The organism is Desulfoluna sp. CYM3A (assembly GCF_056829965.1).
The window spans coordinates 2569650-2627320 of sequence record NZ_CP186556.1 but is presented as its reverse complement, the minus strand read 5'-3'; the positions used below and the strand labels follow the sequence as shown (position 1 = coordinate 2627320).

General features: G+C 58.2%; 48 protein-coding genes (1 of these 48 only partly in view). 27 read left to right on the top strand and 21 right to left on the bottom strand.

Going from position 1 to position 57671, the window contains the following annotated elements:
* Window positions 1-320: 320 nt before the first annotated feature.
* The gene (locus ACOYW1_RS13360; protein WP_180141533.1) at window positions 321-518 is read left to right on the top strand and encodes a hypothetical protein; all 198 of its coding nucleotides are present in this window, start codon (window positions 321-323) and stop codon (window positions 516-518) included.
* 320 nt (window positions 519-838) lie between these two features.
* Here ACOYW1_RS13360 and ACOYW1_RS13355 read toward each other — a convergent pair whose 3' ends face one another.
* The 8 genes from ACOYW1_RS13355 to ACOYW1_RS13320 form a co-directional block, all read right to left on the bottom strand.
* The gene (locus ACOYW1_RS13355) at window positions 839-1297 is read right to left on the bottom strand and encodes an ATP-binding protein (protein ID WP_482423181.1); all 459 of its coding nucleotides are present in this window, start codon (window positions 1295-1297) and stop codon (window positions 839-841) included.
* Window positions 1240-1617 carry a nucleotide-binding protein gene (locus ACOYW1_RS13350; RefSeq protein ID WP_482423180.1) on the bottom strand — a complete coding sequence of 126 codons (378 nt, stop codon included), beginning with the start codon at window positions 1615-1617 and terminating at the stop codon, window positions 1240-1242. The genes ACOYW1_RS13355 and ACOYW1_RS13350 overlap by 58 nt, the downstream gene beginning before the upstream one ends.
* A gap of 217 nt (window positions 1618-1834) precedes the next feature.
* The gene (locus tag ACOYW1_RS13345; protein ID WP_482423179.1) at window positions 1835-2290 is read right to left on the bottom strand and encodes a hypothetical protein; all 456 of its coding nucleotides are present in this window, start codon (window positions 2288-2290) and stop codon (window positions 1835-1837) included.
* Window positions 2291-2316: 26 nt separating this feature from the next.
* A complete protein-coding gene (locus ACOYW1_RS13340) occupies window positions 2317-3204 on the bottom strand; it encodes a dihydropteroate synthase (RefSeq protein ID WP_482416080.1) in 888 nt (295 codons plus the stop codon).
* A gap of 117 nt (window positions 3205-3321) precedes the next feature.
* On the bottom strand, window positions 3322-4674 hold the full coding sequence (acsC, locus tag ACOYW1_RS13335; RefSeq protein ID WP_482416081.1) for an acetyl-CoA decarbonylase/synthase complex subunit gamma: 1353 nt from the start codon (window positions 4672-4674) through the stop codon (window positions 3322-3324).
* A gap of 99 nt (window positions 4675-4773) precedes the next feature.
* The gene (gene acsB, locus ACOYW1_RS13330; RefSeq protein ID WP_482423178.1) at window positions 4774-6987 is read right to left on the bottom strand and encodes an acetyl-CoA decarbonylase/synthase complex subunit alpha/beta; all 2214 of its coding nucleotides are present in this window, start codon (window positions 6985-6987) and stop codon (window positions 4774-4776) included.
* An 81-nt stretch (window positions 6988-7068) separates the two neighbouring features.
* Window positions 7069-9087 (bottom strand): anaerobic carbon-monoxide dehydrogenase catalytic subunit, encoded by a 2019-nt coding sequence (cooS, locus tag ACOYW1_RS13325; protein ID WP_482423177.1) that lies wholly within the window; start codon window positions 9085-9087, stop codon window positions 7069-7071.
* 91 nt (window positions 9088-9178) lie between these two features.
* Entirely contained in the window at window positions 9179-10750 is a 1572-nt protein-coding gene (locus ACOYW1_RS13320) for an acetyl-CoA decarbonylase/synthase complex subunit delta (RefSeq protein ID WP_482416084.1), read from the bottom strand.
* Between the two features lie 963 nt (window positions 10751-11713).
* Between ACOYW1_RS13320 and ACOYW1_RS13315 the strand changes: the two genes are divergently transcribed.
* The 6 genes from ACOYW1_RS13315 (at window position 11714) to panB (ending at window position 18973) form a co-directional block, all read left to right on the top strand.
* On the top strand, window positions 11714-13489 hold the full coding sequence (locus ACOYW1_RS13315) for a formate--tetrahydrofolate ligase (protein WP_482423176.1): 1776 nt from the start codon (window positions 11714-11716) through the stop codon (window positions 13487-13489).
* A 213-nt stretch (window positions 13490-13702) separates the two neighbouring features.
* Window positions 13703-15517 (top strand): ASKHA domain-containing protein, encoded by a 1815-nt coding sequence (locus tag ACOYW1_RS13310; protein ID WP_482423175.1) that lies wholly within the window; start codon window positions 13703-13705, stop codon window positions 15515-15517.
* The gene (locus ACOYW1_RS13305; RefSeq protein ID WP_482423174.1) at window positions 15517-15654 is read left to right on the top strand and encodes a hypothetical protein; all 138 of its coding nucleotides are present in this window, start codon (window positions 15517-15519) and stop codon (window positions 15652-15654) included. The genes ACOYW1_RS13310 and ACOYW1_RS13305 overlap by 1 nt, the downstream gene beginning before the upstream one ends.
* Before the next feature lie 111 nt (window positions 15655-15765).
* A complete protein-coding gene (locus ACOYW1_RS13300) occupies window positions 15766-16455 on the top strand; it encodes an ATP-binding protein (RefSeq protein WP_482423173.1) in 690 nt (229 codons plus the stop codon).
* A gap of 288 nt (window positions 16456-16743) precedes the next feature.
* Entirely contained in the window at window positions 16744-18159 is a 1416-nt protein-coding gene (gene thyX / locus ACOYW1_RS13295; RefSeq protein WP_482423172.1) for an FAD-dependent thymidylate synthase, read from the top strand.
* Between the two features lie 22 nt (window positions 18160-18181).
* A complete protein-coding gene (panB, locus tag ACOYW1_RS13290; protein ID WP_482416089.1) occupies window positions 18182-18973 on the top strand; it encodes a 3-methyl-2-oxobutanoate hydroxymethyltransferase in 792 nt (263 codons plus the stop codon).
* Window positions 18974-19383: 410 nt separating this feature from the next.
* On the opposite strand, the gene ACOYW1_RS13285 is transcribed toward panB, so the two are convergent.
* From ACOYW1_RS13285 to ACOYW1_RS13270, 4 genes are read right to left on the bottom strand one after another with little or no spacing between them, the layout of a single operon-like run.
* Entirely contained in the window at window positions 19384-19614 is a 231-nt protein-coding gene (locus ACOYW1_RS13285; protein ID WP_482423171.1) for a hypothetical protein, read from the bottom strand.
* 1 nt (window position 19615) lies between these two features.
* Window positions 19616-20482, bottom strand: a complete 867-nt coding sequence (locus tag ACOYW1_RS13280) for a lipid-A-disaccharide synthase (protein ID WP_482423170.1) — start codon at window positions 20480-20482, stop codon at window positions 19616-19618.
* Window positions 20483-20530: 48 nt separating this feature from the next.
* Window positions 20531-21460, bottom strand: coding sequence for a Gfo/Idh/MocA family protein (locus ACOYW1_RS13275; RefSeq protein WP_482423169.1), 930 nt, complete (start codon window positions 21458-21460; stop codon window positions 20531-20533).
* Window positions 21457-22539 (bottom strand): DegT/DnrJ/EryC1/StrS family aminotransferase, encoded by a 1083-nt coding sequence (locus ACOYW1_RS13270; protein ID WP_482423168.1) that lies wholly within the window; start codon window positions 22537-22539, stop codon window positions 21457-21459. Before ACOYW1_RS13270 ends, ACOYW1_RS13275 begins: the two co-directional genes overlap by 4 nt.
* Window positions 22540-23102: 563 nt before the next feature.
* Here ACOYW1_RS13270 and ACOYW1_RS13265 point away from each other — a divergent pair.
* Complete coding sequence (locus tag ACOYW1_RS13265; RefSeq protein WP_482423167.1) at window positions 23103-23768, top strand: TetR/AcrR family transcriptional regulator; 666 nt, start codon at window positions 23103-23105, stop codon at window positions 23766-23768.
* Window positions 23769-23871: 103 nt separating this feature from the next.
* A complete protein-coding gene (locus ACOYW1_RS13260; RefSeq protein ID WP_482423166.1) occupies window positions 23872-24954 on the top strand; it encodes a 4Fe-4S dicluster-binding protein in 1083 nt (360 codons plus the stop codon).
* Window positions 24955-25111: 157 nt separating this feature from the next.
* Here ACOYW1_RS13260 and ACOYW1_RS13255 read toward each other — a convergent pair whose 3' ends face one another.
* On the bottom strand, window positions 25112-25540 hold the full coding sequence (locus tag ACOYW1_RS13255; RefSeq protein ID WP_482423165.1) for a hypothetical protein: 429 nt from the start codon (window positions 25538-25540) through the stop codon (window positions 25112-25114).
* Between the two features lie 329 nt (window positions 25541-25869).
* On the opposite strand from ACOYW1_RS13255, the gene ACOYW1_RS13250 reads away from it, so the two are divergent.
* From ACOYW1_RS13250 to ychF, 7 genes are all read left to right on the top strand, one after another.
* Window positions 25870-27618 carry a hypothetical protein gene (locus tag ACOYW1_RS13250; protein ID WP_482423164.1) on the top strand — a complete coding sequence of 583 codons (1749 nt, stop codon included), beginning with the start codon at window positions 25870-25872 and terminating at the stop codon, window positions 27616-27618.
* Window positions 27619-27866: 248 nt separating this feature from the next.
* Window positions 27867-29132: a class I tRNA ligase family protein gene (locus ACOYW1_RS13245; protein ID WP_482423163.1), complete on the top strand. Its 1266-nt coding sequence runs from the start codon at window positions 27867-27869 to the stop codon at window positions 29130-29132.
* A complete protein-coding gene (locus ACOYW1_RS13240; RefSeq protein WP_482423719.1) occupies window positions 29080-30546 on the top strand; it encodes a class I tRNA ligase family protein in 1467 nt (488 codons plus the stop codon). The genes ACOYW1_RS13245 and ACOYW1_RS13240 overlap by 53 nt, the downstream gene beginning before the upstream one ends.
* Window positions 30547-30735: 189 nt before the next feature.
* Window positions 30736-31482, top strand: a complete 747-nt coding sequence (gene nadC, locus ACOYW1_RS13235) for a carboxylating nicotinate-nucleotide diphosphorylase (RefSeq protein WP_482423162.1) — start codon at window positions 30736-30738, stop codon at window positions 31480-31482.
* A 537-nt stretch (window positions 31483-32019) separates the two neighbouring features.
* Entirely contained in the window at window positions 32020-32526 is a 507-nt protein-coding gene (locus ACOYW1_RS13230; RefSeq protein WP_482423161.1) for a hypothetical protein, read from the top strand.
* A 237-nt stretch (window positions 32527-32763) separates the two neighbouring features.
* Window positions 32764-33564 carry a pseudouridine synthase gene (locus tag ACOYW1_RS13225; RefSeq protein WP_482423160.1) on the top strand — a complete coding sequence of 267 codons (801 nt, stop codon included), beginning with the start codon at window positions 32764-32766 and terminating at the stop codon, window positions 33562-33564.
* Window positions 33509-34582 carry a redox-regulated ATPase YchF gene (gene ychF, locus ACOYW1_RS13220; protein WP_482423159.1) on the top strand — a complete coding sequence of 358 codons (1074 nt, stop codon included), beginning with the start codon at window positions 33509-33511 and terminating at the stop codon, window positions 34580-34582. Before ACOYW1_RS13225 ends, ychF begins: the two co-directional genes overlap by 56 nt.
* Before the next feature lie 1196 nt (window positions 34583-35778).
* Here ychF and ACOYW1_RS13215 read toward each other — a convergent pair.
* Entirely contained in the window at window positions 35779-37416 is a 1638-nt protein-coding gene (locus tag ACOYW1_RS13215; RefSeq protein WP_482423158.1) for a B12-binding domain-containing radical SAM protein, read from the bottom strand.
* A gap of 324 nt (window positions 37417-37740) precedes the next feature.
* On the opposite strand from ACOYW1_RS13215, the gene ACOYW1_RS13210 reads away from it, so the two are divergent.
* From ACOYW1_RS13210 to ACOYW1_RS13185, 6 genes are all read left to right on the top strand, one after another.
* Window positions 37741-38739: a fumarylacetoacetate hydrolase family protein gene (locus tag ACOYW1_RS13210; protein ID WP_482423157.1), complete on the top strand. Its 999-nt coding sequence runs from the start codon at window positions 37741-37743 to the stop codon at window positions 38737-38739.
* A 244-nt stretch (window positions 38740-38983) separates the two neighbouring features.
* Window positions 38984-39709, top strand: coding sequence for a DUF2760 domain-containing protein (locus tag ACOYW1_RS13205; RefSeq protein WP_482423156.1), 726 nt, complete (start codon window positions 38984-38986; stop codon window positions 39707-39709).
* 8 nt (window positions 39710-39717) lie between these two features.
* A complete protein-coding gene (locus tag ACOYW1_RS13200; protein ID WP_482423155.1) occupies window positions 39718-40077 on the top strand; it encodes a hypothetical protein in 360 nt (119 codons plus the stop codon).
* A gap of 168 nt (window positions 40078-40245) precedes the next feature.
* Entirely contained in the window at window positions 40246-40740 is a 495-nt protein-coding gene (locus tag ACOYW1_RS13195; RefSeq protein ID WP_482423154.1) for an Hsp70 family protein, read from the top strand.
* Window positions 40713-41537, top strand: a complete 825-nt coding sequence (locus tag ACOYW1_RS13190; protein WP_482423153.1) for a hypothetical protein — start codon at window positions 40713-40715, stop codon at window positions 41535-41537. Before ACOYW1_RS13195 ends, ACOYW1_RS13190 begins: the two co-directional genes overlap by 28 nt.
* Entirely contained in the window at window positions 41521-44295 is a 2775-nt protein-coding gene (locus ACOYW1_RS13185; RefSeq protein WP_482423152.1) for an Hsp70 family protein, read from the top strand. Before ACOYW1_RS13190 ends, ACOYW1_RS13185 begins: the two co-directional genes overlap by 17 nt.
* Before the next feature lie 592 nt (window positions 44296-44887).
* On the opposite strand, the gene ACOYW1_RS13180 is transcribed toward ACOYW1_RS13185, so the two are convergent.
* Together ACOYW1_RS13180 and ACOYW1_RS13175 are read right to left on the bottom strand one after the other, a co-directional pair.
* The gene (locus ACOYW1_RS13180; protein WP_482423151.1) at window positions 44888-45340 is read right to left on the bottom strand and encodes an acetate--CoA ligase family protein; all 453 of its coding nucleotides are present in this window, start codon (window positions 45338-45340) and stop codon (window positions 44888-44890) included.
* 69 nt (window positions 45341-45409) lie between these two features.
* Complete coding sequence (locus ACOYW1_RS13175) at window positions 45410-46984, bottom strand: acetate--CoA ligase family protein (RefSeq protein WP_482423150.1); 1575 nt, start codon at window positions 46982-46984, stop codon at window positions 45410-45412.
* 360 nt (window positions 46985-47344) lie between these two features.
* Here ACOYW1_RS13175 and ACOYW1_RS13170 point away from each other — a divergent pair, with 360 nt between their 5' ends.
* Together ACOYW1_RS13170 and ACOYW1_RS13165 are read left to right on the top strand one after the other, a co-directional pair.
* Window positions 47345-47749 (top strand): MerR family transcriptional regulator, encoded by a 405-nt coding sequence (locus tag ACOYW1_RS13170; protein WP_281374509.1) that lies wholly within the window; start codon window positions 47345-47347, stop codon window positions 47747-47749.
* 7 nt (window positions 47750-47756) lie between these two features.
* On the top strand, window positions 47757-48872 hold the full coding sequence (locus ACOYW1_RS13165; RefSeq protein ID WP_482423149.1) for a tRNA-queuosine alpha-mannosyltransferase domain-containing protein: 1116 nt from the start codon (window positions 47757-47759) through the stop codon (window positions 48870-48872).
* A 123-nt stretch (window positions 48873-48995) separates the two neighbouring features.
* Here ACOYW1_RS13165 and ybaK read toward each other — a convergent pair whose 3' ends face one another.
* From ybaK to typA, 4 genes are all read right to left on the bottom strand, one after another.
* Window positions 48996-49469: a Cys-tRNA(Pro) deacylase gene (gene ybaK / locus ACOYW1_RS13160; RefSeq protein ID WP_180141468.1), complete on the bottom strand. Its 474-nt coding sequence runs from the start codon at window positions 49467-49469 to the stop codon at window positions 48996-48998.
* Window positions 49470-49516: 47 nt separating this feature from the next.
* Complete coding sequence (locus ACOYW1_RS13155; protein ID WP_482423148.1) at window positions 49517-50254, bottom strand: zinc finger Ran-binding domain-containing protein; 738 nt, start codon at window positions 50252-50254, stop codon at window positions 49517-49519.
* A 545-nt stretch (window positions 50255-50799) separates the two neighbouring features.
* Window positions 50800-52083, bottom strand: a complete 1284-nt coding sequence (gene bioA / locus ACOYW1_RS13150; RefSeq protein ID WP_482423147.1) for an adenosylmethionine--8-amino-7-oxononanoate transaminase — start codon at window positions 52081-52083, stop codon at window positions 50800-50802.
* 235 nt (window positions 52084-52318) lie between these two features.
* Window positions 52319-54142 (bottom strand): translational GTPase TypA, encoded by a 1824-nt coding sequence (gene typA, locus ACOYW1_RS13145; protein WP_482423146.1) that lies wholly within the window; start codon window positions 54140-54142, stop codon window positions 52319-52321.
* Between the two features lie 520 nt (window positions 54143-54662).
* Here typA and ACOYW1_RS13140 point away from each other — a divergent pair.
* The 3 genes from ACOYW1_RS13140 to ACOYW1_RS13130 all read left to right on the top strand — a co-directional run bounded on the left by ACOYW1_RS13140 (window position 54663) and on the right by ACOYW1_RS13130 (window position 56623).
* Complete coding sequence (locus tag ACOYW1_RS13140) at window positions 54663-54917, top strand: hypothetical protein (protein ID WP_482423145.1); 255 nt, start codon at window positions 54663-54665, stop codon at window positions 54915-54917.
* A 27-nt stretch (window positions 54918-54944) separates the two neighbouring features.
* A complete protein-coding gene (locus ACOYW1_RS13135; protein WP_482423144.1) occupies window positions 54945-55424 on the top strand; it encodes a YcgN family cysteine cluster protein in 480 nt (159 codons plus the stop codon).
* Window positions 55425-55732: 308 nt separating this feature from the next.
* Window positions 55733-56623, top strand: a complete 891-nt coding sequence (locus ACOYW1_RS13130) for a M48 family metalloprotease (RefSeq protein ID WP_482416113.1) — start codon at window positions 55733-55735, stop codon at window positions 56621-56623.
* A 406-nt stretch (window positions 56624-57029) separates the two neighbouring features.
* On the opposite strand, the gene ACOYW1_RS13125 is transcribed toward ACOYW1_RS13130, so the two are convergent.
* A protein-coding gene (locus ACOYW1_RS13125) for a B12-binding domain-containing radical SAM protein (RefSeq protein ID WP_482423143.1) crosses the window boundary here: on the bottom strand, window positions 57030-57671 show its end. 1155 nt of this gene lie beyond the right edge of the window; the window shows 642 of its 1797 coding nt (coding positions 1156-1797); its start codon lies off the right edge, out of view; the stop codon is at window positions 57030-57032.

The following is a 57671-nucleotide window of genomic DNA, read 5'->3' as shown; positions in this document are numbered from 1 at the left end:
TGACGCCGGGCCGGGCCTTTGAGGCTGCCGTTGCCGATGCGGCACAGCGGTGTAACGGTATTGATGAAACCACATGGGGGATGGGTTTTCCATAGCTTTTCTTTATTGACAAGGGTAAATCGAATGTTTACATTGTGCCAAGCCCGATAGACGAAACGAAAGTTTCATTTTTCTTATATATTTACAGCTTCTATGGAGGTCCCATGTTAGAGGTGACTGCGGCTGCAACGCAACAGATTGCAGAATATTTCAAGGGCAGGGAAGTGATGCCCATTCGTATTTTTCTCAACTCCGGCGGCTGAGGGGGCCCCTCCCTTGCCATGGCTCTGGATGAGTCTAAAGACACCGATGAAAAATTTGAAGTGGATGGTTATGTCTACATCGTAGACAAAGAGTTCCTGGCCCAGGCCCAGCCCATCAAGGTCGATTTCCTTGAAGTGGGCTTTAAAGTGACCTCAAGCCTCAAGCTTGAGTCCGCTTGCGGCAGCTGCAGCTCCACCGGCTCCTGCTGCTCCTAATCGCGTTTGCCCGCCATGGCGGGTGACCTGATTACGAAGACGTCCATAACGCTTCCTTTCGAAAGAAAGGGGGCGTTTTTTTTGTGTGTAACTATTCAGCTTATGCCTCCGGCGGCCCTGCCGGGGGCTAAACGTTTGCCTGATTTTATAAAGGCGGGTTTAACAAACAGGTTTTAAAGAATCTTTTTGAGTGAATTTTTACTTTAAAGGCGGATGTGATTTGACCCGAGGAACGAGGGGCAAAACACATCCGCAACCTGCTTTCAAGGTGGTACACCTTGCCGCCGGAGGCTGTTTTTTAGCTGAATAGTTATGTTGTTTTATGCCAGTGCAATGAGCTTTCTGGCGATATCCATAAGGGCCTCGGGGGCGGTTTCAATGCGTTCGTAAGGACGCTCCCCGGAGCGGTCGGAGTCCGCCACTTCATCGAGTTCCGGCACAAACCCCAGGATCTCGAAATCACTTAAGCTCTCCTCGATCATCTTTCGATCCTCATCGGTGCGGATCCTGTTGCCGATGATCATGACCCGTTTGATGCCCAGCTCCTCGGCCAGTTTACGGATCTGAAGGGCCGCAACCCGGCTTCTCTTGCCGGGGTTCACCACGGTGACCAGGGCGTTCACCGATGAGGTGGTGGCCCGGCCCAGGTGCTCTACTCCGGCCTCCATGTCCATGACCACCACCTCGTCGCGCTGAAGCACCAGGTGCATCATCAGGGCTTTCAGGATCGTGCTCTCCGGGCAGATGCAGCCGGATCCGCCCTTTTGAACCGTTCCCATGGCGAGCGGCTTGCCGAGCGCCAGTCCCGTTCCAGGGAAAACCGGTCGGGGATGTCGTCCACCTTGGGGTTGAGGGTGAAAAACCCTCCCATGGTTCCGGGTTTTGCTCCGGTCCTCTCGGCAATGAGGTCGGAGAGCTGGGCGATGGGGGTGATCTCCATGTCTTCGGAGATACCCAGGGCCGATGCCAGGTTGGAGACAGGGTCTGCATCAATGGCGATGACCTTTTTCTCCTCCTGGGCGATGATGCGTGCGATAAGAGCGGTAAGGGTTGTCTTGCCGACTCCTCCTTTGCCTCCAAAAGCCAGTTTCAAACTCACAGATTCATCTCCCGTCGTGGGGCAGGCGCTCCGTCACAGAGCGCTCCCCGGATATGTCAAAAACTCGCGGAAGGACTCGCGTTCCCGCTGGTTCGTTTCTTTTATTTTACTATGGGCCATAAGCCCCTGTGGCGCAAGGGTTGAGGGGGCCTTTACACAGATCAATGGGGGATTGTGACGAGGCCGCTCTTTTTTTGTTTGCCAGGCGCGTCTTTGTTCAGGCATCGCCTGCGGCGGAAAAGGGGCTGATCTTTTCAAGGATGGCCCCTGTTTTGCTACCTGCCAGCATGAAGATAAGAAAGCGCTGCTCGGCAGCGTAGCGGTTCAGGTCGTCACGGTGGATGGCCTGGGCCTCGAAGACGGCATGCCGTTCCATAAAGTGGGCGGAGCACATCAGGGCGCTCTCTTTGTCGTGAAAGGCCGGGATGAAGCGAATCCCCAGCTCCTGATCGTCGAACCCGGCAAAGGACTCGTCTTTTCCGGGGTTGTTGACGTAGATGTAGACCCAGTTGGTGTCGTGTTTGGTCTTGTCCATGGTTGTTGCCTGTTGCTCCTTCCGTCTCGTCGGAAGATGAGAAAAGCCCCGCAGGGGCTGCGGGGCTTCGGGTTCATGGGGGGACGGTGCGTCGTTGGGGGCATTCTCCCGGTTTTCAACAAAAATAAAGGGTACCATCAAACCGGCCCGTCCCATGGCAATGGTTAGACTTCCAGCCAGGAATCTGAAAAGAGGGTGTGGCCCAGGATGACGTTGCAGGTCTTCACATAGCCGCGGAGCTCTTCACTCAGGGAATCCAGGGCAGGCGGGTTGCCGTCCATGGTGTTTTGGATCACCTCATAGATGTCGGGGCGATTGCCTTTGCTCAGGCCCATGGTGGCGTCGTCCTTGGCGTCGGCGATAAAAGATTCCATGCCCTTGATGTTCAGCATGGAGGTAAAGGTGATGTTGATGATGTGCCGCAGGTGATCGGGTACGCCGTTGGAGATGTTGGAGACCCCGCAGGTGCTCCGGGCGCCCGGGGCGATGTCCTGGAGCATGTCCATGAAGTTGAGGAGGCTCACGGCCTGGGGCTGCTGGATGTTGACGGGGGTGACAATGCCGTCCACCCAGATCTTTTCGTTGGGGACCCCCGCTTCGTTGGCTGCGTAGAGGAGCTCCACGCACAGGGCGGCGCGTTCGTTTTCGTCCCTGGGCAGGCCTTCCGGTCCCCACATCAGGGCACAGAAGTGGGCGCCGCTTTCGGCGGCCAGGGGGATCATACGCTCATAGCGTTCGGGCACGGCCATGATGGAGTTGATCATGGGCGGCAGTTTGCACTTGGGAAGGGCGGCTGCGATGGCGTCGATGTTGGAGGTGTCAAGGACCAGGGGAATGTCATCCACCACTTCCTGCACGGTTTCCACAACCCAGGGCATCAGCTCTACGCCGTCTTTCTTGGCGGGACCGAGGTTGATGTCGATCCAGTCCACGCCCTTGGATTTCTGGAAGAGGGCCTCTTCCTGAATCGGCTTGGGATCTCTCTCTCTGAATCCGCGTCCGATCTCTTTGCCGATAACGTTCAAGCTTTCTCCGATGACTTGAAAACCCATAAAATTCCCTCCGGATCTGAGTTGATGTTGCAAGAACAGAAAAACGTGCGTGAGTTGGAAAATAAGCCCGTCCCGCCCCGGTAACCGGGCGGGACGGGCGACAAGGGCGCCGTTGGATCAGGCGGCACCGACCTTGGCCTTCAGGAAGGCGGGCAGGTGCGCAGCTTCTCGGGGACCGACGGTGATGCTCCAGTCGGGGAGCTCTTCTTCCACATCCCCTGCGATGGCTGCGGCGTAGCCGGGGATGATCAGCTCGTTGTGCTTGATCTTCTCGGAAATGCCGCTTTTCTTCACAAAGACCCCCACATCATCGCCGCTGAACTTGCCTGCGGCCCAGGCCGTGAGGACCGAGAGGCCCTCGGCTTCCTTGATGAGGAGCCAGCAGGGGACCCTGCTGCCTTCGGCTTCGCCGGAGACGATGAAGTAGGTGAGGGCAAAGTTGGTGGTGACCATCACCGGTGAGTTCTCGTCGGGGTTGCCGATTTCGTAGATGCCTTCGGTGACCGTCATGGGGCGCTGCGGGTCGGTGAAGATGTTGAGGCGTTCCAGCAGAAGCGGGAAGAGGGTCTCGGTGTTGAACTCGGAGAGCACCACGATGCCGCCGTACTTGGCCACGAACATCCCGGCGATGAGGGCTTCCATGTCGGCGTTTCCGGCCATTTCGCTGGGAAAGGTGATGGTGGGAAAGCCCAGGGAGCGGTTGCCGCCCTTGAGGGCTGCCCGCCGAATGGCGACCTGATCGGCAAAGGAGCCTTTGAGGTCCCGGCTGCCGGAGTCGATGACGATGTCCTTGATCCCCATGGCCGTCAGTTTGTCGGTCAGGGGGATAAGGGCCTCGACACCGTCGGCCTTGACAGCCACGGGCAGTTCCGCCGCCTTGGCGATCTCACCGAAGGCCTCCACCGTGGCCTCTGTGGCGCCGTAGATGAGGGGCCGCTTAAAGGCCGTGGCCTCCACGCCGGCTTTCATCACTTCGGGGTCTTCGCTCATGAGGATGAGGTTGAACTCCGAGGTTTCGGCGATGGTTTTTGCGGTTTTGGCAAAGGCATCAGGGCCTGCTCCGTCGTCCTTGACCGCGATGAGCTCGGGCCGGAGATTAAGGCCCACGCGCTCGTACTGGAAGGCGTTCCAGGCCGTCAGGCGGGCCGCAAGGTCGGCTTCAGCCATGGAAGAGGGGATGGTGGCGGCCAGGGTGGTGGGGTTGTAGAAGGTCTTTTCGTGACGGTACATCACGGTTTCGCCACCGGCGGTGGCTTCACGGACCCCTTTGCCCAGCTTCACGGGGCGAATGGGAGGGGCCGAGGCTTCGGCGAGCTTTTCCCTGGCTTCGTCCGAGACGTAGGGGCAGTTGTCCAGCTCCGCCTTTCCGGATGCCAGGTTCATGGCAAAGGCGAGGCAGGTGGGCACCCCGCACTCTTTGCAGTTTGTTTTGGGCAGCAGTTTGAAGATCTGTATACCGGTAAGAGCCATGTGTATCTCCTTGTCTGGGTCCTGTCTGGATGACGCTCGATAACAATGCCGGACAGCAGGGCCTCCGGGCGGCAGGGCGGCCGCCCGGAGGCCGTGGCATTATCCGATGAGCGGGTCCATGGACATGGCGGGGTGACCTTTTTCCTCGAGGAAGGGCAGAATTTCCTCTTCGGTGGTGCCCACCGTTTCATCGGCGATCATGTTGTAGAAATCGGGATAGCCGTTTTCTTCACCGTACTTATCAAGGCGATCCTTAATCTCTTCTTTCAGCATCTTGGGCATCCAGACCATGCGGAGCAGGCCGCCGTCGCCCTTGATGAATTTCCTCTGGGTGATGTTGTACTTGGAGTGGCCCACAAAGCCCGGGGAGGAAGCTCCGCCGCCCATGACGCCTGCAAGGGTGGTGAACTTCATGCCCGAGGGGGTGTCTCCTGCAAATTCACGGTTGACGGTCATGACCCCGTTGCAACTGGGGAGCATGGCGGCGATGCATTCGCAGCAGCCGCAGGTGGTCATGGGGTCGATGACCATGGAGTAGAAGTTGTAGTGGGTCACGGCACCGCGGGATGCCTTCTCCACGAACTCGTTGACTCCTTTCCACTGGCCGAGGACCGGGTCGAGGCACTCGCCCTTTTCGATGGGCTGGTTGGGGCCGGTGGGGTTGATCTCAAAGGCTGCCCGACAGTCCATCCAGTTGTAGGCGCCGCAGAGGCCGGTTCGCTCGGGGCTCACCGTACAGACGTGGTTGGGAGCAAAGGACTGGCAGAGGGAGCAGGAGTAGAAGATCTCCACGTCCTCGTCCGTCATTTTGTCCACACGCTCGTCACGGGTCTTGTACTCGGCCCGGGCCGTTGCCGTGAGCTTGGCCACGTCCTCTTTGCCTGTGTAAAGGGTGATCTGGACCTTGTCGACGATCTTCTGGAATTCCTGGTGGAACTTGGCGTGGAGGACCACACCGATGTCCTTCAGGGTAAAGCCTTTGTCCACGGCGGACTTGCTGACGCGGACCCAGGAGATGTCGCGCTGGCCGATGTGCATGATGCCCTGGATGTAGTTGACCAGGTGGTGGATCTGGCGTTCCATGATGGGCTCAAAGTCTTCCTGGAACTCACGCCCGGCGATCTGGATAAAGATGCCCAGGTCCAGGGTGTCCCCTTCGGAGAGGTCGGGGATGTCCTTGCCCACCACGATGACCTTGCCGTCTTCGATCTCGCTCATTTCCGCGCGCTTGACCAGCTCGGTGCACTGGGTCTTGCCACCGCCCATCTGGCTGTGCAGGTCGGCACCACGGACACGCTCGCCTTCGTAGGCGGGGCCAAAGGAGCAGGGGATGTTGATGTCGGAGACGGTGACCTTGAGGCCGCGCACTTCCACGGACTTCTGGCAGATCTCCTCGTGGGGGACGTTGGCCACCACGTGCTCGTAGGTACAGATACCCGTGGGCAGGATTTCGGGGATATCGGTGTCGGCAAGGGTGGGGAAACCCCAGTTGACGCAGCCTGCCGCTGCCACGCCCCACTCGGTGCCCACATCGCCCAGGGCGTTGACAAAGGCGAAGATACGCTCTTTGTTGTACATGAGCATCTTGCGGTGATCCCCGGGCTGAACGCCGCCGAAGGCCATGGCCGCACGGTTGGCAAAACCGAGGGCGAAGACGGCAGAAGAGATATCCGGGCCGAAGGGTACGATACGGGTGTTCCAGCCCACCTGCACATCCTGCTCCACGAGCTGCTGGATGACGCTGGTGTTGTTGTGGTTGGCCGCGCAGAAGATATAGAGGCTCTTCTTCTGGTAGTCTTCCACGATGTCCTTGGCGATTTCAGAGTTGGGGGCGGCGCCCACGATGGCGGCAAAGCCCGGGGCGCTGCCGTCCACGAACTCCACGCCGCGCTTTCGCAGGATGGTGTCGTCGGCGGGGCCGAGCCAGATGCTGCCTGCTTCCACGTCCGGGTCTTCCGTAAAGGAGTAGAACTCGGGCTCGTTCAGGATGCGCAGGGCTTCCTTGATTTCATAGGCGAAGATGGCTGCCATGCCGGCGTCGAGCAGGGGCCCCAGGTAGGGCAGGTGGTTTTTGCCCTTGACGTGGGGAGGGAGAAGGCCGCGGGCAAAATCCAGCGGTTTTTTCATATCTTCCAGGGTCTCTACCTTGATACCCAGAAGGGAGTAGATGACCGGCAGGTAATAGGCGGTGTTGCCAAAGCTTACCTTGGTGCTCGCGTCAAATGTTTCAAGTGCTTTCTTGTACTCACCTTCCACCTGGGAGACCACTTTATAACCACCCTGTATGGCGGCGAATGCGACTAATTTGGACATGCTCTTCCTCCTTCGTTGAGGATATTCTTAAAGGTTGATGATCAAGCATGTGGATGGCGGCCGGACCGGGCCGCCGACCCGCTATCCGTCGATGGCCTGACGGGCGGCCATATCCATGAGGACACGTTCTCTTGCCTTGTCGATACCCAGCTCCTGGCGCTTTTTGTCGATATGGGCGATCATCTTCTGGGCGTGCTTGACAGGGTCGGGCTCGCAGTCCCACATGCCACCGTAGAGACCTTCCAGGTCGGTGTAGAGATGGTCCTTGAAGACAGGAGCGCCGTCCACGGGCAAGGTAACGCCAAAGACCGTGTAAACGCCAGAGGTTACGAAGTAGTGGCCGATGGAGATGGCTTTCTCGCTCATCCACTCCGGGGCGCTGCCGGCCACGGGAAGGTCCTTGATCTCTTTGCCGAGTCCGCCGGCCTTGACCACTTCGGTGGCGGCCAGGAGGATACGGGAGTTGTCCACGCAGGATCCCAGGTGGAGGACAGGGGGGATCCCCACGGTTTCACAGACCTCGGCAAGGCCGGGGCCGCAATGGACGGCTGCACACTCGGGGCTGAGGAGGCCGGCCATGCCCGCTGCGATGGCGCTGCAGCCGGTGGTGAGGACGATGACGTCGTTTTTAATGAGTTCCTTGATGACGGTGATGTGGTCGTTGTTGTGCTTGGTCCGCGCGTTGTTACAGCCTACGACCCCGGCGATGCCCCGGATGCGGCCGTTGATGATGTTGTCGTTCAGGGTGTAGTAAGAGCCCCTGAAGGAGCCGCCCAGATGGTACTCAATGGATTCCACGCCGAAGCCGACCACCTGGGTCTCTTTCTGTACGGGAATCATCACCTCGGCCTTGCGGTTTTCGAAGTTGTCGATGGCCATCTTGACAATGCGCTTGGCGTCTTCCATGGCATGGTGCTCGTCGAACTCAATGTGGATGACGTTGTTTTGCTCCATGCGGGCGATGGGGTGGGTGGTGATGAGCTTGGTGTGGAAGCACTTGGCCACGTTGGCCAGGTTCTGGAAGATACACTGAACGTCCACTACCATGGCGTCGCAGGCGCCGGTGATGATGGCAAGCTCCTGCTGCAGGAAGGTCCCCACGATGGGCACGCCGTGGCGCTGGGCCAGTTCGTTGGCCGTACAGCAGATACCGCCGAGCTGGATGCCCTTGGCACCTTTTTCCGCTGCGTAATCCATCATCTCCTTGGACTGGCTGGCGGCCACGATCATTTCCGAGAGGATGGGCTCATGGCCGTGAACGACCAGGTTGACGTGGTCCGCCTTCATGATGCCCAGGTTGACTTCGGACTGCACGGGGCTGGGGGTGCCGAACATGACGTCCTGGAGGTCGGTGGCGATCATGGAACCAACCCAGCCGTCGGCCAGGGCCGCACGGGTGGACTGCTTGATGAGGTTTTTGTAGTCTTGGTCCACGCCCATGTGGGTGCGGTGCATGATCTCGACGATCTCGCGGTCAACGTTTCGGGGAAGGACGCCGAGCTCTTTCCAGCGGTTGTAGGTGGCCTCGGGGGCACGCTTGATGTAGAGGCACTCACTGTCGGGCTTGCCCCATTCGTTCATGGCCTTTTCAGCCACTTCCAGGGCGATCTCGTCCATGTCGCGGTCTTTGACTTCGCCGTCCACGGTGACGGTGGTGTCCACGTCAAAGTGGGGAGCGATGGCAAGAAGCTTGTGGTAATCCTTGATCTGGTAGTCTTCGGTCTCTTTTCTCGCAACGGAGAGGAATACTTCAGCAACGCCGCGTCCGTGGTCGGAGTGGGCGGAAGCGCCGCCGGCGACCATGCGGGCGAAGTTACGCGCCGCAATGGTGTTGGCAGTGGCTCCGCAGAGGCCTTTTCGTGTGTCTTCGCCTTCGATGCCGCCCTTGGGAAGGGGGAGGCGGCAGGGACCCATGGCACAGTTTTTACAGCAGATGCCCTGGATACCGATGTTACAGGGCTTCATGTTTTCAGCCCGGTCGAACACGGTCTCGACGCCGAGTTCCTGGGCTCGTCTGATCATTTGCTGAGTCGCTGGATCAATGGAGGCATTGAGCGGATCTGCCAGCTTCATTGCCTTTGCTTTTTTTTCGTCTGCCATCAGAGGTTCCTCCTCTTGTTGTAGGGTCATCCTTTGCCTTGCACTCAAAGCGCGCTTCGATGCGGCTTCGTGAATGAACGTACCTTAAGGCTTACGCTACGCGACGGTGGATCATGTTGAGGCGATCGATGAGCTTGTCCAGCTGGCTCTTTTGTTCTGCTGCCGCGGTGAGTGTCCTCAGGGCTTCAGGCTGGGTTCCACGGGTCTTGGCCATCTCGGCACGGGCCTTGGCTCGCTCCGCGCGGATGGCTTCTTCGGCTTCTTCCCGCTTGGCCTTGGCGTCGATTTCAGCCTGCTTTTTGGCCTCTGCTTCGGCTTGTGCTTTGGCTTCCGCATCTGCCTTTGCTTTGGCTTCGGCTTCTGCCTTGGCCTTTGCGTCCGCCTCGGCTTTGGCCTTGGCTTCGGCTTCCGCCTTGGCTTTGGCCTCTGCGTCTGCCTTGGCCTGGGCTTCAGGGTCTACCTTCGGCTCTTCAACCTTGGCAGGTTCAGCGGCCTTGGCGGGCTCGGGGGTGGCCGGGGCAGGCTTGGCTTCCGCCTTGGGAGCGGCAGCGGCTGCCGGAGCTTCTGCAGCGGCTTTGGGAGCCTCTTTTTTCGCGGGTTGGGGGGCTGCTTTTTTCTCTTCTGCGATGGCGGTATCCGGGGCGGGGGCAAGGCTTGCGAAGTCCACATCAACGTCGTCAAGCTGTTTGGTGATGCCTGCCACGTCGGTGGCCATGCCTCCCTCGATCATCAGGTCGATGAAGGAGCGGACGAGCCGGGCGGCTTCGGGGTGGCGCATGATCAGGATATCGCCGCCGGCGACAAGGTAGGAAACGGCGCAGACGGCCTCCATGAGGATGCCGCGTTTTTCAGGGTCGCCGAGGATGGGGGCCTCTTCAACGCTCTGCTTGGCTTCCTTGCACTTCCAGATTTCGTTGCCGAGGTTGTTGATGATGGGGAACTGGAGTTTGTCGTCGCCCTGCTGCATGGCTGCCATGCGCAGGCGCTCCATGACGGAGTAGGAGTACTCCATGCCGTAGCCGAGGCCACCGGTGGTGGGGTCGACAATGACCCTGTCCATGGGCATGCCCAGGTTTTCCAGAAGGATGTTGACCTGTTTGGCCAGGTTGACGTCGATGGGGGATGAGGAGATCAGGGCGTGGCCGTAGCCCATGGCCGAGGCGCCGATGCCTTTGTGGTTGGCGTCTTCAACCGGGCCCAGGGTGAGCTTGAATTCCTGGCACTCTTCCGAGACGGCTTTAAGGACCTCTTCATCCTTGCCCGGGTTCGAACAGCCCCAGACAATCAGGGGCACGTCGATGGCTGAGGCCACCTTTTTTACTGTGGCGGCGGCTTCGGCGGGGCTGGCGTCTTTGTCGTTGGGATCGATACTTTTGAGTTGCAGTACGATGAGTTCTGCGCCGAATTTCTCCACGCAAAGTTTTGCCCAGGCCGCGGGATCGCTAACGACATCTTTAAACGGCGCCAGGCAGGCTTCGGGCCAGTCTTCAGGTGCCATGTCCCAGACTTCCATGGCGATTTTGGGTTTGTGCGGCATGTCCCCTTCAAACTGATAGAAAGGGTAGCATGAGGCACCACCGACGGAGATGGCGTTGTCGCCTGCTCCGATGGCAATTTCCTTGATGCTTCCTGCATAGGACTCTTTAATGATTTCGAAACCCAATGTTACCTCCTTGTCGTTGACTAATTATATGGATGAAGGCGTCCATTCGTTTATTCGTGTCGATCACGCCCGTCGGATTGTGACGATCCTTTGGGCGCTTCGAGGAGAAACCTGAAGTTTTTAAAGAGCGGAGTTGGAAGGTAACGCAAGAGAGCGTGTTAAGAGATCGTGCTGGGCACGGCGTTTACTCTTCTGTTTATATGATTCTGAATTGTGATTCTTTTTTTTATTTTAGGATAGCTAAACCATGAAATTTCTAACAACTGCCTTGGGTGCTGTCAATATTAAATATCATATGATTCGAATTATTTTTCCCGGGATGATCTTTGAGAAGTAATATACAGTTTTTGACAGTGAACGTCAGTTAAATATTGAAGGTGTTCCGCCATGATAGTTCGGGGTTAAGTCGACGCTGCGAACCTTATAAGTGCGGGGCTCTGAAGGATATTCTCTCTGTCGGAGTCAATGGATGACAACTGGCATTGATGAGTAACATTAAAAATACTAATTAAGCCGAAAAAGTGCTTGACTGGTATGGGGTATTGAGAGATAGTTCCGAATAATAAACAAAGGATAGAAGGCAATCCGTTCTGTTGTCATGGCGTTTGGAACGACGTTTACGATCAATGCAGACGTTATACGACATGATGGTGGTTTCTTCCGGGGGAATGCAAAGAAGAGCTGCCAGGAAGTAGTGAAAACAAACATGAGGGACCTGCCTCGGCGTTGTTGTGTTCGCACCAGGGGCCGAACACGGCGGCGTGATGCAATGTGGCCCGTAAAGACTTCGGGCCGGGCGCATGTGCGCCAAGCAATTCTGAACAACCGGATAATTCCTGCTGGTGGATGCTTTTTTATGGTACACGTGCAGGCACTGATTATTGGGACGTACAGACCAGGAATTTGTTTTCATCACCATGCTACCGGCTCTTTCTGTGGGCCAATTCTTGAAAGGAGTAATGAATGGCTTTAGATCCAAAGAAGCACGCTGATTGGGAAATTGCTCAGGATTCTGAGAAATCCATGAAAACCATTTATGAGATTGCGGAAGAGTTCGGGCTGACCAAGGAAGAACTGCTGCCCCAGGGCCACTACATCGGCAAGATTGACTATCGCAAGGTTCTTGAACGCCTGAAGGACAAGCCCAACGGCAAATACGTCGATGTTACCGCCATCACTCCCACGCCCCTTGGGGAGGGCAAATCCACCTCCACCATGGGCCTTGTCCAGGGCCTCGGCAAACGCGGCAAGCGCGTGTCCGCAGCCATCCGCCAGCCTTCCGGCGGCCCCACCATGAACATCAAGGGTTCTGCCGCCGGCGGCGGCCTGGCCCAGTGCATTCCCCTGACTCCTTTTTCCCTGGGATTCACCGGCGACATCAACGCCATCATGAATGCCCACAACCTCGCCATGGTCGCCCTGACCTCCCGCATGCAGCATGAGCGCAACTACACCGACGAGCAGCTTGACCGCCTCACCAAGATGCGCCGCCTCGACGTGGACCCCACCAACGTGGAGATGGGCTGGGTCATCGATTACTGCTGCCAGTCACTGCGTAACATCGTCATCGGTATGGACGGGGTCAACGGCAAGCGAGACGGCTTCATGATGCGCTCCAAGTTCGGCATTGCCGTTTCCTCCGAGGTCATGGCGATCCTGTCGGTTGCCACCAGCCTCAAGGACATGCGTGACCGCATGGGCAAGATCGTTGTGGCCTACGATAAGAAGGGCAAGCCCGTCACCACCGAGGATCTGGAAGTGGCCGGTGCCATGACAGCCTGGATGGTGGACGCCCTGAACCCCAACCTCATGCAGACCCTGGAAGGCCAGCCCGTTATTGTCCACGCCGGCCCCTTTGCCAACATCGCCATCGGCCAGAGCTCCATTATCGCCGACCAGGTTGGTCTCAAGCTTGCCGATTTCCACGTCACCGAGTCTGGCTTCGGCGCCGACATCGGCTTTGAAAAGTTCTGGAACCTGAAGTGCCGTTACAGCGGTCTGGTTCCCGACGCAGCCGTTGTCGTGGCCACCATCCGGGCCCTCAAGTGCCACGGCGGCGCCCCGGTTCCCGTTCCCGGCAAGGCCATGCCCAAGGAGTACAGCGAAGAGAGCGTGGAGTGGGTCGAGAAGGGATGTGCCAACCTGATCCACCACATCCGCAACGTCCGCAAAGCCGGTATCAGCCCCGTGGTCTGCCTCAACGCCTTTGTTACCGACACCAAGGCCGAATGTGAGAAGGTCCGTGAGCTGGTGGAGGCCGAAGGGGCCAAGTTCGCCATCTCCGAGCACTGGGAAAAAGGCGGCGAAGGCGCCCTGGAGCTGGCAGACGCCGTTATCGCTGCGTGTGACGAGCCCACGGATTTCAAATTTCTCTACGACCTGGACATGCCGGTCAAGGAGCGTATCGAACTCATCGCCACCGAGGTGTACGGTGCCGACGGCGTGGATTTCTCCGCCGATGCAGCGGCTTCTCTGGCGCGCATCCAGGCCGACCCCGAACTTGCCAAGCTGGGGCTCTGCATGGTCAAGACCCACCTCTCCCTCTCCGACAATCCCGCTCTTAAAGGGGTGCCCACGGGTTGGCGACTCCAGATCCGCGAGGTGCTGACTTATGGCGGCGCCGGGTTTATCGTGCCCGTGGCCGGTACCATCAGCCTGATGCCCGGCACCGGCTCCAACCCCTCCTTCCGTCGGGTGGATGTGGATGTTGAGACCGGCAAGGTCCAGGGTATTTTCTAGGACCCCTGGTGCAGGTTTGACACGCGACAGATAATAAAAAAGGCCGGCTTGCCGGCCTTTTTTTGTCTTTAATGAGCAAAAGCTGGATTACTTAACGTGCGTGGGTTAAGATAGCTTTCGCGTCACCGTTTCATGTCCCGCCTCTATCGTATCGCAATTGTATCGCGCCGACCCGTTGGAACGGATCTGGTGATAACCCAATCGGGAGAGAGTATGGAAAAATTTACGGTGCAGTTCATTCCCCATGAAGTCTCCATCGAAGTCGCGGCCGGAGAGTCCCTGCTGGCAGCCGCCATGGAAGCAGGCGTGCACATCAACGCCTCCTGTGGCGGGGGCGGTGTCTGCGGGAAATGCCGCGTGGTGGTGGAAGAGGGGGCGTCGGCTTGCGAACAGACCGACAAGTTGACCCAGGAAGATTACGACGGGGGCTGGCGCCTCGCCTGCATGACCGAAGTCAGGGACAACCTGACCGTGCGCGTGCCCATGGAATCCTCGGCCCTTCTGGGGGGCGAGTTGCCCCAGGCCACGCCTCGGGCAACGGCCCATATCCGCAAAATGGACTTTGAGGCGCTAAAGGAGGAGGGGCTCTTTATTCCTCCCATGGAGAAGATCTTTGTGGAGCTTCCCGTTCCCGACGCATCGGATCACAGCGCCGATGTGACCCGTCTTTTTCAGTACCTGAAAACCGTCAGGGGGGAAGGGGGGCTGGACATCGACCTCTCGGTGATCCGAAAGATGCCCAAGGTGCTCCGGGACGGGGAGTTCAAAGCCACGGTGACCCTGGAACGGCCGGTGAAAAGCGGCAACAAGTCCCGCATCGTCAATATCCAGTCCGGCGACCGCACCGACTGCAACTATGCCATTGCCCTGGATATCGGCACCACCACTATCTACGGCCAGCTCTTCAACCTGAAGGATGCCGCGGTGCTGGAGCAGTGCGGCAAGGTCAACGGCCAGGTGAGCTACGGGGAGGACGTGATCTCCCGGATTATCTATGCGGAAAAGGAAGGGGGGCTGGAGCGGCTCCGCCAGGTGGTGGTGGAGACCATCAACGAGATCGTGGGGCGTCTTTTGTCCCGCAGCGGGGTGGACATGGAGGAGGTCTCCACCGTGGCCATCGCGGGCAACACCACCATGACCCAGCTCCTTTTGGGGGTGGATCCCCGCAACATCCGACGGGCACCGTACGTGCCTGCGGCCAACGTCTATCCCCCGCTTTTGGCCCAAAGCCTGGGCATCACCCTTGCCGAGCACACCACGGCCCTTATTTACCCGCTCATCTCCAGTTATGTGGGGGGGGATATCGTGGCAGGCGTCATGGGCAGCGGCCTTTACCGGAGCGACAAGCTGACCCTGTTCATCGACATCGGCACCAACGCCGAGATCGTGGTGGGCAACAAGGAGTGGCTTGCCTGCACCGCCTGTTCCGCAGGCCCTGCCTTTGAAGGCGGGGGCATCAAGTTCGGCATGCGCGCAGCCCCGGGGGCCATCGAGGACTTCTCCCTCGACCCGGTGAGCTGGGAGCCCATGCTGCGGACCGTGGGGGGAGCCAGACCCCGCGGGATCTGCGGGTCCGGTCTCATCACCACCGTTGCCGTTCTCTTTGAAAACCGCATCATCGACAGCCGCGGCAAGTTCAATACGGATCACGCTAACCCGAGGCTGCGGGAAAACGAAGGCATCACCGAATATGTCCTGGTCTGGGCGGACCAGACGGACATCGGCCGGGACATCACCTTGACCGAGCCGGATATCGACAACCTCATCCGTGCCAAAGGGGCCGTCTACAGCGGGTGCGAGACCCTGCTCAACGAGGTGGGACTCTCCATTTCCGAGATCGAGGAGATCATCCTGGCCGGCGGGTTCGGCAGCTACATTGATCTGCAGCGCGCCTTTACCATCGGATTTCTTCCCGAGATCGACCCTGCCAAGGTGACCTTCATCGGCAACGGGTCCCTCATGGGGGCGAAGATGAGCGCCCTGACCAACACCCTGCGCCAGGATGTGGTCCAGGTGGTGCGGCGCTGATGACCGACTTTGGACTCAAGCCCTCCTACATGGATCACTACATCGCGGCACTTTTTCTGCCCCATACCGACCTGAACCTGTTTCCCCGCCTGAAGGCGAGGCTCTCTGAAAAGCAGGGGGCGGTGGATACGCCGTGAGGAGAATGTGTTATGATGCGGGGTGCTGCTGGCGAACGCATCATGAACGCACCGCAGGCGGTATAGGATTGTTTATCACGTCATAATTTTGGACCCTGATTGAGGACGACCATGGGAAAAGTAATTGCAGTAGCAGGCAAGGGCGGTACCGGAAAGACCACCACGGCATCCCAGGTGGTACGGTACCTTGCGGCAAGCGGTGTTTCACCGGTACTGGCCGTGGACGCTGACCCGAACAGCAACCTCGGGGAGACCCTGGGGATCGAGGTGGAAAGGACCGTCGGGGATATCCGTGAAGGGTTCATGAAGGACCCGCAAGGGGTGCCCTCGGGCATGGACAAGGTCAACTACCTGGAGCTCCTCATGAACCAGGTCATCATCGAGCGCAGGGATTTTGATCTCCTCGTCATGGGGCGCCAGGAGGGGCAGGGGTGCTACTGCATGGTGAACAACATCCTGAACCGGTTCACCGAAGAGCTTGCCAGAACCTACAAATACCTTGTGGTGGACAACGAAGCGGGCATGGAGCACCTGAGCCGGCGCACCAGCGGCCGGGTAGACTATCTGCTGCTCATTACGGATTACTCATTGCGTGGCCTGCGGGCGGTCAAGAGAATCCACGACATGCTCGACGACCTCAAGCTCGATGTCAGGCACAAGGGGCTTGTGGTGACCCGGGCTCCGGAAAACCTCAACGGAACGTTTCTTGCCGAAGTCAAGGAGATCGGGGTGCAGATCGTCAAGATCTGCGTCCGGATGATCCGGAACTGGCGGTTTTGGACATGGAGAAACGGTCCATGATGGAGCTTGGTGATGACTCTGCATCGGCAAAGGCCGTGGGTGGGGTCATGGAGAGGGTGCTGGCCGACCTTTCCTGAGGTTGGGATCCGGTGTGCTCCCATGCCGGGAACTTCGCTTTTTCGGAAGTAAACCGGGAGCTCACGGGGAACGTCTAATTCATATCGATCTGTGAAAGCGGGGCGTTGACAGCGCCCCGCTTTTTTAGCTCTTGCCCTGCCTTCCCTCTTTATTATATGGGAAATAGACATCCTTCATTTATCATCAACCATTGAGGAGCAGATCATCCATATGGAAAAAGCAAGAGCAGTCATACTTGCCTTTACACCGGAACCTGAACGTATATGCGCTTCTGCGGCGCGTATTTCATCCACCAAAGGGGCGGCCACCGAGATTTACGAGAACACGGATCAGAGCAACATCGGCCAGTTGATCAAACGGGTCGTGGCCCTGGGCCATGTGACCATCACGGAGCACGCCGTTTTCAACATCGCCTTTGAAAACGTTTCCGCCTTTTTCGAGCAGTTTCTTATTGAGTTCCGTCTGGCCGCGTACACGATCAAATCCCGCCGTTACGTGGACTACTCCGAGATGGGGGGGCTCTCCCCTGAGTTTCGTTTGAAAAAAGGGGGGCTGGCCGATGCGTCCTTCGGCGAACGCTTCGAAACACTGTCCAGGGAGCTGTTCGAGGACTACCACAAGCTTCTGGAGGCAGGCATCCCCAAGGAAGATGCCCGGTTTGTGCTGCCCTACTGTCTGAGGAGTCATATTTACTGCACGGTCAACGCCCGTGAGCTGCTTCATATTCTCCACTCCTGCCTCAACGGCCGCGGGGCCGCGTATCCCGAGATCCGCCAGATCGGTGAAAGCCTCCTGGCCCAGGCCAAAGAGATCCTTCCCGATGTGTTTGATGACATTGACAAGGTGGAGAAAGGGCGCGAGGACAAGGAGAGCAGACTCCGCGAGCTGGTTGCCGACAAGGGCGTCCAGCGGCGTGCCGACGGGGACAGCGCCCTGGTGGAGCTGTTGACCCACTCCGGAGAACCCGACCTCATGGTGGCCGTCTCCGCCCTTGTTTCCCATTCCGGGTGCTCCTCATCCGATGCCTTGGGCATGCTGCGTGACGACGAAGAACTCACCGCGGGAATCATCGACATTGTGACCTCGGACCGGCGCAGGCGAGAGCTTGAGCAGGTGAACGTCACTTTTCGCCTGAACGACATGAGCCTCTCCTGCCTGACCCACCTGGCACGCCATCGTATCCAGTCCCTGGTGGTGCCCTCCTTTACGGAGTTCGGCAAGAGCCGCACCTGTGTGATGCCCGAAACCATCACCGAAAATGAAGCCGCCAAAGAGATCTACATGGGCTGCTTCGAAAAGAGCATGGACCTGTACGAGGCCTTCCGCGATGCGGGTGTCATGGAAGAGGACCTTGTCTATCTGTACCTGAGCGGCAACGTGATGGACGTGGTGACCACCATGAACGGCCGGGAGCTCTACCACTTTCTCAAGCTGCGCTGCTGCGACCGGGCCCAGTGGGAGATCCGAAACTACGCCGTGGGCATGCTTTCTGCCGTGCGGGGAATCTCTCCGGTGCTCTTCGGCAAGGTCGGCCCCGGATGCTTCATGGACGGGGTGTGCCCGGAAGGCAAGATGAGTTGCGGTAAACAAGTTGAAATGAAGAAGCTTTTTTCTAATATGGAATAATATAAGGAAAGGTGTCATTGTCATGAAGAAGGTTACCGTCACAACGTTGTACAACAAGAAGAAGGAAGGGGAGAAGATCACGGCCATGACCGCCTATGATTTTCCCTTTGCCACCCTCATGGATGAGACCGGGGTGGACATGATTCTCGTGGGGGATTCCCTGGGCATGGTCATTCAAGGGGGCAACAGCACCCTTCACGTGACCATGGACGAGATGATTTACCATACTCGCATTGTCTCACGGGCCTGCAAGCGCACCATGGTGGTGGGGGATATGCCCTTTATGGCGTATCAGGCCAGCGTGGAAGAGGCCGTGCGAAACGCCGGTCGCTTTTTAAAGGAGACCGACTGCTCTGCCGTGAAGCTCGAAGGCGGCGCTTCGGTGTGCGAGGTGATAAAGGCTATTTCCTCGGCAGGCATCCCCGTCCAGGCCCACATCGGCCTCACCCCTCAGTCCGTTCACCAGATGGGAGGATTCAAGGTACAGCGTGACGAAGACCGACTCATGGCAGACGCCCTGGCCGTTCAGGAGGCCGGAGCCTTCTCCGTGGTTCTGGAAGGCATTCCCAACCACATCGCCAGGGCCATCACCGAAAAGCTCTCCATCCCCACCATCGGTATCGGCGCAGGCCCCGACTGCGACGGCCAGATCATCGTCATGCACGATACCCTGGGCATCAATTCCGGCCATATCCCTAAGTTTGTGAAGAAGTACGCGAACTTAGGGGATGAGGCCAGAAAGGGTATCAAAGGGTTCATCGATGAGGTGAAAAGCGGTGAGTTCCCCGCACCCGAGCACTGCTACAGCAAATAGTAGCGCGTCTCGCCGCCTTCTATGGTGGCCCATCGGGTTATGATGGCATGATCCCAGAGGATCAATAAAAAAAGCCTGTGCAATTGCACAGGCTTTTTTTGTTGCTTTGTAACGATTCGGGTTGCCCCTGTTCGTTATTCTTAACGTGCTGCAAGAAAAACTAAAAGCACGAAGAGACGCTTCGCCTCCCGGCGGCAAGGTGTGCCACCTTGAAAGCAAATTACCGCCGGGCTTTGCCCCTCGTTCCCGGGTCGAATCTTCAGGCCGGTGTTTCTGGCGAACCATTGTGTGATTATTTGTTTCCGACAGCCAAACAATGGGCTCGTCGATACCTTTCGACCGGCTGTTTGTCACACTTTTCAAACGTTTGGCCCCCGGCAGGGCCGCCGGAGACTTTTTTGAATCCCGAATCAGGGCCTTTCCGTCAGGGAGAATATTTCCCGGGCGGCGTAGTCTGCGTCAAAGGCTTTGACAAGGGTGCGGAACCGGCCCAGTTCGCTTCGGATGCGTCCCAGGCGGTCCGGATCGCCCAGGATAGCCACCACCTCGTCGGCGATGCCTTCAGGGGTTGCTGCGTCCTGGATCAGCTCGGGGAAGACATGGTGCCCTAAGATGAGGTTGGGGATGGAGATGGCGTCCACTTCACCCAGCGTTCCGCAGCATCAGGTAGGTGATGGGATTCATGCGGTAGAGCACCACGGTGGGGACCCCGGAGAGGGCCAGTTCAAAGGTGACGGTACCGGAGCAGGCGATGGCCAGGTCCACGTTCTGAAATTCGTCGTGGGGGTTGCCCTCGTACACCCGGATACCGGCTTCATGGGCGCTGTCGAACAGGGCCGCATCGAGGCTGGGGTGCTTGAGCACGGAGAAGCGGGCGTCCATGCGGGCGTCAATGTTTTTTTTGGCTTCGCACATGGTGGCCAGGTTGGATTTGACCTCCTTGCGGCGGGATCCGGGAAGGAGCAGGATGCGTCGGGGCCCTGTTTCCCCAGTTGTGTCTTTTTTCATGGCCGTGATGGTGTTGACCAGGGGGTTGCCCACAAAGGCGGCCTCCACGCCGTTGTCCCTGTAAAAGGTCTCCTCAAAGGGAAAGAGCACCAGCATCTTGTCGATGTATTGTTTCACCAGCTTCAGGCGGCCCTTGCGCCAGGCCCAGAGCTGGGGGCTGATGAAGTAGACGAGCTTTCGGCCCGGTTTGGCCACACGTTTGGCCATGCGGAAGTTAAAGTCCGGGTAGTCGGTGAAGATAACCACATCGGGATCGATCTCTTCAATTTTTTCGGCGATGCGGTTAAAGATCCGGATGAGGGTCGGAAGGTAACTGATCACCTCAAAAAATCCGGTGACGGCGTGGCTGGCCAGGTCCGCCACCTGGGTGGAGCAGGCGGCAAGTCCGGGGCCGCCTGCCGAATAGACATCGATGTCGGGTGACGCGTTTTTCAGGGCGTGAACCAGTTCGGTGGCATGCATGTCACCTGAGGGTTCACCTGCAACGATAAAAAGTTTCACAACCTTGCCTTTGTGTTCGTGGTATCTGAAAACCGGAGCCCCATGATTTCACTGTGACGGGATCCGGAGCTGTGTCTGACGGTTGGCCAGATCTTCGTCGATTTTCAGGGCAAGGTCAAGGGCCATGGCCGCATTTTTTGCAATGGTGTAGTCTCGCCGTTTTGCTGTGATACCGGCATGAAAATGCAGGATCTCCCGTTTCAGGGGCTCTTCCTTTTCAATGGTGATGACCTTTTTTTCGATACCGTTCTCTCCGTTTTTGAACGCCTTGATGGTGTGCCCGGCAAAGTCCAGGGAGATGTAGTTGTGGTTGAAAAAGACCCGGGTCCTGCGCATTTGCTCTTCGGATATCCGTGAGGCCGTGATGTTGGCGATGCAGCCGCCCTTGAAGTGAACCCGGGCATTTGCGATGTCTGCCTTGTCCGTAAGGGCCTTGACCCCCACGCCTTCCACCGAGGCCACCTCGTCGTCTACCAGGTCGAGGATGATGTCCAGGTCATGGATCATGAGGTCCAGCACCACGCTGATGTCTAAAGACCGGTTGGGGAAAGGGCCCAGCCGGTGGGATTCGATGAACATGGGGGCGGTGATCATTTTACGGGCCTCGGCATAGGCCTTGTTGAACCGTTCCACCATGCCCACCATGAGAAAGGCGTTTTTTCGTGACGCGGTTTCAAGGAGGTCTTCGGCCTCGACCATGGTGACGGCGATGGGCTTTTCAATGAGGCAGTGCACCCCGTGGTCAAGAAAAAATCTCGCCACCTCGTGGTGATTCACCGTGGGGGTGGCCACGGTCACTGCTTCGACGCCGAGGTTCAGGAGCTCTCTGTAGTCCCGGGTCCAGACGGCCCCGTGGAGGTGTTCCTGACCCGGATGGTGCGGGTCAGCCACCCCCACCAGCTCAAATGCATCCAGTTCGTCATAGATCCGTGCATGGATTTTTCCCAGTTTTCCCACGCCGATCACACCTGCTTTCATACGGTCTCCAAAACAGCGGTCGCCACGCGTCGGATCTGCTCATCGCTGAGATACGGGTGCATGGGCAGGCTGAGGACATGGGCGGCCACCTCATCGCTGACGGGGAGGTGGGCGTCCGGTTGGAGGAAGACCGGCTGGTGGTGCAAGGAGACGGGATAATGAACGGCGGTGGGGATGTCTTGCCGCTTGAGGGCCTGCTGCAGGGCGTTTCGGTCGTCAACGCGGATGGTGAGCTGGGCGTAGACCGAGGTGTTGTGGGAGCGGATCACCGGAGGGACGATGCGGTCATGGACAAGGGCCTCGGTGTATTGTCTGCCGATGGCCCGGCGTTTTTTAATTTCGTCTGGAAACAGGGGCAGTTTGGCAAGGAGTACCGCTGCCTGGATGCTGTCCAGCCGGCCGTTGATGCCCAGTCGGGGGTGGTGGTAGCGTCGGTCCTGTCCGTGTTCCCGGATTTCCCGCATGCGCGTTGCCAGGACCTCGTCTGAGGTGAAGCAGGCCCCGCCGTCTCCGTAACACCCCAGGGGCTTGGAAGGGAAAAACGAGGTGCAGCCGATGGTGGAGAGGTTGCAGGACTGCTTTCCTTTGTAGGTTGCCCCGAAGCTCTGGGCCGCGTCTTCGATGACAGGGAGCCCGTGGCGCCGGGCAACGTCGTTGATGGTGTCGAAGTCGGCGCATTGCCCGAAGAGGCTGACGGCCATGATGGCCTTTGTTTTTTCCGTTATGGCGGCCTCGATGAGGGCGGGGTCGATGTTGCAGGTGTCGGGCTCGATATCCACGAACACGGGCACGGCGCCCAACAGGGCGATGGTTTCCGCTGTGGCGACAAAGCTGAAGGGCGAGGTGATCACCTCGTCTCCTGGCGAGATGCCCAGGGCCATCATGGCCATGATCAGGGCACCGGTTCCGCTGGCCGCTCCGATGCAGTGCAGGGCACCCGTATATTCCGCGAGGCGGCCTTCCAACTCCCGGACCTCCGGCCCGTTGATGTATTGACCGTGTTGGAGGACAGCATGGATTCGTTCGTTTACATCCCTTTCAATCTGGTCGTACTGCGCTTTGAGATCGATAAATTGCATGGCGTCTCCTTGGCTTTCTAAGGCGTTGGGGGGCGTCGTCAATTTGGGTGATGCATTCTCGGCATGTTGCCCCGTCGGTGGGAGGGCGTGGCCTCCTGACCGATTGTACTGATAGCTCAGGTGTTGGTTATTTTGGTTTTGTCGAAGTATCGCTGTTTACGGTGGTGAGATGTGTTTTGTGATCAAATAATGAGTAAAAAAAATGCGGGAAAATGTCAAAGCTTCTTCTGGTCTCCAGGGTTTTAGAGTCTGGGGGCCTCATGGTGCCGCCGTGCCCTCAGGTGCCGCAACGACGGCACCTGAAGATGGCTTCACCATGTATTTCGAAGGGTTGCCAGGTGTGGCGACCCAAAAGGCACAGCAGTCGAAGCATCCATTGCAGCATGGGGTTTGTCTCCATCCGGGTGTTTTTATTCTCGGGCTGCCCGGTTTCCGGGTGGCTTATTGAACACCGACGGGGGAACGGTGTCAATGGGCCAGAGACATGGTGTCTGTATTGTCCCGGGATGTCGGGTGGTTCTTTGATGTTGACGCTGTCAACATCGCCGTGTATGCTACCCGACATGATGAAAAATACCACTGAAGAAACCGTAACCTATCATCACGGGAACCTCAGGCATCGGCTCATTGAAGTGGCCCTTGAGGCCATTGAAGAGGCGGGGGCTGCCGAGCTGACCCTTCGCGGTATTGCAAAGCGGGCCGGGGTGAGCCATTCGGCCCCCTATCGCCATTTTCCGGATAAAGAGGCCCTTCTTGTGGCCGTGGCCCGGGAGGGGGTTGGCCTCATGCTTTCCGAGATCAAGCTTCGGCTGGAGCGGGCCAAGGGCGATCCCCTGGCGCGGTTTATGGTGTGCGGCCTGTCCTACATCGATTTTGCCATTGCCCACCCAGCCCATTTTCGGGTGATGTTTGCCTCGCCCCGGATGGGGGTGCCCGTGCCCGAGGACTTGAAGCCGGAGTCCACGCCTTTTTTCCACCTGTTCATCGATGAGATCACCGAGTGCTGGAAGCTGGGGCTTCTCAAGGGGGAGAGCCCGCACGCCATTGCCCTCTCCGCGTGGTCCATCGTCCATGGGTTTTCCCTTCTCGTCATCGACGGGCATCTCCAGGGAGGGGCCCTGGACGAAGGCTCCCGGGAGTCCATGAAACGGGGGCTGCTGTACGCTTTTTATTCGGGGGTTCGCGGTGAGAACGGCCCTGAGGTGGTGCCGCCCGCCCCACGGGGCTGACGGGTCGGTTTGTGACGGGCCCTGAAGCGCCTGCACATGTCAATAAGGCTGCTTCGGCAACGCAGAGATGATAACAGTCAACACAAGATTGAGGGAGGAGAGTATGGCTGAGACGATTTACAGGCGGTTGCAACAGGTGCTGGATACCTTGCCCAACGGGTTTCCGGCCGCGGATGACGGGGTGGAGATCAAGATTCTTAAGCGGATCTTCACCGAGGAGGAGGCGGAGATTTTCTGCGACCTGCGTCTGACCTACGAAACCGCCGAGCAGATCGCCGAGCGGTCGGGTCGCCCCCTGGAAGGGCTCGACGACAAGCTCAAGACCATGTGGGGGAAAGGCCAGGTCTTCGGCATCGATTTCGGTGGTGTCCATGTCTTTCGCATGGCCCCCTGGATCTTCGGGATCTACGAGTTCCAGCTCAAGGGCCTCGACCGGGAGCTGGCGGAGATCTGCAAGGCATACGAGACCTGCTTTGCCGAGCAGTTTTTTACCCACGATCCCCCCATGATGCATGTGGTGCCCGTGGAAGAGGAGCTGGGCAGCGACAGCCAGGCGCTTCCCTTTGATCAGGTTTCGGCCATTATCGAAAAGGGAAAGTCCTTTGCCGTAACCGAGTGCATCTGTAAGACAGAACAAGGGCTCATGGACAACCCCTGCACCAAGCCCACGGAGGTGTGTCTTTCCATTGCACCGGTTCCCGGTTTTTTCGACAACCACCCCTTGAAGCTGCGTCCTATTTCCAAGGAGGAGGCCTACGGTGTCCTGAAAATGTCCGAAGAGGCGGGGTTGGTCCACATGACCAACAATTTCGAGAAGGGGCATTTTTACATCTGCAACTGCTGCGGTTGCTGTTGCGGGGTTTTAAGGGCCAAAAACGAGCTGGGGCTGACCAATGCGGTCCATTGCAATTACACGGCGGTGATAGACGAGGAGGCATGTGTCGGGTGCGGCCTCTGCGCCGATGAACGCTGCCAGGTCTCCGCCATAGAGGAGGCCGATGGCGGATACCGGGTTTTAGAGGACGTGTGCATCGGCTGCGGCCTGTGTATCTCCACCTGTCCCGCCGAGGCTGTGTCCCTGGTACGAAAGCCTGAATCGAGTCTTGTGGCGCCTCCGAAAAATGAGGCGGAGTGGTATGCCAGGCGAGGGGAAAACCGGGGGGTTGATTTCTCGTCTTTTGCCTGATGGGCTAATTTTTGGAAGGGGGGGCACCAAACGGAGCGCCCACGGTGTTGCCGTGGGCGTTTTGTGATTGTTTTGACCCGGTGGGTTTCCCATGACGTATCCGGGTGCCCCAACCCGGATATTTCAGGAGTCGAGTGCACCCATTTTTATGTTGGGGTCAGCCTTCGCCGGGAAAGTTCAGGGTGAGCTGTTCCTGCTTTTTATCTTTTTTGATTTTGATTTTCAATTCCATGCTGTTTCCGCGAAACCCAAGGGCCAGGGCTGTTTTTCCCTTGTCCTCTTCAATGTGGGTAATGGCCCTTACCATATCGAGGATGCGCGTGCCGGTCTCTTGTCCCGGGGTGGGCAGGGGCGTGGTTCTGTAGGTGGCTTTGACTTCCACCGTCCCTGAAGCCTCCTGCGTCAGGCTGATTTTTTCCGCGTTGCTGTTGACGCCGTGGAGAACGGCCAGGGCGATCCATTTCAGGGCGGTCTCTTCGGTTGCCGGTTCCCGGCTAAGGGTGGACATCTCTTTCAAGGGGTCGGTCTCCGCATAGCAATCGCAGAGCTCCTGAACCTTCAGGTGGGGGTTGGCGGACTCTTTCATGGTGTCTCCAGATTAGTGGGTTGGCGGGCGGGGCGGTGAGGATGGTCTGCGGGGACGGGGCCCGATGCGGGGTGATGGCCTATGTTATGGTTAAAACTGATTTTATCATACTTGACTACGGGGTCAATAGGCCGAAGGCCTCCGGGCCTGTCCCGGCAGCATGGTGGCGGTGCAAGAGGAAATGCCTTGGAACGGATTTTGTGAGCGGATAAGGCGCTTGACACTGTTTTTTCGGTATGATACCGTGATTAAGATAAGCTATTTTTTAATAAAATCATGGTGTTGCATTAAACACGTCATTGCCTACTCACCTCCAGGAGATGCCGATTATGACCGATTCCACTAGTAAAATCCCCATGGATAAAACACCTCCGGATGCATTGGACGACCATTGGTTGGAAGACGATGACGAACCCATTGAGCTGACGGAGCTTGCCGGCGAGAACGGGGACGTTCCCAAGGACGGCGACCGTGGAGTGAATGGTGACGATGGATCTGTTGACGCCATGGAGGTGGACTCGGAGGACGAGGAGGATATACTCGAACTCACCGAGGAATTCAGGCTGGATGATACTGGCATGCCGCAGGAGGGTGCTTCCTCTGACTCCGGTGAAGAGGCTTCTGATCTCGGCGAGGAGACCATTGACCTGACGGAGATGGCAGGCCTTGTGGAAGAGCCCCTGGAAGGTCAGGCGCCGGACCTCGGCGAGGAAACCATCGATCTGACGGAGATGGCAGACTTTGTGGAAGAGCCCCTGGAAGGGCAGGCGCCGGACCTCGGCGAGGAGACCATTGATCTGACGGAAATGGCGGGCCTTCTGGAAGAGGTGCGGGACGGCCAGGCCCCTGACCTTGGCGAGGAGACCATCGACTTAACGGAGATGGCGGTTCTTGTGGAAGAAATCCCGGAAGAGCAGCTCCCTGACCTTGGTGAAGAGACCCTTGATTTGACGGAAATGGCAGGCCTCACCGAAGACGTTCAGGTTAAGGTGTCACCTGAGTCCGAAGAGGACGTCATTGACTTAACGGATATGGCGAGCCTTGTGGATGGGACTTCTGAAGAGGCCGCTCCGGATCGTGGGGACAAGACCATTGACCTGACGGAAATTTCGTCCCTCCTTGAAGAGGACCCTGTTTCCCAAGGGGAAGAGGTTACCGAATTCGGAGGCGAGAGTCTGGATCTCTCCTTCAGCCTGGACGATCTGGATACGTCGCAGCGCAGTGACGTGGTGGAGGCGGACGCCGCCCTGGATGTCGCAAGCGGCGATGACGATGGCTTTGTGGATATCGACCTGCTTCTTGCCGACAGTGAGGATGGGGACGGCGGGATGGACTCCATGGCCGATGAAGGGCTGTTGGGCGAGCTTCCCGATGAAACCGTTGTCCTGCCCGTGGATGATGACCCCTTTGTTGAAAAGACCGTGGTTTTACCCGTGGATGACGAGCCTCTGCTGGACCTGGGGATGCCCCTGGACGGAGAGGGCGCTGCCTCGGAGGACGGGCTGCTGGATGCGCTTTCCGAAGAGACCGTGGTGCTCAGTGACGACGAACCTCTTCTGGACCTCGGCATGCCCCTGGAAGAAGATCCGTCTGCAGCCGAAGAGGCCCCGGCAGGGGACGGGTTGCTGGGCGATCTCCCCGATGAAACCGTGATGCTGGCCGACGACGAGGACCCCCTTCTGGACCTCGGCATGCCCCTGGATGAGGAGCCTGCCGCTGCAACCGGTGACCGGGAGGGCGGCGGGGTGCTGGATCTTTCGGATCTGGTGGATGAACAGGGGCGTCGAGCCCAGGAGGCTGAAAAGCCCGAGAGGCGCCCTCCGGGTTTTCCTGAGGGGACCTTTGACCTGGCCGGGATCAACGACGACCCAACCGTGGATCGCGGAGATGAGCAGGTTCCGGTTTCCATGGCCGGATTGGCCGATATCCCCGAGGAGCAGCTTGAGCGGGTGGTGGAGCGTGTGATCCGGACCATGTTCAAAGAGCGGATCGAAGAGCTGATTGTCGATGCCATCGGCAAAAACCTTTCGGAAGATATTGAGAAAATGAAAAAGATGATCCGGGAAAATTTTTCCTGATTTCCCTGGGTCGTTAATAAATGGTTGCAAGAAGACTGGAGATTATTTAATAATTTCCAGTTTTTCTTTTTGGGTGGTTTCGCAGGCGTGGCCCGGCTGCTGAAATCGTCGAAGGAAATAGTGCGTGGTTCCGACACCTTGGGGCAGAATGCCCCGGTGCCTGCACCCTTGAACATACAGGCAGGGTGCCCTTGCTCGTCTTGAGCAGACATGAAGGGTGCGCGCCCATCAACATATGAGGTTTGAATATGAGTGGAGAATTGCTGGCAAAGGGGTATGAGCCCCATGAAGTAGAGAAACGCTGCTATGCGTCCTGGATCGAGCAGGGGCTCTTTTCAGCGGAGGAGACAAGCGACAAAAAGCCTTATTCCATCGTGATCCCTCCCCCCAACGTCACCGGTGTGCTCCACATGGGCCATGCGTTGAACAACACCCTGCAGGATCTCCTTTGCCGCTACCGGCGCCTCAAAGGGGACAACGTCCTCTGGATGCCCGGCACCGACCACGCAGGCATCGCCACCCAGAACGTCGTGGAAAAGAAGCTGGCCGCCGAGGGCAAGACCCGTCAGGATGTGGGCCGGGAGGCGTTCATCGACGAAGTGTGGAAGTGGAAAGAAGAGTCCGGCAACGCCATCTTCAAGCAGCTCAAGCGCATGGGTGCATCCTGCGACTGGGATCGTCAGCGCTTTACCATGGACGATGGGCTCTCCGAGGCCGTGCGCAAGGTGTTTGTGGACCTCTACAAAAAAGGGCTCATCTACCGCGGCAACTACATCATCAACTGGTGCCCCCGCTGCAACACCGCCCTGGCGGATCTTGAGGTGGAACACGAAGATAAGCCGGGTAAGCTCTATCATATCAAGTACCCCTTTGCCGACGGCTCCGGTCACTTTGTCGTTGCCACCACCCGTCCCGAGACGATGTTCGGCGACACCGCCGTGGCCGTGAACCCCGAGGACGATCGCTACAAGGGGATCACCGCCACCCACGTAAAGCTTCCCCTCACGGACCGCGAGATTCCCATCATCCGTGACGAGTACGTGGACCTGGAGTTCGGCACCGGTGCCCTTAAGGTCACCCCCGCCCACGACCCCAACGACTTTGAGCTGGGCAAAAAGCACGACCTTGAATTTCTCAAGGTGATGACCGACGAAGGGATCATGAACGACGGCGCCGGTGCCTTTGAAGGCCTCACCCGCGAAGCGTGCCGGGAAGCTGCTGTCAAGGCCCTGGATGAGCAGGGATACCTTGTGAAGGTTGAGGAGCACCCCCACAGCGTGGGTCACTGCTACCGCTGCAAGACCGTCATCGAGCCCAACCTGTCCCAGCAGTGGTTTGTCAAGGTCAAGCCCCTGGCGGAGAAAGCCATTGCCGCCGTGGAAGACGGGCGAACCCGCATCATCCCCGAGCACTGGACCAAGACCTACTACGAGTGGATGTGCGACGTGCACCGGCTGCGTCATCTCCCGCCAGATCTGGTGGGGGCATCGCATCCCGGTCTGGACCTGCGATGAGTGTGGCATGGACATCGTGGAAGAGACCGACCCCACGGTCTGCCCCGGCTGCGGAAGCTCCAAGCTGACACAGGATTCCGACGTGCTGGATACCTGGTTCAGCTCGGCCCTCTGGCCCTTCTCCACCATGGGGTGGCCCGAGAACACCGATCTCCTCAAGACCTTCTACCCCACGGCGACCCTGGTGACCGGTTTCGACATCCTCTTTTTCTGGGTGGCGCGCATGATGATGATGGGCCTCCACTTCATGGACGAGGTGCCCTTTAAGGATGTCTACATCCACGCCCTGGTCCGCGACGAAGAGGGCAAGAAGATGAGTAAGTCCAAGGGCAACGTCATCGACCCCCTCACCGTCAGCGACGAGTACGGCACCGACGCCTTCCGTTTTACCCTCACCGCCTTTGCGGCCCAGGGACGCGACGTGAAGATGTCCCTGGCGCGGGTGGAAGGCTACCGCCACTTCATCAACAAGATCTGGAACGCGGCCCGCTTCTCCTTCATGCATCTGGAGAAACCCTACACCGAGATCGACTACGCCAACATCAGCCTTGCCGATCGCTGGATCCTTGCACGACTTGCCGAGACCACGGCCAAGGTGGAAGAGGCCATCGACACCTACAAGTTCAACGAAGCGGCTGCCGCCCTCTACAGCTTTGTGTGGCACAGCTTCTGCGACTGGTACCTGGAGGCATCCAAGCCCGCCCTTTACGGCAAGATGGGTGATGCGGCCATGGAGTCCACCCGCTCCGTGCTCTATCGGGTTCTCCATGACACCCTGATTCTCCTGCACCCCATCATTCCCTTTGTCTCCGAGGAGATCTACAGCAAGCTTCCCGGAACCGAAGGCTCCATCATGAAGGCATCCTGGCCCGTATGCGACGAGTTTGCCGCCCATGGTGCCGATGCCGTGGCCGAAAAGGAGATGGAATCCGTCATCGCTGTGATTTCCGGTCTCCGAAACATCCGGTCCGAGATGAACATCGCTCCCTCCCTGGAGCTCACCGTGGAAGTCCAGGCCGAGACCGAAGAGATGGCGGCCCTGGTGAACCGCGAGAAGAGCACCATCATGACCCTGTCCCGCCTGGCGGCCTGTGAGGTAAAGCTCACCGGCGAGCGTCCCAAGGGCGTGGGGACAGCCATTGTGGAAGGCGCGGCCGTCTATGTGTTTCTGGAAGGGGTCGTGGATTTCGACCGGGAGATTGAGCGTCTGGAAAAGAGCATTGCCAAAAGCGAGAAGGCAGTGGCCGGTCTCGAAGGCAAGCTGAACAACCAGGGCTTTATCTCCAAGGCTCCTGCCGATGTGGTGGCCAAGTTTCAGGCCCAGCATGACGAAGCCAAGGACAAGCTGACCAAGCTGGAGTTCACCCTTGCCAAGCTCAAGAAGTTCAGAGCAACTAAGGCATACACGTTATAACAGGGTCCGGGGCGCATGCCGTCCCGGGCCCGCTTTTTTCGATCCATCCGCCTTCCTTATATCTTGGGGTGCGCCTTTGATGCGCGGCCCGACGCAAAGCCACACTACCAGGGACAGCAACATGACCATGATGACAGAGCAATTGATTCGACTGGCCCTTGCCGAGGATATCGGCACCGGGACTGCGCGATGATCCCGGAACATGAGACGGGCCAGGGAGTTCTGGTGGCCAAAGAGCGGCTGCTGGTCGCGGGAACTGCCACGGCAGCGGCCTGTTTTATCGAGCTTGACCCCCACTGCCGTGTTGAGGTGGTGGCCGGTGACGGAAGCTGGGTCGACAAAGGCGATGTGATCCTGAAGGTGGCGGGGACATTAAGGGCCCTTCTGAAAGGCGAGCGCACAGCGCTCAATTTTCTGCAGCGCCTCTCCGGCATCGCCACCCATGTGAGCCGATACGCCGAGATGGTCGAGGGGCTTCCCGTGCGGCTGGTGGATACCCGGAAGACCACCCCGGGCTGGCGGGTACTTGAAAAGGAAGCGGTTCGCGTGGGCGGTGCCTTTAACCATCGCATGGCCCTTTACGACGGGGTCATGATCAAGGACAACCACATCGCTGTGTCCGGGGGGATCCGGGCCGCCGTGGAAAAGGTACGACGATCCATCTCCCATCTGGTCAAGGTGGAGGTGGAGGTGACCAATTTTGAGGAACTTCACGAGGCCTTGAGTGCAGGAGCCGATGTGATCATGCTGGATAACATGGCCATGGAAGACGTGAAAAAAGCGGTGGCCCTTGTGGACGGGCGAGCCATGACCGAAGTCTCCGGCAACATCACGGAGGCAAACCTTCGCGCTTACGCCGAGTCCGGTGTGGATGTCGTTTCTTCGGGGGCGTTGACCCACCAGGCCCGTTCCGTGGATATCAGCATGAGGATGTAGGCACGTGTATTTTTAGCGCCGTGCCGCGATGACTTACAAAACCCCTTCGGTGTGATCGGAAGGGGTTTTTTTATGTCCGGCGCCTGGTGGCCGGCAAGAAGGTGGCGCCGGAGGGGATTGTCTTGTTCACCTCTGCCGGCCTTTGGGTAACTATCTGCGATGAAATTCGCGAAAAAGTTATACAATATGAAGTAATTTTTAAGGATTTATCCTTTTTTCGGAATAAGATGACCCGCATCTCGTGAAACCTGTGAGATGATAAATCAACGGATTTTCTCGCCTGTCCTGAAATGGTTTAATACTTTGCTGAACGCCTGGGAGAAAAAATGCTGTGAAGCTTGTGGTATGGCGTTAGGTATTGTGACATGTGTTTCATCCCTGATAAATGAATGAGTTAAACATGCGAGGTAAAGCGTGTTCAATGTTTATTGAGAAATGAATTAGGCAATAAAATACTTGACCATGTTAGGATTTCTAATTATCATCTTTGCCTGTGGGTTGTTAAACTATTAACGGGAAAGGTTTGGAGATTCGTCAATGGCAGCAGGATACGATCTTGAAAGCGCTTTTTCGCATGTGATTGAAACCATGCGCGGTGATTTTGTTCCGAGAGTTCATTACAACAAACTTCAACGACAAGTAGACAGGCTTGAAGACCAGATGAGGATCCTGAGTCGCCAGCTTGCCCGGGTGGAGAGAAAACTACCCGGAGGTGGGCGGCGAAAGGGTACGGCGGCGGCCTCGAAAGAGAAAAACAAGCCGACCAAGCGGACGTACAGAGCAGATTATCTTAAAATGATGGAGCTGCTCCAGAGTAACCCGGACAAGGAGTTTACCTTGAAAGAGCTCATTGACGGGACAGGTTTTAATGAGAAAAAAGTCCGCAACATGGTGTTTATCTACAGCCGGGAAAAATTCGGCTACGTTCAGGTCATCCGACGGGGAGTCTACAAAGCCGGTAAACCGGTGGTGGCATCCACGGATGAGAAAGCATTTCCAAAGGAGTTGTTAAAAGAAGAGCCGGCAGTTGAGGTGGAGGAGTAGAAGGGGGCTGTTTGGTTGACGGCCTCTCCACAGGTTTTTTTGTCCGGTTGGAACATCGTGCGGCGTGCGGCTTTTTCTCTAAGCTGCACGCCGTTTTTTTTATGGGCCGTTGACCCCGCAAGCGGGCTTGGGTATGACTCGGCCATGAACGATCAAACAGGTTTCTATTCTGTCAGTGACATGGAGGCCGGGACAACGGCATTTTCCCGGCCGGGGCTTTATGCGAAAGGGGCACCCGTGGATGACGAACCGCTGCTGACCGAGGCAGACATTGTGTACATGGACGATGCGGTGGTGGCGGTGAACAAGCCCTGCGGCATGCTGGTGCACCGGAGCAATCTGGACAGGCGCTCTCCCACGGTCATGCGGGAACTCAGGCGCCTTACCGGGAAAATGGTGTGGCCTGTCCACCGGCTGGATCGCCCCACTTCGGGCCTGCTGCTCATGGCCTTCAGCCCGGAGCTGGCAGCTATTCTTAACGAGGGGTTTCGGTATCACCGTGTGCAAAAGGAGTACCTTGCCGTTGTGCGGGGCTACGCCGAGGACCAGGGCACCGTGGACCATCCGGTGAAAAACAGCCGGGGAAACCCGAAGCCCGCGGTGAGCCGTTACCGGCGCCTGGCCACCGTGGAACTCCCCATTCCGGTGGGGCGCTACGAGACGGCCCGGTACAGCCTGGTAAAGGTGGCCCTTGAAACCGGGAGATACCACCAGATCCGGCAGCATTTTCACCACCTCTCTCACCCCATTGTCGGCGATACGGTTTACGGGGACGGGCGGCACAACCGCCTCTTTCGTGAAAACCTGGCCTGCCGGAGGCTCCTTCTTTTTTCTGTTTCCTTAGCCTTTCCCCATCCTGTGGACGGTCGGCTTCTTTCGTTAAGCTGCGGGCTGGGGGATCAGGAGAGGGCTCTTTTTGAAGGCTTCGGCTGGGCAGCTGAGGTCCCGGAGACGTGTTGCGGTGACGATCTGAAAGGAGGCAATGATGAAAATCGGTATAGTCGGCCTGCCCCAGAGCGGCAAGATGACCCTTTTTGAAACGTTGACGGGCAACCAGAGGCGAGAGGGGGTACCGCTGACCAAGGCCGTGCCCGGGTCTGCCGATATCCTGGATGCACGCTTCAATGCCCTGGTCTCCATGTACGACCCGGCTAAAGAGGCCAGGGCACGCATGGACCTGATGCTCCTGCCGAAGATGGAACACGAGACCATCGCAAAGGGAGACATTTTTCGGGACATCGCCGATGTGGATGCCATCTGCCATGTGGTGAGGGCCTTTGACGACGAATCCGTCTACCACGTGGACGGGTCGGTGGACCCTGTCAGGGACATTGACATGGTCAATGCGGAGCTTTTGCTCCACGACCAGATCTTTGTGGAAAAGCGGGTGGAACGTCTGGAAAAATCCCTGAAGAAGATCAAGGATGAGACCCAGCAGCGGGAGCTGGCCCTGATGCATCGCATGCTGACGCACCTGGAGGGGGAGCGCCCTTTGCGGATGATGGACATGGACACCGATGACGAGGCCTTGATCCGCAGCTACCCGCTTATCACGCGCAAGGAGATGGTGCTGGCCCTGAACATCGCCGAAGACGATATCGGCAAGGCCCCCATGCCGGAGGAGATTACGGCCCGGTGTAACGATGTGCAGATGAAGGCCATGCAGGTCTCGGCCAAGGTGGAGTCTGAGATCGCCATGCTGGATACCGTGGAGGAGAAACGGGAGTTCATGGACGACCTCGGCATCGGCGACATGGCCTTGGAGACCCTGACACGGCTCTGCCTGGAAGCCCTGGGTCTGATCTCCTTTTTTACCGTGGGCAAAGACGAGGTGCGCCAGTGGCTGGTGCGGAAAAATTCCCCGGCCCCGGTGGCCGCCGGGGTGATCCATTCGGACCTTCAGCGCGGGTTTATCCGGGCAGAGGTAATGACGTATGACGAGCTGATGGCATACGGTGACGAAGCCGCCTTGAAAAAAGCAGGCAAAATGCACCTCAACGGAAAAGAGTATATCGTGGAGGACGGGGATATCCTGAATATCCGCTTTAAGGTGTGAGGATATTGCAGTTGGAGGCCTGACAACAGTAAAACATACAAGAAAGATACCTCAGGCGGCATGGTGAGCCACCTTCAAAGATGTTTGCCGCTGCGCCTAACTCCTCTTTCAGGTTAAAGCGCAACGGCATTTTTTTGTACATCTTCTGTGTCTGAGCCTTGTTGATGCGCTGATCTGGCATGCTCACTTTCTGATACGGTTTATCTTGATGCCTGCAAAATGTCTTCACGAGTTACGGAGTGGGCATCGACGTTTTGAGTGAGGGGGAGGACGATATATCCTGTAATGTGAGTCTGTCCGGAACCATAATTCGAGTATACGGCCAGTTCCGTGTTCTCTTGGCCACCAGAAACTTTTAAAATGAGAAAGTTTTTGCTCTTGTCTACATCAACTCCGATATTCAGGCCAATCTCAGATTCATCTGACCCCTTGGGCAGGGCGGCATTGTAGAAAATTTCGGAGGAGCTGATTCTTATATTTTATTTAACTAGTCAGGGGGCTCCCTTGGATGTCATCGTTATGGTCCCGACTTCGCCGCCCCAGGTTCCCCCAGAGTATGGCTCATCGTTGCGGATCGTAAAGGTGGCGCCTTCTTGCAGGGAAACCATATAGTTTTTTTGAGAGTCCGTCGGGCCAGTCATGGTGATTTGGATTCCAATATTCCTTGTTTCCATAATGCCTCCTTACTCGTTGTATGAGTGTGCTATATTTGTTTTGGTACAGAGTAAAAGTTGTTTTGTTGTATTTATGTACTGAACCACCTCCATATTGATAATAAGTGATGGGGGATTTACGTCTGGGCTTGTTGAGCACAGACTGTCATTACCTTAGGAAAGGTTATCGTGAACTCTGTGTCGGTAGGTTGAGACATACGGTTTTGCAGTATTATAAAAAGCGTGGACTGGAAGGTGTGGGAGACGTCGAGCTGTGTTGAAAGGTGAGATGAATGGCTTTGAAATCATTATGAATACATTTAAAATATAACCGAATGACACTGTTGCGTCAAATATTTTATGATGATAATTCGTTGATGGGCTGTTGGCCGGCAATGGCGTTTACAGGGTATGTGACGCAGCCCGGGGTGCCTTGGTAAACCCGAGGCTTGTAATTCCCCGTTCATGGGGTTCAGCAGTCCACCCGACTGCTGTTTTTGGCACGGGCTGCACGTGTCAGAAAAGTGGCATGGACCCAGTTTTTTAAGTTGAAAATCTGAAGGCCCTTTTACAGACATTTACCCACCTTTTCCGCTGGCTGAGTTCAGAACACGGTGTTTCGTCCGCCCAACCGAACTGCCCGGTGCCATGATCCGCATGGAACGTAACCCATCCCCTCTCAACGAGATCCTTCAGGGTGAATTCCGCGAAGTCAGGGGTCTCGTCGGTGAGGCCTGCAAGGGTTTCGGCGGCAGAGTGCAATGCCTTTTTAAGCCCCTCGGGAAGGGGGCTGAGCGTATCCAGAAGATCACGGCGAAGCAGTTTGAAGATAAGGTGCATGCGCCGGTTGCCCAGGACCATCATCTCATCGTCTTTGCTTGCGGTTCCGTTTTGGCACCGGGCTTTGGCCGCTTCCCAGGCCCTGTGGATGGGTTCTGCGTCTTTTTGGACAAAGGCGTCAAGTTCGGCGGATGTGAGATCTGAGGTGGAGACAATGGCCTGGTCTGCATCGTAGAGGTCCCAGTCATCGGTGTGGAGGGTGAGGTCGTAGTCGGCCATGCGCTCCCGCACCGTGGTGCCCGGGAAGGGGGCCAGGTGGTGGAAGCCGTACTCGATTTTGAGGCGGTCTTTCAAGGCCGAGCTCTCTTTAAGGGTCTCTCTGGTTTCGCCGGGCAGCCCTGCGATAAAGGAGGCGTGGGCCCGGATTCCCACCTTGCGGCAGAGGGCAGCGGCCTCTTCGGCCTGGGCAACGGTGATGCCTTTTCTTACCCGTTTGAGCATGTCGGTGTTGCCGGATTCGATGCCGAAGCTCACCGAGGTGCACCCCGTCTCCATCATGATACGGAGCAGCTCTTCGTCCACGGTGTTGACCCGTGCGAAAACGCTCCAGCTAAAACGGAGCCCTCTTTTGTTAATCTCCCGGCAAAAGGCGAAAACCCGCTTTCTGCTGGCCGTGAACAGGTCGTCTGCGATGTTGATGGTGGTAAAGCCCATGGAAAGGAGCGACTCGATCTCATCGGCCACACGCTCAGGGGATCTCTGGCGCACGTGGAATCCCACCATTTTCCGGCCCAGGCAGAAGATGCACCGGTTGGGACAGCCCCGTCCGGTGATGATGCTCACGGGAAATCCCAGGGCTTTGTAGCGGGCCAGGGGCAGGAGGTGACGTGCGGGCAGGGGAAGGGCGTCCAGGTCTTGGAGGAAATCCCGCTTCGGGGTTCGAACGATTGTCGAACCATGGCGAAATGCCAGCCCGGCAATGGTTTTCCATGACTCCCTTTTGTGAAAGAGCTTCGCGAATTCATTGAGTGTCTCTTCGGCCTCGCCCACCACGATGCCGTCGATGGCAGGGTAGGTGGCCAGGGTGTTGTCAATATCAAAGGACGCGTGGGGCCCTCCCATGAGGATCACGGCATCCGGGCAGATGGCCCTGGCTTCCGTGAGGATGGCTGCCGCCCCTTTGAAATTCATGGTGACGCAGGAAGTGCCGATGATATCGGGCGACATGGCGGTGAGTTCGTCTCTCAGCTTTTCCGGGGTGTACTCCCGGACGATGTAATCGAGCAGGTGCACATCGGCCCCTGCGGACTCAAAGGCGGCGGCTGCGTAGCAGAGGCCAAGGGGTGGTGAAGGGCATTCATCAAGGGGGTAGGGCGGGGCGATCAGGGCGACACGTGTCATGGGATGCCTGTGATTGGGGTTGGTGGTTTTCCGTCAGCATTCCGGAGAAAGGGGCTGCCGGGTTGTAATCGCTGAGTGTATCACACCGCCGGGATTTGGCTGGGCGATGGTTTATGGTGCTGAACGAATGTCTCATTTTTTCTATCGGGGTGATATCGGTTTGTCAAGATCGCGACAGGCAAAGGCCTTCGCCGATGGGTGTTTCAGCCCCTGCCTCTGCCCGTTTTTTTGAGCTTTTGAGTGATGAGGAATTGGTGTATGTTCAATGGTTATGGATTGTTGATAGGAGACTTCAGATAAAATCCGTCTGACAAGGAGCCGAGCATGAAGCTGGTGACGTGGTTGAAAAACGGTGATGAAGCAGCCCTTGGGGCATTGACCGGAGACGATGACATCGTGGACCTGAAGGCCGCGGCACGCCTCTTCGGCATATCCGATGAATCCTTTGGGAGTATGCTCTCCCTTATCCGGGGCGGGGAGGGTGCCCTTGACGCGGCGCGCCGGATCATGGTGCGGGTCAGCGAAGAGGGGGAAAAGACGCTGTGCACCCCCATGGCGTCGGCCAGTCTCCTGGCCCCCCTGCCGGTGCCCGAGTCTGTTCGGGATGCCATGGCCTTTGAAGACCATATCATCAACTGCATCCGGGTCCAGGGCCTGAAAAAGCTGGCCGGGATCGACGAAGCCATCGAAAAAAAATGGGGTCGGCGCTACACCCTTGCCCGGTTCCTCAACAGGGCCTGGTACGAGCGGCCCGTGTACTACAAAAGCAATCGGTTTTCCGTGGTGGGGCACGACGCAGAGGTGCCCATTCCGTCCTATTGCCGCAGGTTCGATTACGAGCTTGAGCTCGGGGTTGTTATCGGGAAGGCCGGTGCCAATATCCCGGCTGCCCGGGCAAGGGAGCACATTTTCGGATACACCCTGTTCAATGATTTTTCCGCCCGGGACGAACAGATGCGGGAGATGAAAGGGCGTCTGGGCCCTGCCAAGGGAAAGGATTTCAACGGCGGCAACGCCATGGGGCCGGTGCTGGTGACCCGGGACGAAATACCCGACCCTTTAAACATTACCCTTACTGCGCGCGTCAACGGCCGGGAGTGGTCCAGGGGCTCCACCGCGGACATGCACTGGAGCTTTGAAGAGATCATCCAGGCCATCTCCCGGGATGAGACCCTGTATCCCGGTGAGTTTATCGGCTCCGGCACCTGCTCGGGACGTAAGGGCAGGGGGTGTGGCCTGGAGATGGGGCGGTTCCTCTCCTCCGGGGACACGGTGGAACTTGCTGCCGAGGGGATCGGGACCTTGAGAAACCGGGTGATCTGATGGCCGAAGGGGGGCATGCACCCGGAATCAAAGGGGCACAAGGGGGCTGGCTGCGGTTTCCCTCTTGACACCCATCCTTTTATAATGAATAAATCCAAGCGTCGTGCCTTGATTGACGCGGGATTCTGCACTATCTTGCGTTCGAGCTGCGGCTTTTAAACGACTGAAACAGGTGACCGGAGGGGCGCCTTGGTGGTCATAATTTTCTCATGTGTATTGTGGATACTGATTAAAAGGAGAGACTATGGATTCCGCGAAAACCTTTTCCAAGCGGGCTTTTTTATGGATTTTTCTGGTGATGGCCCTTGTTGTCCTTGCCGTGGACGTGGCCATCTACTTTGGTGCCAGCGTGGCAGCCATGAAGGCCGTTCACACCGCCGCCGATCCTGAAGCGGCCAAGGCTTTCTCCTTCGTGTTCGAAAATTTTTCCCGGGTGGTGGTTCCCGTCTCCGTGGGAGCAGGCCTTGTGTTTGCCCTGCTGCTCTGGATGATCATTCGCGGCCTCTACGTCAACGCCGGGGTTCCGGAAGTGGAAGCGGCCCCCAAGGATGAAGGGCCTGCCATCGACCCCGAGGTGGAGAAGCGAAATACCCGTCGAACCTTTCTCCACCTTGTCTCCGCCCTTCAGAAAGAGGGCCGCCTCATTGACTTTTTCAATGAAGACCTCTCCCTTTACAGCGACGACCAGATCGGAGCGGCCGTGCGGGGTATCCATGAAAACTGCGTGAAGACCCTGGACAAGTACGTCACCTGTGGGCCGGTGGTGGACACCCCCGAAGGGGAGACCATCACCGTGGAAGCCGGGTTCAACCCCGAGGAGATTCGCCTCACAGGCAATGTAGCTGGCGAGCCTCCCTTCACCGGCACGGTTCGCCACAAAGGCTGGAAAGCCACCAAGACCGAAGTCCCCACCCTCTCTGAAGAGTCCAACCCCGATGTGCTGGCTCCTGCTGAGGTGGAGCTGGGCTGATGGAGAGCATGATGAGTTCATACATTGTCGGTATCGACCTGGGCACCACCAACAGCGTGGTGGCCTACACCGAACGACCCGAAGACGGGGCGACCGAAGCGTCGGACATCCGCCTGTTCCGCATTCCCCAGCTCGTGGATGCCGGTGTGGTGGAGAAGCGCGAGATGCTCCCCTCCTTTATCTTTTTGCCCGAGGCCCACGACGTGGGTCGCGGGGCCACGGCCCTGCCCTGGGATGCCGAGCCCGATGCCGTGGTGGGTGAGTTTGCCAGGAAACGCGGGGGCGAGCTTCCCCAGCGCCTTATCTCCTCGGCCAAGAGCTGGCTTTGCAACACCATGGTGGACCGCAAGGCCGACAACCTGCCGTGAAAGGACCCCAGGAGTAGCGGCTCCAAGACTGTCCGCCGGTGACGGCTTCCGCCGCCATCCTGCGCCACATGCGCGACGCCTGGAACCACGAGATGGCAGCCGATGATGCCTCCCTTCGCCTGGAGAACCAGGAGATTTACCTAACGGCGCCCGCGCCTCTTCCACGCCGTGGCCCGGGAGCTTACGGTCCAGGCCGCAGCGGCTGCGGGCCTTGCCGATGCCACCGTGGAAGAACCCCAGGCCGCCCTTTACGCCTGGATCGAGTCCATGGGGGACGACTGGCGAAGCAAGGTGAAAAAGGGCGAAACCCTTCTCGTTTGCGATATCGGCGGGGGCACCTCGGACTTCAGCCTCATCGGCATCTCCGAAGAGGACGGGGAGCTTGCCCTGGAGCGCATCGCTGTGGGCGATCACCTCCTCGTGGGCGGGGACAACATGGACCTGGCCCTGGCCTGGTACGTGAAATCCAAGATGGACGCTAAAGGCCAGAAACTCGACGACTGGCAGATGCGTGGCCTGGGCCACTCCATCCGAAGCGTCAAGGAGAAGATCCTGGCCGGAGGCACCAACGGCCCCGAGCCCGTGACCATCCTGGGCGCGGTTCCGGCCTCATCGGCGGGACCCTCAAAAGCGAGATGGACGAAAAAGAGGTGGACCAGGTGATTCTGGAGGGTTTTTTGCCCCTGTGCTCCGTGGGCGACCGCCCGGTGCAGAGGCGCCGTAGCGGCCTTCGCGAGATGGGCCTGGTCTACGAGCAGGACCCCTCCATCTCCCGTCACATGGCATGGTTCCTGGCCCGCCAGGGCGGCGACGGCTGGCAGAACGCCCACATTCCGGACGCCGTTCTCTTTAACGGTGGCATTATGAAATCCGCCTCGGTCCGGGAGCGCATCCTGAGCGTGGTGGACTATTTCCGTGAAGAGGTGGGGGACGACACCCCGGTGCGTGAAGTGGAAGCAGGAGATTACGATCTCTCCGTTGCCCGGGGCGCTGCCTACTACGGCCTGGCCCGTCTGGGCAGGGGCATCCGCATCCGCGGCGGCCTCTCCCGCTCCTACTACGTCTCCGTGGAAGCGGCCATGCCGGCCATTCCCGGGATGCCCGCCCCCATGAAGGCCCTGTGCGTGGCCCCCATGGGCATGGAAGAGGGCACCGAAGAGCGGGTAGACTCCGAAGAGTTCGTCCTTTATGTGGGCGAGCCCGTGGCCTTTGACATCATGGCCTCGTCGTCCAGAAGGGACGACGGCCCCGGCATCGAGTCCTGGTCCGAGGGGGAGATGGAAGACCTCACCTCCATTGAGACCACCCTGGAAGGGGAGTGGGGCACCGCCATTCCCGTTCAGTTCGAGATCCGGGTCACGGAGATCGGCACCCTGGAGTTCTGGTGCGTTGCCATAGAGGGCGACAAGCGATGGAAACTCGAATTCAACGTACGCGAGAGGGATGATGCGGGACACTGAAACACTGAGATACATCATCGGGATTGACTTAGGGACCACCAACTCTGCCATGTCCTACGTGGACCTGGAACAGCCGGAGACGGCCAAGGGGCGCAAGAACATTCAACTGTTTCGCGTGCCCCAGCTCACCCGGGAAGGGGAGGTGTCGCCCATGTCGGTGCTGCCCTCCTTTCTTTATATCCCTGGAACCTACGACATTCCCGATGAGTCGGTGATTCAGCCGTGGAACCCCATGGAAAAACGGTTTGCCGGTCTCTTTGCCCGGGAGCACGGCAGCAAGGTTCCCTCGCGCCTGGTGGTCTCGGCCAAGAGCTGGCTCTGCCACGACAAGGCGGACCGCAAGGCCAAGATCCTGCCCTGGGGGGCGGGAAACGATGTGGGCAAGGTCTCCCCGGTAGAGGCCACGGCCTTCTACCTGGAGCACCTCCGCAAGGCGTGGAACAAACAGATGGGGGGCGACGACGAGGGCGCCTTCCTTGAGAATCAGTTTGTGGTGATCACGGTGCCCGCCTCTTTTGACGAGGTGGCCCGGGACCTCACCGTGGAAGCTGCGTCCCTTGCGGGCTTCAAGAACGTGACCTTGCTGGAAGAGCCCCTGGCCGCCTTCTACAGCTGGCTGATCCGCCACGAGAAGAGCTGGGTAGAGCACGTCAAGCCCGGGGAGCTGATCCTTGTCTGCGACGTAGGCGGCGGCACCACAGATTTTACCCTCATCACCCTGAAGGAGAGCAAGGGCACCCCGCGCTTTGAGCGCCTCGCCGTGGGGGATCACCTGATCCTGGGCGGGGACAACATCGACCTGGCCCTGGCCAGAAAGGCCGAATCCCTGTTTGGGGGCAACACCAAAAACCTGTCCTCGGACAAGTGGAAGACCCTTTGCCATCTCTCCCGCAAGGCCAAGGAGAAGATCCTGGGGGAGGGCGAGGAGTCCGAGCGCATCATCATGACAGGCTCCGGCAGCAGCCTCATCGGCGGTACCCTGTCGGCCACCCTGACCCGGGAGATGGTGGAAGAGATCGTTCTCGACGGTTTTTTCCCGGATGTTACCAAGGAAGAGGCCAGGAAGATGGCCCGCCGCAAGGGGATCAGCGAGTTTGGTCTTCCTTACGAGCAGGAACCGGCCATTACCCGACATATCGGGTGGTTCCTGGAAAACCACAAAGAGGCCGTGGCAGATCTCCTGGGCACAGACCACGCCCCGGACCATATCCTTTTTAACGGCGGCTCGTTAAAACCCACCGCCATCCGGCGCAAGATCAAGGGCGCTGTCCGTCACTGGTTCAACGAGCCCGATGCCTCCTTTCCCCGGGAGATGGACAACCCCGACCCGGACCTTGCCGTGGCCCTGGGCGCCTCCTATTACGGCCTGGCCAAGATCGGCAAAGGCGTCCGCGTGGGAAGCGGCAGCCCCCGGAGCTATTATCTCGGCGTGGGATCCACCAACGGGGACGAGCACAAGGCGGTCTGCATCGTGGAGCGCGGCCTGGACGAAGGCGAGACCATCGAGCTCTCCCACAAGAAATTTACGGTTATCGCCAATCGCCCGGCAGAATTTCCCGTCTACAGCTCCAGTTTCCGTTCCGGCGACCGCGCAGGGGACGTCATCACCATCGACGACACCCTCACCGAGCTGCCCCCCATGGCCTCGGTGATCAAGTACGGCAAAAAAGGCAACGCAGAGTCCATTCCCGTTCATTTAAAGGCCCAGTACACCGAGGTGGGGACCCTGGTCATCGGGTGCCGCTCCCAGATCAGCGATCACCACTGGCGCCTGAATTTTCAGCTGCGCCGGGAGGCTGACCCCATGGCCGTGGCCGAAGGGGAGGTCCTGGACGAAGGCCTGACCCAGGCAGCCCGCAGCGTGGTGAAAGAGGCCTTTCACGGGGACAAGACAGGACTCACCGGGGTGGTGAAGGCCATCTCCGCTGCCGTGGATACCCAGAAGAACGCCTGGCCCCTCTCCTTTATCCGGGATCTCTCCGATACCCTTCTGGACGAGAAAAAGGTCCGGGAACGCGCCGCAGAGTTCGAAGCCCGGTGGCTCAACCTCACCGGCTACTGCCTGCGCCCCGGCACCGGCCACGGCATGGATGAGCAGCGCATGAAGCGGGTGTGGAAGCTCTTTCGAAACGGACCGGTTTTCGATCGGAACAATCAGGTGCGCGGTGAGTGGTGGATTCTCTGGCGACGCCTTGCAGCGGGCCTCAACCCCGGACAGCAGCGCCAGTTTTTCCAGGAGGTCTCCCCCCTGGTCTTTCCCGCCCGGGGCAATGGCGTGAAGATGACCCCCCAGGAGCAGGTTGAACTCTGGATGGCCCTTGCCAACATGGAGCGCCTCATCACCAAGGACAAGGTGCGCCTGGGCAACCAGCTGGTAAAAGCCCTCTCCCCGAAAAAATCCCCATCCCAGATGGTCTGGGCCCTCTCCCGCATCGGCCAGCGCGAGCCCCTGTACGGCTCCGTGGACCGCGTGGTGGCCCCAAAAGACGCCTGGCCCTGGATCGACAAACTCCTCACCGGCTCATGGAAAGAGCCCAAAGCCGTGGTCAACGCCCTGGTCATCATGGGCCGCAAAACCGGCGACCGCATGCGCGACCTCGACGACGCGCAGCGCGAGCAGGTCATCGCCCGTGCCCAGGCCCTGGGCGGCGGTAAAAAGGCGCTCAAACCCCTCACCGAGGTGGTGACCCTCTCCTCCGGCGATGAAAAAGTGATCTACGGGGAATCGTTGCCCACGGGCATCGTGCTGCATGAATAAATAAAAAAGCAAAAAACGCCTCCGGCGGCAGGGATGATCCCCTGGACCCCAGGTTTAAAATCACAGGCCTGAAATGATTAGATATCATTTCAGGCCTGTGCGTTTTGGGGGCTGCACGGTTACATATTACCAACCTGCCACGGGAACTGTAGGGTGCGGCCCCCGCACCGCCTTGCGTAACGCCTCCCACCGGCCCTGTATTTTTTCCATGGCATAACGGGTTTGTAACGATTCGGTTGCCTCCGGCGGGTCGCTTTTTGAAAAAAGCTCCGCAAAAACTTTCCGGTTGCCTGCTCGTTACGTCGAATGCAGTCAGCAAACCAGAACCTTCGAATGGATCAAACGTAGCCTCAAGACCTGTTTGTTAAACCCAAACCATAAAATCGGGCAAACGTTTGGCCCCAGGCAGGACCGGCGGGGGCTTTTTTTAGCTGAATAGTTACCCGGGGCTCTGCAACAAGAAGCCGGTGACGGGTTTCGATACGCTAAGCGGTGCGCACGGCGCACCCTACAAAACCCCGATCGGCTTCGCGGCTCGCCCTGCACGGCCCCGCACCATAAAATCGCTCCCTATCACCTATGTCCTATCCCTCTATGACCTTTTTTCTATCCTGCACCTCGCATCCAGCGCCAGCACCCCGGACCCGTCTTCCAAAACCCGCACGGGGTTGAGGTCCAGCTCCTGGATCTCCGGGAACTGGGCCATGAGGTGGGTGACGCGGTGGATGAGGTCGATGTAGCCGCTTACATCCCCGGCGGCTTTACCGCGGGTTCCTGCAAGGATTTTTGCTGATTTCAGGCGGCTGATTTTGGTCTCGATCTCATGGGGGGACGAGGGGCACAGCACGGTCTGGGCGTCCTGAAAGACTTCGATGTAGATGCCCCCGTAGCCGAAGAGGGTCACGGGCCCGAAGGAGTCGTCCACGCTGCCTCCCACAAACATGTCGTGACCATTGCCTGCCATGGCCATGAGACGCACGCCGTCGAAGGACGATTTCCTTGTAGCCAGATTGGGCGTAGGGATCTTCGAAACCGGTTTCGACATCCGGTTGCCGTTGAGGCCAACAGAACCTCGCCCGCCTGGAGCTGAAACGGCGTTGGATGATCACCTTCATCACCACGGGGTAGCCGATGGCCTCGGCAGCTGCCACCGCTTCATCGGCGGTGGCGGCAGTATCATTTGTGCCACGGGGATGCCGAAGGCGGTGAGCAGTTCCAGGGCCTCTTCGCCGTGGGTCCCGGGGTGGGAGCGCACCCAGGAGGCTGCGGCGTCCATGTCGATATTCGGGGGCAGGGACGTGGAAAAGGCGGGTTCGGTACGTTTTGCGTGGTAGCGCTGCTGGAGCTTCATGATGCGGATCATGGACTCCGGGGTGTTGAAGATGGGCACGTTGACGTTTTGCTTGACCCGGTTGATGGTCTTTGAGGGGCCGTAGAGGCAGGAGGCCATGGGTTTTCCCGAGGAGCGGATGGCGCCGGTGACCTCTTTGGAGATATCGGTCTTGAACATCTTGTTGAAGACGTCGTCGTTTTTCGGCATCTGGGGATTCTGGGTGAGGTAGACGGCCCCGTCCACCTGGTCGTTGTGTAAAACGAGGTTGATGACGCTGGCCGTGGAGGCGGGGTCGTAGATGTCGCCGAGGTCCAGGGGGTTGGACAGGGAGATGACCCCTGCGTTGGTGAACTCGGCGATCTCTTTGTAAAAGGCCTCTCCGGGATCGGCAAACTCGAAGCCTGCTTTTTCGCAGAGATCTGCCATGAGCACGGTGAACCCTCCGGCCGGGCTCATGACCATGATGCGGTTGCCCCGCATGGGGGGCAGCTCGAAGATTTTTGCGGCGCCGATAAAGTCGTCGAACTCTTCGATGCGGAGGATCCCGGCGCGTTCAAAGGCGGCGTCGATGATCTCTTCGTTGTTGCTGATGGCCGCGGTGTGGCTCATGGCTGCCTTGCTGCCCGCAGAAGTGGTGTTGGCCTTGTAAACGATCACCGGTTTTCCGGCCTCGGTGGCGGCCTCCATGAGTTTCCGTCCGTCGGTAATGCTCTCCAGGTACAGGCAGATCACCTTGGTGTCCGGGTCTTTTCCGAAGTAGCGGATGCAGTCCACTTCCGTCACGTTGAGCTTGTTACCGATGCTGGCGAACTTGGCCAGGCCGATGTTTTCGTCGGCCATGAGGTGCCAGAGGAAGAGGCCCATGCCCCCGCTCTGGGTGACGAGGCTCATGCCGCCGCGGGGTGCTTTGAAGGTGGGCGTGAAAGGAAGGCAGAGGCCGTTGGCCGTGTTGGCCACGGTGAGGCCATTGGGGCCCACGAATCGGATACCATAGGCTTCGGCCACGGCCGTGAGCTCTTCGGCCAGTTTTTCCCCTTCGGGGCCGGATTCGTTGAACCCCCCGGAGAGGATGGCCGCGCGGCGGACCCCGAACTCACCGGCCTCGCGCAGGGCACCGGGGATAAGACGTGCGGGGAGCAGAAAGACTGCCAGATCAGGCTGTTGTGGAAGATCTTTAATGTGACGGTACATCTTGACCCCGTCCACGTGTTTCTCGCCGCCTTTGGGGTGTATGCCGAACAGGCGGCCTTCATAGCCCCAGCGGATGAGGTTTTCGAGCATCAGCCTGGGGATGTTGTTTTCTCGATTGGACAGTCCCCAGATGGCAATGGATTCGGGATAGAAAATTTTTTCCATGGTCCTCCGCAGTCTGTGTTATGTGGGTGATGCACGTTATGGTTTGGGTACAATGTTCAGGTTTTGCGGGGCACGGGTGGCTCTTTACGTTAACGTAAACTTTATAGGCTGAAAGTCAAAGGGCTGTCAAGGGCAAGAAGCAGCTGCCCGGAAAAATTCGGTTTATCGAAGGGGCGTCAGGGCTGAAGGGCATAAGAGGCAGTTCTTGACAAGAGGCCTTGCAAGGCATATGTAACGACGGAGTTCTCGCAAGGTTGACGCTGGTTTGCCGCGAGATCGTGACAGAAAAGAGCCGACAAAGAGGCCTTGCCGCCCACCCCTGGGCTGGCACGGCGATGAATCATCCAGGAGATCCTTGCATTGAAGCGCCAGGGCAAAGAAATATACTACACCATCTCGGATTTGGCCCGCGAGTTTGACATCAGCACCCGCTCCATCCGGTTTTATGAAGAAAAGAACCTCATTTCACCCCGTCGTACCGAAGGAAACCAACGCATCTACAGCCGCAGGGACCATGTCCGCCTCAAGCTTATCCTGCGCGGTAAGCGGTTCGGGTACTCCCTTGAGGAGATCTCCGAGATCATCGGCCTCACGGATTTTGACATCGATGAAGTGGAGCAGATCCGGAAGACCCTGACCATGGGTCAGAAGAAGATCACCGATGTGCGGGAGCGCATCAACGACCTGAAGCTCCTGGAAGAGGAGCTGGTCTCCTTTCAGGGGAAGATGGAAGATCGCCTCCGTGAGCTGACCTCCGACGAGTGAGTTTTTCATGCCCCTTCGTTTTTCCTTCTTGGAACCCCATTTCAGCGGATCCCATAAAGCCGTAGCCGAAGGGCTCAAGGCCCACAGCCGACACGACATCGACCTGTTGACCCTCCCCGGGGGAAACTGGAAGTGGCGCATGAGGGCATCGGCCCTCCATTACGCCGGTGTGTTGCGTGATGCAAAGGATGCGGACGGTCTCATCGTCTGCAACATGGTGGATCTTGCCCGGCTGAAAGGACTGGTGGGCTCCTGCCCGCCGACGCTGGTCTACATGCACGAGAGCCAGCTCACCTACCCCCCGCCCAAGGGGAGCACGGTCCAGGCAGACCTGGTGATGCAGGAGATCTACACCGTCCTTGCGGCAGACCGGGTGGCGTTCAATTCAGCCCACCATCGGGAACTCTTCATCAACAGCCTTTCTCCCTTTTTATCCCGTTTCCCGGATGCCGTGCCCCGGGGCCTGGAAGAGATCGTGGCCGAAAAATCCGTGGTGATCTATCCGGGCTGCAGCCTTCCGGCTGAAGCGCCGGACATGGAAGAGAAGCGCACGGATCCGCCCCTTATCATCTGGAACCACCGCTGGAGTTACGACAAGAATTTTCCCGCCATGCGGCAGGTGCTGGAGATGGTGGCGGAGAAGGGGATCCCCTTTGAGGTGGCTCTGCTGGGGGAATCCGCAGGCGGAAAGGCCGAGGAACCGTTCCATGAAGCCCTGAAAACTTTAGGGGATCGGGTGGTTCACTTCGGGTACTGCAAGGCAGCCGAAGAGTATCGGGCCTGGCTGAAGCGCGGATCCATCGTGGTGAGTTCTGCGGTTCAGGAAAATTTCGGCATCTCCGTGGTGGAGGCCATGGCTTATGGGTGCCTGCCCCTTTTGCCAAAGCGCCTGGCCTATCCTGAGGTCCTTCCCAGAGCGTTCCACAGCGCCCACCTTTACACCAGCCGCAAGGACTGCACGGCAAAGCTGTGCGAGCTTCTGGATCGCTGTACGCACAACGATCAGCGGTCCGCAGCCCGGGACCTTGCCCGTCACATGGCGTCCCATGACTGGGGGCAGCAGGTCACGTCCTACGATTCCGTTCTGGAATCCATGGCCTTTCCACGTTTACATCATGCCTGACAAATTTTTGCGGCTTTGTGCCCGGTGGTTTGCCGGGGGCAACTGACAGTCTCTGCACCTTAAGGCCCGGGATACCCACTCATAAGCGGGTATCCCGGGCCTTTGTGTATCGGCGTGTGTCGTTTACTTGTGGATACTCGCCACCTTGGCACCGGTGACTGCAATGAGGTCTTGGGGGGAGAGTTCGATTTCAAGGCCCCGTTTGCCCCCGCTGACCATGATGGTGGGGTGATCCATGGCCTGGGCATCCAGGAGCAGGGGAATGCGTTTTTTGTGGCCCACAGGGCTGATTCCGCCGGTGATGTACCCGGTGGCCCGTTCCGCCTCTTTGGGGTCGGCCATGGCCGCTTTTTTGGCCCCTGCCGCCTTGGCCACGTGCTTCAGGTCCGTGAGCCCGGTGACCGGGACAATGGCGCCGCAGAGGTTTTTCCCCACTCCGTCCAGGGCCACAATGATGGTCTTGAAGACCCGCTCGGCCGGAAATCCAAGCTTTTCCACGACCTCATCGCCGTAAGCCCCGGCATTTGGGTCGTGTTTAAAGCTGTGGACGGTATGTTTTATTTTCTTCTTTTTTAAAAGGTTGATTCCGGGTGTCAATGCAGTACTCCAGGTATGTTTTGTAATGTTTTGATATGTTGGCTTTTTTATGCAATGTGTTTTTTGTATATGCTGTGGGCGCCCCAGGCAATGGCTGCGACCATCAGCAGGATCCCCAGTGTTTTAAAACCACCTGCGATGAGGTGGTCTTTGTCCAGTAGCCCTGTTTCGGTGAGGATAAACTGCCAGTCATGGAACCCGTACGGCGAAGAGTGGCCCACGTTTCCACCCAAAAGCGGAAGGGTAAGGCGACGGGCATCGTCCACATAAGGGGCAATGTCCAGGCAGTTCTCCCCGATCCACCAGAGGCAGACCGATGCTCCGAAGGGGTCCCGCTGCTTGATCAGCAGCACGAGCAGGCAGATCAGGGGCATGAGGAGCTGGCCCAGGGTGCCGCCCAGGGAGTGGATCACCGGCCCGAAAGGCCTGAAGAGCAGGTGCCCGGCCTCGTGGAACGGGAGGTTCACGTTGTGAAGAAACGAATTTCCGGCCCCGCCGTCCACCAGGGGGATTGTCGCCAGTTTAAGTCCCCATACCGCGAGCAGGAGCAGCAATACGCCTTTGACCACCGCATAGACCTTCCCTTCAAACGCCCCTTCCGGCTCGTAAAACGTCACATGGGTATCTTCCCCATAGGCCTGGTGTCCCCCGTTGGTTTTGACGGGTTTTTGGGACGTATTTGAATCCGAGGCGATTTTAGCAAAGATTACCCCGCACCGCAGGCATTCCTGGGCGCTCGCCGGGTTCTCAAATTCGCATTTCGGACAGGTTTTTCTGGTTTTCATGGGGCAGGCAGCTCCTGATTGTTTTGGGGCACTTCATGTCGTGGTGCTTCTGGTGGCGTCGGCATACCGGGGCACGTTTTGTCGGGTGCGGCTCCCGCACCGTGGTCGGTTTCACCGTACTGTGGTGGTTCCCGAAAAAATTTGGTGCGCACGGCGCACCCTACGGGCCTCGGTGCTTCGGGCTGTGTCGGTTTATGCATCATGCCACTGTTTGGAACGTAACGCATGCTATCTTAATGGCGCTGGCTAAGCGTTTCGCTTCGGCTGTTTTTGAGGGGCACATTATCCCGTGGTGCTTCGGGTGGCGTCGGCATACCGAGGCACGTTTTGTCGGGGGCGGCTCCCGCACCGTGGTCGATTCCACCGTATTGTGGTGGTTCCCGAAAAAATTTGGTGCGCACGGCGCACCCTACGGGCCTCGGTGCTTCGGGCGGTATCGGGTTTTGGTTCATGCCGTTGTTTGGAACGTAACACAGGCCTTCTTGGTGCCCCGTGCGTATCCTTATCCCTGTTTTTTCTATTCACTATTTACCACTCACCATTACCTATTTCCCCTTACCCTCCATCCCCACAACCTCCGCCATCGCCGTGGTGAGGGTGTGCAAATCGTCCGGCTCCATGACAAAGGGCGGCATCACGTAGACCAGCTTGCCGAAGGGGCGGACCCAGACGCCACGTTCCACGAAGCGGGCCTGGATAACGGCCATGTCCACGGGGTCGGTGAGCTCCACCACGCCGATGGCGCCCAGGACGCGCACGTCGGCCACTTGGGGCAGGTCTGCAAGGGGCATGAGCCCGGCTTTGAGGCCGGCTTCGATGCGGTTGACCCGTGCCTGCCAGGGGGAGTCCAGGAGCATCTGGGTGCTGGCCAGGGCCACGGCGCAGGCCAGGGGGTTGCCCATAAAGGTGGGGCCGTGCATGAAGTTGGGCGGGTTGCCGCTGCTGATGGTTTCCGCTACTTCGGCCGTGGCCAGGGTGGCGGCCAGGGTCATGTACCCGCCGGTGAGGGCTTTGCCCAGGCAGAGGATATCCGGTGTGACCTCCGGGTGCTCCAGGGCGAAGAGCTTACCGGTGCGGCCGAAGTTGGTGGCAATCTCATCGAAGATGAGGAGGAAGCCGTAGCGGTCGCAGAGCTCCCGGAGTTTTTTCAGGAAGAGGGGAGAGTAGATGCGCATGCCCCCTGCGCCCTGGACCACCGGCTCGATGATCACGGCGGCGATCTCGTCTTTGTGGCTCTCCATGAGGGCCTCTAACGCCCGGATCTCTTCGTCTGAGGGGGCTTCGTCAAAGCGGGCGGCCGGTGCAGGCGCAAAGAGGTGCTTGGGCAGAACCCCTGCAAAGATGTCGTGCATGCCGTTGACCGGGTCGCAGACGCTCATGGCCCCGAAGGTGTCGCCATGGTAGCCGTTCATGAAGCTCAGGATGCGGTTTTTGCCCTTTTTGCCTCGGGCCATCCAGTACTGGAAGGCCATTTTCAGGGCCACCTCTACGGAGACGGAACCGGAGTCGCAGAAAAAGATGCGCTCCAGAGGATCCGGGGTGATGGAGAGGAGGAGCCGTGCCAGCTCCACCGCGGGCTGGTGGGTGATACCTCCGAACATTACGTGGGACATCCTCTGTGACTGAGCGGCGAGCACCTGATTGAGGACCGGGTTGTTGTAGCCGTGGATCACGGCCCACCAGGAGGACATGCCGTCGATGAGTTCCCGGCCGTCTGAAAGGGTCAGCCGAACGCCGTCGGCCGAGGCCACCTCGTAGGCGGGAAGTGGGTTTTTCATGGAGGTGTAGGGATGCCAGATATGCCTGCGGTCAAATTCAATAGAATCCATAGGTACCATTCACAATCGAAGATAAGGGTTGATAGGTTTTCTGCGTGCATTTCCGACGGGGATGCGGGTGATTTCCAGAATCGTGTAGTATGCCGCCGTCATTGCCGTTGCTGCCACGGAAAAGATGAAAGAACAAGGTGATGGTGGCCGTTTGCATGTTTCATTCATCCAAACGCAAACCGCCCTTCACGCTGAACGTGAAGGGCGGTTTTTAACCTATTGGAATGAATGGGTCTTATGCATCCTTTTTAGGTCGCATCTGGTACCGCTTCTGCTGGGAGAGGATGGCCTTTCTCAGGCGGATGGAGACGGGGGTAACCTCCACCATCTCGTCATCACGGATGAAGTTGATGGCCTGCTCCAGGGTCAGGGGCTTCACCGGGGTGCAGACTACGTTGTCGTCTTTGCCGGAGGCGCGCATGTTGGTGAGCTTTTTCTCTTTGCAGGCGTTGACATTGATGTCGCCCTCTTTGTTGTGCTCACCGATGATCATGCCTTCGTAGACGGGAACTCCCGGGGGGATGATCATGCGGCCGCGGGGCTCCAGGTTGAAGAGGGCGTAAGGCACGGACTGGCCTTTTCGGTCGCAGACGATGGAGCCGGTGTAACGGGTGGGGAAGGTTCCCCTGAAGGGCTCGTATCCCTGGAAGATGGAGTTCATGATACCGGTGCCCTTGGTGTCGGTGAGGAACTCGTCACGGTAGCCGATGAGGGAGCGTGAGGGGATGGAGAACTCCATGTTCACACGGCCTCGGCCGTTGTTGGTGAGGTTGATGAGCTTGCCCTTTCTGAGGGAAAGCTTTTCGGTGATCACGCCCATGAAGTTTTCATCGCAGTCCACGTAGACGTTCTCGATGGGCTCGGTGCGGACCCCGTCCTCTTCCTTGAAGATAACCTCGGGACGACCCACGCAGAGTTCAAAACCTTCCCGGCGCATGGTTTCGATGAGGATGGCCATCTGGAATTCACCGCGGCCCTTGACCATGAAGCACTCGCGGTCGTCGGTGAGCTCCACCTTCATGGAGACGTTTTTCATGGACTCTTTTTCGAGGCGGTCCAGGATCTTGCTGGACTGGACAATCTTGCCCTCCTGGCCGGCCAGGGGCGAGGTGTTGATGGTAAAGCGCATGGCCACGGTGGGCTCGTCCACGGTGACGCGGGGGAGGGCCACGGCGTTGTCCATCTCGCAGACCGTATCTCCAATCTGGATCTCTTCGATGCCGGAGATGACGGCAATGTCCCCTGCGGCTACGGTCTCGGTCTCGCTGATGCTGAGCCCGTCGTAAATCTGAACCTTGGTGACCTTGATGCGGACGGCTTTGCCCTCTTCGTTGATGTAGACCAGGGGCGTTTTGGTGGACAGGGGCCTGTTGTAGACCCTGCCGATGGCCAGTCTGCCCAGGTAATCAGAGTACCCGAGGTCGGAGATGAGGATCTGCAGGGGTTTCTCCGAGTTGATCACCGGTGCGGGCAGGTCGTTGACGATCCTGGTGAACAGGGGCGTGAGGTCGGTGCCCTTTTCTTCCAGGGTATCCTGGGCGATGCCGTCCCTGCCGATGGCGTAGAGGACGGGGAAGTCGAGCTGCTCGTCGGTGGCGTCCAGGTCGATGAAGAGGTCGTAGATCTCGTCGAGTACCTCGTCGGGGCGGGCATCGGCGCGGTCGATCTTGTTGATGGCCACAATGACTTTAAGGCCTGCTTCCAGGGTCTTTTTCAGAGCAAGAGCAGATTCGGGAAGGGGGCCTTCGGAGGCGTCCACCAGCAGAATGGCACCGTCTACCATGGAGAGGGCACGCTCCACCTCGCCGCTGAAGTCGGCGTGGCCGGGGGTATCGAGGATGTTGATACGGGTCCCGTTCCAGTTGACGGAGCAGTTTTTGGCGGAGATGGTGATACCGCGTTCCTTTTCAAGGTCCATGCTGTCCATGAGCCGGTCTTCCACTTCCTGATCTTCGCGGAACAGGCCGCTCTGACGGAACATGGCGTCCACGAGGGTGGTTTTGCCGTGGTCAACGTGGGCAATGATGGCGATGTTTCTGATGGTGTTACAGACTGTCATGTGTGGGTCTTCCTCTTGGTTGATGGTTCTTCACAATGCCAACACTACGATGCTTCGCCGCCGGAAGAAATCTGCCGGAGACCTCTGTGGGGGGTGTTACGGAACCATCATATGTCAAGCCGAAACCGGCTGTTGGGCATGGGTGCTCCCTGGTATCGGGGGGGAGCCTGTGGGGGCAACGCCGAGATCCGGGGTTTTTTTAGAATACACAGATATTCAAACAATTGCGGCTCATCACATACTCATATTTTGCCACAGAAACAACCGAAAAAGCGATGGCGACTCATTTTTTCGGGGGGCGCTGCCTGTGAAAATGCCGGGGCTCCGCATGCCAGGCAGAGGAGGGGCAAGGGCACAAAGGTGCTGAACGTGTGCTTTTTCCGGCCCGGGGACACTGTCTGAACGGTTGAAAATCGCGGGGTGATGCTCTATATTCTTTTTTCCCGGTTTGAATCCCCGGAAACGCCCCAGGCGGCTTTTCGGGGCTTGTGTTGAACTGTAAGATACGGAGTGGTGAAACATGGAATATGCACGTACCGCCGATGAACTGGATGCCCTGGTGGAGGCCAACCCGGACCGATTTCCCACGGAATTCATTGAGGAAGGCTCCCTTGCCGACGTTTTAATGAAAAAACACACATACAAAGAGCTGGCCACCATGGTTCAGATGCCGGCAGATCCCGGGCAGATGAAAGAGTGGGACCTGACGGAAGACCAGTGGACCGAACAGGTGACCCTTGCATGGCTTGCGTTCAAGCACGAGCATTCCCTTTAAACCTGGCACCGAAGGATTCGCCGGATCGTGAAAAAGACCGAAAAAAAAAGAGAGCATGAGGCCGATGTGCCGTTCTGGGAGAACACTCCCCTGTCCCGGATGACTCGGAAACAGTGGGAATCCCTCTGCGACGGGTGCGGCCTCTGCTGCATGGAGAAGCTTGAAGACGCCGATACCGGTGTCATTTATGTGACCTCCGTGGCCTGCCGATACCTGGACCTTGAAAGCTGTAGGTGTCGGATTTACGAAAACCGCACGTACATCAACGATGTGTGTGTGGAGTTGATGCCCGGCTCTGTGGAACATTACCACTGGCTGCCGGAAACCTGCGCCTACCGAAGGATCCTGGCCGGCAAGCCTCTTCCTTCCTGGCACCCCCTTATTTGCGGGAGTGCAAAGCAGATGAAGAAAGCCGGTGCCACGGCCAGTGACAGGGCCATCTCCGGTGAATCCATCCATCCCGATGACCTTTACCGGTTTATCGACTACGAAGTGCCGTCGAAGTGATCCCAACGCCCCTGTCAAAAGGGGCTTGGTCCTTCGGATTTTCCCGCCTGTTTTTTTACGCTTTTTTTTATGTCCGTTCCCCTCTCTTTCCCTTGCATCTCGATAATTTGTGACTAATTTATGACATGGGAAATCTTCAGGGTTTCCCCATGTAACGCAATGGCAGTGGCGGTGTGGCTGTCACAGAAGGGTTTTGTGGCGGTGCCGTTTCCGCCCCTGCTTGACAGGGCAGGTGGGCTATGATGGAGCGTGTGATAGAACGGCAAAACAACATCAGTTTTGTAAAATCAACAGCAGCAGCATGGGCCTTGGCGTCTTTGCTGCTTTTTTTGGCCCATATTCTGGGGGGGCCTCTTTTTTCCATTCCGGCTGCGGTGGGGGGGCTGCTGGCCTACCATCTGACGCCGAGGATCTCTCCGGCCGTGGTGCTTCGATTTTACAGAGGGGTTCCGGTGACGGAGTTCCAGATGCCGGGTTTGCATCGTCTGGTGAAGGACCTGGCCACGGATGCACGGCTCACCAATGCCCCGGAAATCTGGATTTTACCCAGTGCACGGTCCATTGCCTTTGTGACGGGAGACCGGCAAAGCTCCGCCATTGCCTTGTCCAGGGGGATCCTTGACGCCCTGACCAGGGATGAACTGGCAGGGGTTGTGGCCCATGAGCTGAGCCATGTGGCCCATAACGACAGCCGCATCATGTGGTTTTCCGAAATCACGGTGAAAATGGTCAATGTGCTCTCCATCATCGGGCAACTGATGGTGCTCATCAATCTTCCGGCCATCTTTGCAGGGGAACGGGAGGTCTCCCTTCTCCTTCTGGCCGTTGTGGTGACGGCCCCTGTGGCGGCGCTGCTGCTTCAGCTGCACCTGCTGCGGACCCGGGAGTTCGCCGCCGACACTGGTTCAGCCAAGCTGCTGGGGTCACCAAGGCCCCTGATCCAGGCGTTGCGGAAACTTGAAGGCGGTCGCTCTCCGTTGCTTATGCGCTGGGTGGCCGGCCGCAGGGAGCAGCGCGGCCATACGCTGTTGCGCACCCATCCACCGGTTCGGGAGCGGATCTGTCGGCTCAAGCGGTTGGAATCGGACCCTCGGTGGCAGAGGACCTACACCCCGGTGACGGAACAGGAGCTCGTGGAGATGCTCCTTCCGGGCCACGGGGCAAAGGTGGTGGTGTTGAGGGATCGTGAGGGGGGATAGTGAATAGGGGGTAGTGAATAGGGAATGGGGAATAGGGAGAGAGCGCGTTTTCTGTCGGTTCGAAGATTTTGGGGCGTTTTTGTTTGGCAGGGCCTAAGCCATCTGTCATGGGCACTACTCACTACTCACCACTCACCATTAACTCTGAGTGACGTAGGGTGCGCTTGCGAACCGTCGAAGAACCGTAACGGTCATAAAACCCATCTGCGGGTGACCTGCACGCAGCATAAACGTGTCAAAAGACGTTGGTTTCATCAAACAGATGGCGCAAGCACACCCTACAGGATGTCACATAATAAGCTGTTAAAGCCACTCTGGCATTCTGAGGTAAATTGGGCTGCATACGTACTGTCAATTGCCCTTCTATGTGTCGAAAAATGGACCATTTCCCCTGTTTCACCACTCACTAAAACACCCAATCCCCGGATCCGGTTAAGGCACGCCACCTGGCCATGGCCGTGTGGTCCGAAAAGGCCACGGGAAACATCTCATCCGCAAAGGCGGCCATGGCTTCCTGCCAGGCTTTGAGCGACGGGCTGTCCGGTGCGTCGATGACGGCGCCGTCGGCGTCGCTGAGGGTTTCCAGGTCTTCCCGGCTGGGAAGAGTGTCTCCTTTGAAGCGTTTCAAGGTGCGTCCCATGGGGACGGAAAGAGGACGCGGATCTTCGCTGACCAGTGTGCAGAGGATGGCTCGGTTGCCGGGGCGCTGGTCCAGCAGAGCCAGGTCGTTGTCCAGAAAATGGGGCCGGGAAAGGGGGAGGTCGGTTACGATCTGTAACGCATTGGGAAGGTTTTCAGGCTCGACCCAGATGATTTCAAGCGGTGTGTGCGGGTTGTGGGCGACACAGGCCTCAAGGATGCCAAAAACCGTTGCCTCGTCCGTCACCTCGGGGGTGATGACCACCTGATAGGGGGCGGAGAGCCGGGGGGCGGTAAGGCGTGCCTCGTCTGCGGTTGTCTCCGTTGTCACCACAAAGGTGGCGATGAGTTCCCTGCTGTCCGGGTTGATATGACGGTGGGCAGGCAGGTTGCCGGATGTCCAGGAGAG

What these genes read in the sequence shown, in the direction of transcription:
- thyX (WP_482423172.1), top strand. Translation starts at nt 16,744, where the DNA reads ATGGAAAAAGCAAGAGCAGTCATACTTGCCTTTACACCGGAACCTGAA.
- ACOYW1_RS13205 (WP_482423156.1), top strand. Translation starts at nt 38,984, where the DNA reads ATGGATTCCGCGAAAACCTTTTCCAAGCGGGCTTTTTTATGGATTTTT.
- ACOYW1_RS13355 (WP_482423181.1), bottom strand. Translation starts at nt 1,297, where the DNA reads ATGGGAACGGTTCAAAAGGGCGGATCCGGCTGCATCTGCCCGGAGAGC.
- cooS (WP_482423177.1), bottom strand. Translation starts at nt 9,087, where the DNA reads ATGGCAGACGAAAAAAAAGCAAAGGCAATGAAGCTGGCAGATCCGCTC.
- ACOYW1_RS13340 (WP_482416080.1), bottom strand. Translation starts at nt 3,204, where the DNA reads ATGGGTTTTCAAGTCATCGGAGAAAGCTTGAACGTTATCGGCAAAGAG.
- panB (WP_482416089.1), top strand. Translation starts at nt 18,182, where the DNA reads ATGAAGAAGGTTACCGTCACAACGTTGTACAACAAGAAGAAGGAAGGG.
- ACOYW1_RS13230 (WP_482423161.1), top strand. Translation starts at nt 32,020, where the DNA reads ATGGCAGCAGGATACGATCTTGAAAGCGCTTTTTCGCATGTGATTGAA.
- ACOYW1_RS13180 (WP_482423151.1), bottom strand. Translation starts at nt 45,340, where the DNA reads ATGTCGAAACCGGTTTCGAAGATCCCTACGCCCAATCTGGCTACAAGG.
- ACOYW1_RS13260 (WP_482423166.1), top strand. Translation starts at nt 23,872, where the DNA reads ATGGCTGAGACGATTTACAGGCGGTTGCAACAGGTGCTGGATACCTTG.
- ACOYW1_RS13345 (WP_482423179.1), bottom strand. Translation starts at nt 2,290, where the DNA reads ATGGTACCCTTTATTTTTGTTGAAAACCGGGAGAATGCCCCCAACGAC.
- ACOYW1_RS13245 (WP_482423163.1), top strand. Translation starts at nt 27,867, where the DNA reads ATGAGTGGAGAATTGCTGGCAAAGGGGTATGAGCCCCATGAAGTAGAG.
- ACOYW1_RS13165 (WP_482423149.1), top strand. Translation starts at nt 47,757, where the DNA reads ATGCCCCTTCGTTTTTCCTTCTTGGAACCCCATTTCAGCGGATCCCAT.
- ACOYW1_RS13155 (WP_482423148.1), bottom strand. Translation starts at nt 50,254, where the DNA reads ATGAAAACCAGAAAAACCTGTCCGAAATGCGAATTTGAGAACCCGGCG.
- ACOYW1_RS13265 (WP_482423167.1), top strand. Translation starts at nt 23,103, where the DNA reads ATGATGAAAAATACCACTGAAGAAACCGTAACCTATCATCACGGGAAC.
- ACOYW1_RS13255 (WP_482423165.1), bottom strand. Translation starts at nt 25,540, where the DNA reads ATGAAAGAGTCCGCCAACCCCCACCTGAAGGTTCAGGAGCTCTGCGAT.
- ACOYW1_RS13310 (WP_482423175.1), top strand. Translation starts at nt 13,703, where the DNA reads ATGGAAAAATTTACGGTGCAGTTCATTCCCCATGAAGTCTCCATCGAA.
- ACOYW1_RS13250 (WP_482423164.1), top strand. Translation starts at nt 25,870, where the DNA reads ATGACCGATTCCACTAGTAAAATCCCCATGGATAAAACACCTCCGGAT.
- ACOYW1_RS13300 (WP_482423173.1), top strand. Translation starts at nt 15,766, where the DNA reads ATGGGAAAAGTAATTGCAGTAGCAGGCAAGGGCGGTACCGGAAAGACC.
- bioA (WP_482423147.1), bottom strand. Translation starts at nt 52,083, where the DNA reads ATGGATTCTATTGAATTTGACCGCAGGCATATCTGGCATCCCTACACC.
- ACOYW1_RS13185 (WP_482423152.1), top strand. Translation starts at nt 41,521, where the DNA reads ATGATGCGGGACACTGAAACACTGAGATACATCATCGGGATTGACTTA.
- ACOYW1_RS13305 (WP_482423174.1), top strand. Translation starts at nt 15,517, where the DNA reads ATGACCGACTTTGGACTCAAGCCCTCCTACATGGATCACTACATCGCG.
- ACOYW1_RS13210 (WP_482423157.1), top strand. Translation starts at nt 37,741, where the DNA reads ATGAAGCTGGTGACGTGGTTGAAAAACGGTGATGAAGCAGCCCTTGGG.
- acsB (WP_482423178.1), bottom strand. Translation starts at nt 6,987, where the DNA reads ATGTCCAAATTAGTCGCATTCGCCGCCATACAGGGTGGTTATAAAGTG.
- ychF (WP_482423159.1), top strand. Translation starts at nt 33,509, where the DNA reads ATGATGAAAATCGGTATAGTCGGCCTGCCCCAGAGCGGCAAGATGACC.
- ACOYW1_RS13275 (WP_482423169.1), bottom strand. Translation starts at nt 21,460, where the DNA reads ATGAAAGCAGGTGTGATCGGCGTGGGAAAACTGGGAAAAATCCATGCA.
- ACOYW1_RS13190 (WP_482423153.1), top strand. Translation starts at nt 40,713, where the DNA reads ATGGACGAAAAAGAGGTGGACCAGGTGATTCTGGAGGGTTTTTTGCCC.
- ACOYW1_RS13215 (WP_482423158.1), bottom strand. Translation starts at nt 37,416, where the DNA reads ATGACACGTGTCGCCCTGATCGCCCCGCCCTACCCCCTTGATGAATGC.
- ACOYW1_RS13140 (WP_482423145.1), top strand. Translation starts at nt 54,663, where the DNA reads ATGGAATATGCACGTACCGCCGATGAACTGGATGCCCTGGTGGAGGCC.
- ACOYW1_RS13270 (WP_482423168.1), bottom strand. Translation starts at nt 22,539, where the DNA reads ATGCAATTTATCGATCTCAAAGCGCAGTACGACCAGATTGAAAGGGAT.
- ACOYW1_RS13360 (WP_180141533.1), top strand. Translation starts at nt 321, where the DNA reads ATGGCTCTGGATGAGTCTAAAGACACCGATGAAAAATTTGAAGTGGAT.
- ACOYW1_RS13200 (WP_482423155.1), top strand. Translation starts at nt 39,718, where the DNA reads ATGATGAGTTCATACATTGTCGGTATCGACCTGGGCACCACCAACAGC.
- typA (WP_482423146.1), bottom strand. Translation starts at nt 54,142, where the DNA reads ATGACAGTCTGTAACACCATCAGAAACATCGCCATCATTGCCCACGTT.
- ACOYW1_RS13175 (WP_482423150.1), bottom strand. Translation starts at nt 46,984, where the DNA reads ATGGAAAAAATTTTCTATCCCGAATCCATTGCCATCTGGGGACTGTCC.
- ACOYW1_RS13315 (WP_482423176.1), top strand. Translation starts at nt 11,714, where the DNA reads ATGGCTTTAGATCCAAAGAAGCACGCTGATTGGGAAATTGCTCAGGAT.
- nadC (WP_482423162.1), top strand. Translation starts at nt 30,736, where the DNA reads ATGATCCCGGAACATGAGACGGGCCAGGGAGTTCTGGTGGCCAAAGAG.
- acsC (WP_482416081.1), bottom strand. Translation starts at nt 4,674, where the DNA reads ATGGCTCTTACCGGTATACAGATCTTCAAACTGCTGCCCAAAACAAAC.